Source organism: Acidobacteriota bacterium, assembly GCA_016196065.1.
Taxonomy (GTDB): domain Bacteria; phylum Acidobacteriota; class Terriglobia; order Terriglobales; family Acidobacteriaceae; genus Acidiflorens.
On the sequence record JACPYL010000001.1, the window covers coordinates 1 to 57,076 of the forward strand.

A 57,076-nucleotide genomic window follows, 5' to 3' on the forward strand; every position below is an offset into this window, starting at 1 on the left:
ACCTTCTTGTCCTGCCTCTCCAACTGCTCGTTGAGAGCTGCCACTGCCATTGCTTCCGCCAGTTGTGCGAGCGCCTCGTCGCGCTGTTTGCGAAGCAGCTTGGTGTCGTCGAAACTCTTGCGGACCTGGGCAGGAACATCCCACAGCTGGGTCGAGAATAGCCCCGCGGCTTCGCTGAGGGCCGTGTAGTCCCGACGTGCCGTGCGCGCCACCCGGTCGCCGCAGACAAACTCGACCCGAACTCCCTGGCGCACCTTCTCGGTCTTGCGCAGCAGAATGGATCCGATCTGTCCCGTAGCACTGACATGGGTTCCACCACATGCCGACAGATCGAAGTCCGCGACCTCGACTATGCGTAGGTCGTCCCGCTCGGCGGGAGGCAGTTTTCGCAGCCCTAGCTTTTCTGCCTCGGCTCGCGAAACAAAACGGATGGTCACAAGGCGATTCTCGAAAATGATCTCGTTGGCGCGCCGCTCAGCTCCCGCGACCTGTTCCGAACTCAAAGACGTCATCTCCAGATCAATCGAACAGTAGTCCTCTCCCATATGGAAAGAAACCGTTTGTGCCTGATAGAGCTCGACGAAAGCCGCAGAGAGGACATGCTGCCCGGAGTGCTGCTGCATGTGGTCGCGGCGTCGCTCAAGGTCAACGCTGCCGTGCAAAGCGGCGCCCGCCACCAGTCCCGCAGGCGCTTCCAGGTAGTGGACAATCCTGCCGTCCTCTGTCTCTGCGACCTCCGCTACTCGTAACCGATCCTTCGAGCCGGTCGTCAACCAACCCGTGTCGTACATCTGCCCGCCGCTCGTGGGATAAAAAGCAGTCTCCCGCAAAATTACGCCATGACGATTCTCGGCACCCGAGGGAGGCAAGACATCTTCGACCACCGATTCAAATTCATGCAGCTGAGGATTGGTGTAGTAGAGACGATTCGTCATGAGTCCCGCCGGCGAGATAAAAAAAGCCAGGCACCGGCGACCCACTGCACACGAAAGAGCCCGTTACCGTTGCTTCCTTCCGGACCTGGCGGGGTTGGCGGGAAAACGTCGCGCGGGACCGATGCCTGACCATTCATTCTAGCAAGGATTTCCTCCGCGACCTCCGTGTCCTCCGTGGTAAACGCTTTTTTTTGCGCGGCAGGTGGCCAATGTTCAGCCGGGCACTCATCCCCGGCAATCGCGAAAATGTGTCATCATTTCAGTCCGGTTATGGAGCGCCAACCCAGTCTCGAACTCTTGGACACCGATGCGGGAACTCCACGCGAAATCGCCGGATCGCTTCGCGATCTCCAGATGTTCAACCAGTGGTTCGGAGGCGTTAGTGCCACTGAGACGATGGTCCGTCGCGCACTTGCCAGAGATCCCCGGCCTACCGCTTCCCTGCTTGAAGTCGCTGGGGGCGCGGGGTTCCTACCCGCGCAAGTGAAGCAGCGGCTTTCACCGCAGACCGACTTAACGATCACGGTTCTCGACCGCGCCCGCACGCACTTGAACGGCAGCGCACGCTCCGTGGCCGGTGACGCCTGCGCGTTGCCGTTCGCCGACAACGCGTTTGATCTCGTCAGCTGTAATCTCTTTGTCCATCACCTTGCGCCCGAGGACGTGCGGCAATTCGCGCGCGAGGCGCTGCGCGTTTGTCGTGTAGCCTTCCTGATTAACGACCTTATCCGCGACCCTCTGCATCTGGCGCTAACCTACGCGGGATTTCCCATCTATCGAAGTCGCATCACGCGGAATGACGCGCCGGCTTCGGTGCGGCAGTCCTACACTCCGCAGGAAATGCGCGATCTGCTGCAACCTTTGAGTCCGCAACCAATTCAAATCTCCAGGCACTATCTCTACCGCATGGGGATTATTACTTGGAAAGCATGAGCCGCGATTATGACTTGATCGTGATCGGTGGCGGCCCGGGTGGAACCTCGGCGGCCATCACCGCTGCGCGATCGGGCAATCGCGTTCTGCTGCTGGAACGCGGGCGCTTCCCCCGCCACAAGGTTTGCGGAGAATTTGTTTCCACCGAGTCGCTTTCCCTGTTGAAGTGGCTGCTGAGTGACTCGCATCAGGATTTATTCCATCGCTCCGTGCCATTGCAGGAGTCCCGGCTTTTCCTGGACGGGCGCACAGTCCGCGTACCCGTCAGCCCGCATGCAGCCAGCATTGCCCGTTACGACCTCGATCTTGCCTTGTGGCATGCAGCGGAACAGGCGGGCGTCACTGCTCTGCAGGAAACCACGGTTCAGCAGTTTGAAGGGGAAGGACCTTTTCGCGTCGCAACTTCTGACGGAGAATTTCGTGGCCGGGCGCTCATCAACGCAACCGGACGATGGTCAAACCTGAAGCCAGCCCCCGATACGCACGGCACTCGCTGGCTCGGGATCAAGGCGCATTTTCACGGCGAGATCGAACCCAGCGTCGACCTCTACTTCTTCGAGGGCGGATACTGTGGCGTCCAGCCCGTCCAAGCGACCGACGGTACCGTGCTCCTCAACGCCTGCGCTCTCGTTCGCCCCGACATCACATCCACGCTCGAAGAAGTGCTTGCCAGTCACCCGTTGCTGGAACAACGCAGCCGATACTGGACCGCCGCCTTCGCCCCGGTCTCAACATTCCCTGCAATTCTGCGACAACCGATTCCAGTCTCCGGCAATGTTTTTCTGGTTGGAGACGCGGCGGGCTTTGTCGATCCATTTGTCGGAGACGGTATTTCCCTCGCCCTGCGTGGCGGAAACATCGCAGCAACCAACCTGAGCATTTTCTTCCACAAAAGGTGTACTCTTCAACATTCACTTGAACTTTACGGACGGGCTTATCGACGCGATTTAGCCCCGGTGTATCGCAACTCCTCCCTGTTGCGGAGGTTTCTGAAGTGGCCGCGGGGCCTGAGGATTGCCGCGCTCTCGGCGTGCGAAAACAGTCCGAGGCTGGCTCGATATCTGGTAGATTGCACGCGTTCAAAGGCCCCGAACTTCAAGCCTCTCCCACAAGAAAGTTAGGACCGGATTTCCAGCGAAAGCTTCAGCGAACCAGCAGCACTTCACGGATGGCGTCGCGCGCAAGGAAGAATTTAATCGAAGCGAAGTCGCGGAACAGGTTTTCAATATTGCGGTTGTTGAATACCCGCTGCAGTCGCGGATTCTGCTTCCCGCCCTTGGCCGACAACTGCACTTCCTGCATCTCCAGCATATCGGTGCCCGTGATGTGGAAGCGGTAGCAGGGCGCATCGGGTCCAGCATCCCGGGTATGAAAGAACACCAGCAGCAGTCCACCCGGCTTCATCACCGACCACAGACGATCGATCGTCGGCTTCACCAGACTCTCTTCCATGTAGTCCGGAAGATTCCAGCACAGCACAACGTCGAACAATCCGTTTTGATAGGTGAGATTCTCTTCGAGAAATTTCTTGTCGTCCGGAACCGACTCACCCGCCGGATTCTTTACATGGATATCCGGATCGAGCGAAGCCTGCAGCAGATCCTCGCTGTAATTCTTGTGTCCCTTGGCCGTCAGAAAACGAATGTTATTGGCCGATGTCGATCCCAGATCGAGTACGCACAGAGGATTATCGGAATTCAGCAGCCGCGAGATTTCAGCCATGCCACTCGATCGGCGACTCCGCTTCTGCGGAACCGTTGGCTCCGAGGCATGGGACGAAGAGCTTCGAAAGAATCTCATCACGTTGTCAGCAACCGACGCCATCAATGACTACGTCCTGAACAGGAAAGCAACGTCAAGAATTCGCTGCCTTGCCGGCTTCCCTCTGAATATCAACTTTTCCCTGGAAGGCCGCGCCTTCCTCAATGGCAATCCTCTGGGTGGTCATGTCGCCGTTCACGATCGCCGACTTCTTCAGTTCAATTCGATCGGACGCAGTGACCGCTCCTTCGATCTTGCCCATGATCACCACGGTTTTCGCAGTCACCGTCGCCTTGATTTTTCCATTCGGGCCAATCGTCAGGCTGTTGTTGCGCAGCTCAATGCTGCCCTCCACGTTCCCGTCCACGTACAAGTCTTCAGAGCCCGACAGCTCTCCTTTGACTACCACCGACTTGCCGATGTGGGCAAAATCGCCCGTCTTCGGAGCGTCCATAGCCTTGGCCTCCATCCCGTCGCGCTTGAATGTTTCCGCGGAGACAAAGATTGTAAATCATTACACGGTCTGGAAGTCGAACCGGAGCGCCCAAACAGCGCTTTTCTCAAGCAACTTGACCGGAGGAGGAAACCTGCGGACGCCAGCATGCAACGCGTGGTTTGCTACCATCGTCTAATGATCAGGATGACCGGGGCCTCTCCCAGGATCGCGGAATTGATCAGCCGAGCTGCCTTGATTGCGCTACTGGCGCCAGCCTGCCTTGCCCAGTCAGACTCCATTTCATCTCCGCCCACTGCTCCCGCCGAATTGGTACGAAAGGCCGTTGACAATGAGATTAAGGCGTCGCAGGATCCCAACGCTCGCTTCATGTTCCGCAGCACCCGCACAAAATCCGGAGCAGCCGTCACCAAGATCTTTGTCCAGGCAAAAGAAGCAACGGCGGGCGTGGTCGTCGCCTACAACGGTACTCCGCTAACCCCAGCACAACGGCAGGATGAGCGTGCCCGCATTGAGCGCTTCACAAAGAGTCCCGACGAACTGGAAAAGAAGCGCCGTCAGGAACAAGTGGATGCCGACCGCACCATGCGCATCATCCGCGCCCTGCCCGACGCATTTATTTACGAATATGACGGAGAGAAATTGGGATCGCCCGGCGTGGGCAGATCAGGCGAACCGCTCGTCGCTCTGAAATTTCATCCCAATCCCCGCTATGATCCGCCATCCCGCGTGGAGCAGATCCTGACAGGCATGCAAGGCATCCTGTTGCTGGACGCTCATCGCAGCCGCCTCGCCTCCATTGACGGGACTCTCTACAAGGATGTTGGCTTTGGCTGGGGAATCCTCGGCCACCTGGATCAAGGCGGACATTTTCTAGTCCAGCAACAGGAAATCGGAAATAACTACTGGGTGATCTCGCGCACGAATGTGGAAGTGACCGGGAAGATTTTGCTTTTCAAAAGTTTCTCATTCAACCTGAATGAAGTATTCAGCGACTTCAAACCCGTTCTCAGGGACATCCCGTTCGCAAACGCAATCGAACTGCTGGAGAAAGAGGAGTCGTTGTTTACGGAATCCTCGGCAGTCGGCACCAAGAATTCCTCCGCCCGCTAGGCCTTGCCCGCCACCAACTTCTCTTCCCTGACCGCGATCTTCTTGATCCAGTCCTCGCGCACCCGATAACCGGTCCCCACTGCATCACTGATCCCAATCATTCCTTCCGCGCTCACCGACACTTCGGGCTCGATGATGTCTTCCTTCCAATATCGCTTGGACGCTGACACATCTCCCGGCAGCCGGAAGTTTTCGAGCGTTGACAACGCGATATTGTGTGCGCGCCCAATGCCCGATTCCAGCATTCCTCCGCACCACACCGGGGCGTTGTGCCGCTGCGCAACGTCGTGGACTCTCTTCGCTTCCGAAAAACCGCCAACGCGGCCCACTTTCACATTGATGATCTTGCAGGCCCCGGACTCCAGCGCAAAATCTGCATCCCGGGAATGCCGTATGGATTCGTCCAGGCAAATCGAGGTACGCAGCGCCTTTTGCAGCCGTGCATGCAGATAGATCTCATCGTTCCACAGCGGCTGCTCGATCATCAACAAGTTGAATGCGTCGAAGGCGCGTAAGTGCTCCGTCTGGTCGAGTGTGTAGGCCGAGTTCGCATCCACGCTGAGCACAATGTCCGACCAGCGCGAGCGTACTTTTTCAAGGATCTTAATATCCCATCCCGGCTTGACCTTCAGCTTGATGCGGCGATAGCCCGCGGCCACTTCCGTCGCGATTTTCTCCATCAATTGTTCAGGAGAATCCTGGATCCCAATCGACACTCCGCATGCGATCTCCCGCCGGGTCCCGCCCAGCAGTTTCCACAGGGGCAGCTTGCGCAGTTGCGCCTCCGCATCCCACACCGCGTTTTCGATAACGCCCTTCGCCATCTGGTGTCCGCGCACTTTAGAAAAAATTGCTGCGCAATCACGCCCGGCATCGACGGGATGCTGGAACAGCATCGGCGCAAGATAGTGCTTGATCGTCGGCCAGGCAGTCTCAATCCATTCGGAACTGTAGAACGGATCTTCGCCGGCAACACATTCGCCCCACCCCACGACACCATCCGCCTGTACGCTTACCAGGAGAATGCGGCGGCTATAGACACGTCCAAAGCTCGTCTCAAAAAAATGGACGAGCGGCAATTGAATTTCGCGCAGTGTGATCGATTCGATCTTCATGGGTATAGGGATGGACTGGAATGGGGAAGTATAGAGGGTCGAATCAAGAGGAGCAACCGCTTCAATACTGCCAGGATTCTTCCCAGGCACCAAGCAGGAACTTGCCGTTCCCCATCCCGTCTCGTTCGTATCCCAGGATCGTTAACCCATCGCCGATCGCCTCCTGCAATTCAGCACGGATTCTCGCCTGGTTTTCAGCCGCTTTCGCTCGCGTGGCGGTCGAGGCTTTCCACTCATAGATCTCCGCCGGCACCGCAATCCCGATCCGTGCCTCAAATTTTGGTCGTGATCCGTTCGCCAGCACCGCTTCGACACGGCGCGACTTCATCCACCACTCCGCCACCAGTCGATCGCTGGGCAATCCGCCCTGCAGTGGGGACGTCGTCAGTCCGTACTGATTGACGTTGTAACGGCGGGCAATCGCTCCCAGCTTTTCGATATTCAGATAGGCGTTCTTGATTTCGAGCGGATCAAACGTCCATTCCATCAACTCGAATCCACGCGCAATCGCATCTTCACGCTGACTCAATTTCAGGCGACGCCCCAGGCCGGCGTTTCGATACTCCTGTCGCACCGCCAGCATCTGGGAATGAAGGTAAGCATGGCCATTCCGCATGCCGGGAAGCGCCATGGCGAATCCGACGAGTGTTTCGCCGGAGAACGCGCCCATGACCTGGCCGCCAATCTTGTTCGCCACCACAAACAATCGAACCGGCACTAACTCTGCGTCCGAAAAACTCCACACTTCCTTGTGCAGAGCGAAGCAGGCCTGCATCTCATCGAGCGCTTCACATTTGCGGATAATGATTTCCGGGGCCGTCACTTCGTCGTCTGCCGTTCTTCTTCCTTCGCCTGCTGCCATAGTTGTTCGAGTTCGTCCGCGGTTGCCTGGGCAGGTCCGCGACCGGTCGCACGTAAACGCTCTTCCATTCGCTGAAAACGCTGTTTGAACTTGCGATTCGTCTTGCGCAACGCCGATTCTGGGTCCAGCGACAAATATCTCGCAATATTTACGAGCACAAAAAACAGGTCGCCAACTTCATCTTCCAGTCGCTCGCGAATTTCCGCAGACACGTTGAGCGTGCCCGACCCGGCGACGCCCTGACCAGTGGGCTGATTTGCGCCCGGTATTTGCGCAAGTTCCGCGCGCAATTCCGCCGTTTCTTCGGACAACTTTGCGAACAGTCCTTCAATCTCCGGCCAATCGAAGCCGACGCGAGCCGCCCGCGAACTAAGCTTATGCGCCTCGATCAACGCGGGCATTTTCGACGACACGCCCGCCAGCACCGACTGTGTGCCCTCCGCCTTCTCAGCCTGTGTCGCCGCACCGGCATCGGCCCGCTTCTTCTTTTCTTCTGCCTTCAGCGCGTCCCAGTTTCGCAGGACTTCCGCAGGAGTATCCGCCTTTACTTCTCCAAATACATGCGGATGCCGGTCCACGAGCTTGTTGGCCAGCCGATCGAGCACATCATCGACCGAGAAGTAGCCTTCCTCGCGCGCCATCTGGGAATAGAACAGAACTTGCAGGAGCAGGTCGCCAAGTTCCCCGGTCAGTTCAGGCCAGTCGCGATTGTCAATCGCTTCCAGAACTTCATACGTTTCTTCGAGAGTGTAGGGCTTGATGGTGTCAAAACTCTGCTCGCGGTCCCACGGACATCCTCCCGGACCCCGCAGCCGTTCCATGATCGCAACCGCCCGCTCGAATCGTTCGCCTGTGGTGGGCATGACTGTTCAATGTAAATGAGCGCTCTCAGCGCGTGCAAACGGCCCGCCAACGACGAAGGACGAACGACCAACGACGATTTTTACACTAGAAGAACTTCGCCTGTTGCGGTTCGATGCACTTGGCGACAATCAGAGTGATGTCGTCATACTGTTCGCACGCGCTGAACCGCTGCAACTCGTCAACTACCGCGGAAATCAAATCTCGCGATGCCAACTCGCGATGTCGCCGCAATGCTGTAATCAGGCGGGCTTCCCCAAATTCTTCTCCTGCCGCATTGAACGACTCGGTAACGCCGTCGGTAAACAACGCGAGCGTATCTCCCGCTCTCAGCTGACAGTCGTCGATCGAGCACGCCCATTCCTTGAATAGCCCCAGGACCGTACATGTCGATTCCAGCTTCTCCAGCGTGTCATCCGATCGCAACACGAACGCACATAAATGCCCGCAATTCGCATAGCGCAAGCGCTGCGTCACATCGTCGTACTCCGCAAAAATCAGGGTCGCATAGCTGCTGTCGGACGTGTTGTCGTAGAACAAATCATTCACCGACTGCAGGAGCCGTTGCGGCTCGTTCCACGCGATCGCGCACTGGCTGCGCAAATTGGCCTGCAGGTTGGCCATCAGCAGCGCTCCCGCAATTCCCTTCCCTGCAATATCCCCCAGCACCAGCCCAACGCGCTCTCGTCCAAGATTCAGGAAGTCGTAATAGTCGCCTCCAACCTGGCGAGCCTGGATGCACACCCCGGCATAGTCGAGGGTTTTCAACTCGGGAAGAGTTTGCGGGAAGAGTCTTGCCTGCACCTGCTTGGCGATTGCCAATTCGTGCGCAGACCGTCGCTCGGATTCCAGTTTCTCCGCCGCGGCGCGACGTTGCTGCTCCATCGCCTGCGTCATTTCGTCGAAGCTGACCAGCGCAAACGAATTGCGGTCGATATCCTCGAAACGGGTGAATACGCCACCCCAGATCGGCGTCTGCTTGCCTAGAAGCATCGACTCCGTGGTACCGGGATTCAGCGGCTTGACCCGTCGCAGCCGCGGCGCATGGCGAAAGCGAACGCCGCGCTTGCTCCATTCCGTATAGGTCGCAACTACATCTTCGGTGACAAATACCAGCGGCGTCGGTTGCCCAATACGTTTGTAGGCTTCCGATTCAGGATCGGGTGCAATCAAGGTCAGTACCGCAGTGCCGTCGGGCGGCGAAACTCCCACCCACCGCTCTCCAGATTGCAGGCACACATCAAACGCGAGGCTGAAACCGAGCTGATTGAGATAAAAGCGCAGACTCTTTTCGTGATCACGCACAAAGACGTTGACCGCGTGCACGCGCAAAGAAGCGTTCTTCCGTGCCGGACGGAGTTCCGATTCATCCACCAGGTCGAAAGATGGAAAGCCCACCATGGCCGTAGATTATAAAGCGCCCTGCCCTGCGTTGTAGTCCGGCACGGAGCAGGCCCATGAACAGTATCGAAATGCTTCGCAGAGTTTATGGAAGGAGAGACACCGTCTAACAGTGAAGGCTGGGCACCGTGGAACAGTGAATACTGGGACAACCGTGGAAGAGCAGGCCTTCAGGCCTGCGTTAGCAGCCAATTTGAATCGGGCTTTAGCCCCGGTGCTGCGAGCCACTCGCCCGCCTATTAGAGACCAATCACAACCCGCGATCCGATTTCCGTTTCATCCGTGATAATCGCGTCCACGCCCCACCGCACGAGTTCTCGCATCCCGTCAGCGTCATTGACTGTCCACACCATGACCCTCTTTCCCGCAGCGTGACATTTCTCGATTAACGCCTGGTCCGCCAATGAGAAATGCGGGATGACCCACTCGACTGGCGCCTTCTCCCACCGGCCCAGTTCACTTCGCTCATCGCAAAGAAATCCGAGCGGCACATCTGGATCGAGTTCATGGACCCTGGTCAACGCCGCCGGCAGAAATGACGAGATCACATATCCCTTTTGGGGAGGAAACTTGTGCAGCAACGACATCGTCTCCTCTTCAATCCCCGCCACTTTCAATTCGATATCGAGAAATGCCCGCGCCCCGAAGCCCTGCAAGACATCGTTCAACGTTGGCAATTCCAGATCTGCCGCCATGGTCCCGTCCACCGTGCGCCCACGAACGTGCGGATCATGGCACACCACCGCCACTCCGTCCGCTGACCGGCGCACGTCGAACTCGAACCCATCGCAGCCCCGCTGCAAACAGAGTTCAAACGACGCCAAAGTATTTTCAGGAATATGCCGAGACGCCCGTGCCCCGCGATGCCCGAGCAGTAGAGGCCGTTTCATGAGAGCTCTCAGTTTTCAAAAACAATTCTGCGCAACAGAAACGGCCGGCCCTACTGAGAACTGATATCTGAGAACTGAGAACCGGGAACTGAGAACTGGTTTCGTCAGTCCAAATCGAAGTCCCGGATCGGCCGCCCCGTATCCGGTGTCTCTTTCGCTTTCTTCACTGCTTCCTGGAATTTCTTTTCCATCAACTCGGAAGCGTTCTTCTGTGCGTCCATGGACTGCCGGAAGATCGATTCCCGTCGGTTGTCATGTTCCTTCAGCGCGCGGGCCGCTTCTTCCATGTCCGCAAACGTCCGGGGCTTGACCGCAGCAGTATGCGAGATCACCGCCTTGGTGGACAGATCCACCTTCATCAGTGCGCCGCAACAGGGACAGGTCAACTCGAAATTGGATTCGCGTTTCGCCACAACCGAATCATACCGCAATCCGTTCAGCGCGGCTGAAGATGCAGCGGGAAGACTTTGAAGAGGTACAGCATTTCCCATCCCAGCAGAACGATCGACACCACTACCACCATGATCGCCAGGATTTCGCCGAACGTGAGGCCTCGCCGGTCAGCTTCGAAGTGGTGAGCCCCCAGGCTCAGAATATTGATCGTGGCAAACGCAAACACCAGCGCCCACAAGATGTTGTAGATCTCTTCCCGCGTCGTCCGCAGCAGGAACAGCGCCGGCAAAATCCCCACCGCCAGCGCATGCACGGCGCGTCCACAGCTCTCCGACCAGGCATGCGCCTGATCAACGCTCGACAGCAGAAAACTGAAAGAAATTCTCGGGATCGTCTTAAGGGGCCGAAGCACTTTCATGGGATTCTGGATATTACCGTGTTTCACACCGCCAAGTCAGCCCTTCCTGCCTCTTCGATTTCCAGTCTTCAGGAAAACGTTTGTCATCCCGTGCCCGAAAAGTAGGATTGACAAATAGTACGCCGCGTACTATAGTACGTCTCGTACTATGAATGCTTTCTCCGCTCTCGAATTTGCCCTGCTCGGCCTGCTCCGGCAAAAGCCGCATTCCGGATACGACTTACGCAAGGCCTTTGCCACCACGCCCATGCGTCATTTCAGTGACAGCCCCGGTTCCATCTATCCCGCTCTCCGCCGGATGCAGACGCGCCGTTGGGTGAGTGCGATGGTTGAGAAAGATCACGCGCGCAAGCGCCAGGAGTTTGCCGTCACTTCTGCCGGCACTCGCGCCCTTGTCGCGTGGCTGCGCCAACCCATCACTCGCGAAGACGTCGTCTGGCGTTTCGACCAACTCATGCTGCGTTTCGCTTTCCTTGACGGCAACGTCGAACGCTCTGACGCGCTGGCCTTCCTTGAAGAATTCGAACGCGAAATGACGGCGTATGTCCGCGAATTACGCGAGTACGAAAAGACTTTTGATTCGAAACTGCATGCAACCACAGGTTATTTGGCCTTCAAGAACGGTATGGATTCTTACCATGCCCAACTCGTATGGGTACGCCACGTCCGAAAACAATTTACGGAGGTTGTGTCATGAAACTCATCGCAAGAGTACTGCTGTGCACTGTGACTCTGATCATCGCGACCGTTGTAAGCGGCGCCCTGGCCGGCGCCCTCCACCTTAAGCCTCCGGTCGTCGGTTGGTCGACGACGCCCGCGGCGATGCTTGCCTGGATGTCGCTGGGCAGCCTGGTTCTGATCGTTGGCATGGTGCCGATTGCGTCAGGAATCGGGGGCAGCTTTTCCGCCCGCTGCTTCGCTCTGGTAATGTTGCTTTTCCTTGCTAACGCCGTGAATCAAGTGCTCGAACTCACCATCTTCAGCACCATCGGCGGATTCGGCTTTCTCATCGCCCAGTACGTCATCGCTTTCCTCTTGACCGCCGCCGCGCTGGCGTGGGCATTCGGCGCGCACAATCCGGTCCCATCCCTGCCCCGCATGCCCGTCTCATCGTGGATATGGCGCGTGCTGGCCGCCTGGCTGGCGTTCCCGGTCATCTATCTCGCCTTCGGGATGTGCGTCGGTCCATTTGTTGTCCCCTACTACAAAACCGGCGTGCTTGGACTCATCATCCCTCCCCTCGATGTGATCATGCGCATGCAGCTCTTGCGTAGCTTCCTGTTCCTGGTCGCTTCGTTGCCTGTCATCTTGCTCTGGACAGGTTCGCGCCGGCGCTTGATCTTCGCCTTAGGTCTGGCTCATTCCTCCTTGGTCGGACTCTACGGCTTGGCCCAGGCCTACTGGATGCCATCCGTCCTTCGCGAATTGCACAGCGTTGAAATCGTGGCCGACTCCTTCGTCTATGCCACGGTTCTCGCCTGGCTGTTCTTCCCGCGCACTCGGACGGTTGCCACCTCCAGCGTGACGCACGCTCCTGTTGGCTCCGCCTCGGCAGCGTAGATACCTTCTTCGACTCCGGCACCGCTGCAAACGGCGCCGGAGTTGGACTTTCGGATTTCTCTTCCAACTCTCTCCGTTCCCCTGCCATTTACAATGGCACCCGATGAAACGCGTCCTGCTATTCGCTTGCCTGCTACTCCCGATACCAATCCTTGCCCAGGATTCCACCCCGAAGGACCTCGCCGCAGCGGCCCATAAAGCGCTCGCCGTCATCTCGGGAAAATTGAACGCAAAAGGGTTGGAGAAGCCGGTGGAAGTATTGCGTGACCGCTGGGGCGTCGCTCACATCTATGCCCAAAATCAGCACGACCTCTTTTTCGCTCAAGGGTTCGTCGCCGCGCAGGATCGCTTGTTCCAGATGGAACTGTGGAAACGTGCCGGCCAGGGACGCCTTGCCGAAGTCCTGGGCCCAGCCTTTCTCGCGCGTGACGTCAACGCCCGGCTGCTTCGTTATCGCGGTGACATGAAGGCCGAATATGAAAGCTACGCTCCCGACACGCTCGCGATCTTGACCGCGTTCACCGACGGCATCAATGCCTACATCGCGAGCCTCGCAAACTCCGGCAGTCATGGCCTGCCCGTGGAATTTCAACTCGCCGGATTTTCTCCCGACCCCTGGCATCCCGAAGACTGCCTCAACCGGATGGCTGCCTTTTCCATGACCGGCAACGCCTTCAGCGAACTCGAACACGCCCAGGCGGTATCTTTGATGGGCGCGGACAAAGCTTCTCTACTCTTTCAGTTCGACCCGGAAGTCACACTCGATCCCGCGCCCGGCGCCGACTTTGAGGGACTTGCCTCCAGCCTTCTGCAGAATCTTGTCGGCAGCGATCACCGCATCGAGTTCCCTGCCCGCGTTCCACAAGGCAGCAATAACTGGACTGTCTCCGGCGCACTCACCTACAGCGGCAAGCCGATGCTCGCCAACGACCCCCATCGCGTAATTGGATTGCCGTCCTTGCGCTACATGGTGCATCTCGTTGCGCCCGGATGGAACGTAGCCGGAGCCGGCGAGCCCGGACTACCCGGCGTCGCGCTTGGCCACAACGAACACATCGCGTGGGGCTTTACAATTTTCGGACTTGACCAGCAGGATCTCTACCTCGAAGAACTCAATCCCGCCGATCCGCTGCAATACAAAACAGAAACCGGCTGGCAACCAATGGAAGTGCTCCACGAAAAATTCGGCGTCCGGAAAGCAATTTCACCGGACGAGATGCGAAACGATATCGTTCGCGATCCCAAGGATCCGTCCTCAGTCGACATCGCCCTGAACTTCACGCGCCACGGACCCGTTCTATGGGATAACGGCAAACGCGCGATCGCTCTGCGTTGGGTAGGCAGCGAGCCGGGCACCGCGGGATATCTGGCATCCCTCGCCATCGACCGCGCAGAAGACTGGGATCAATTCGAATCCGCGGTCGCGCGCTGGAAAGTGCCGTCAGAAAACCTGGTTTATGCCGACACCTCGGGCAATATCGGCGAACATTCCGCCGGACTCGCTCCCATTCGCAAGTGGACCGGCCTGCTTCCCGTGCCCGGCAACTCCGGATTCGAGTGGACTGGATTCGTTCCCGTCAATGAGTTGCCCCATTTCTTCAACCCGAAAGAGGGCTTCATCGCCACTGCAAATCACAAGATGATTCCCGACCACTATCCCTACAACGTCGGATTCGAATGGGCTTCCCCGTATCGCATCAACCGCATCAACTGGATGTTTGAGAACGCGAAGGAACAAAATCACAAAATCACGCTGCCCGATATGGCCTTCCTGCAAAACGACATCACATCTCTGGCCGCGATTGAATTTCAGAAACTATTGCGCTCCACTCCCCTGATCGACGAACCCTCGTTGCACAAGTTTTTTGCCTGGGACGCTGAGCTCGAACGCAAGTCCACCGAAGCTGCACTCTATGAAGTCTGGCTCGACCAGATTCGCAATGCTCTCGCCGACCGCTTTAAGAAAGACCGCGGCGCAGCCCAGATCCTGAGCACCCACTACAAAGACTTGTCTCCCGACGCAATTTTCAAAATCCTCAAGACCCCCGACCCGAACGCCAACCGTAGCGCCGGCGACCCGCCGGCCCCAAAGCCGACGAAGTCGGCAACCGAAGACGCTCTCGCTCTATTCGGTCCCAACCCCGGCCCGGAGCGCAACCAACTCTTGTACGACACCCTGAAATCCGCCCGTGCAGAACTGGAAAAACTCCTCGGTCCCGATTCGGCGGAATGGACGTGGGGCGCTCTCCACGTCGTTCACTTCCGCCACGCCCTCGACCAGCAACCCGGCGCTAAGAGTCTGTTCGACCTCGGCCCACTCGCCCGTCCCGGAGACGAATACACTCCCAATGCAACCGCCACGAGCGATTCATGGGAGCAAGTCTCCGGCGCCAGTTATCGCCAGATCATCGACCTCAGCAACTGGGACCGCTCCTGGGTCGTCAACACGCCCGGCCAAAGCGGACAGCCCGGCAGCCCGCACTACTCCGACCTTCTGCCTCTCTGGGACGCAGGCCGCTACTTTCCGCTACTCTATTCAAAGAAGGCCGTGGATGGTGAAACCACGAATCGCCTGACTCTGGAACCGTAACCTGAAGTGCATAAATTTAAACCGTAGCGCCGGCAACTTGCCGGCTGTCTCGAGGGCGACCCGCCCTCGCGCCATCGACACGGACCGTAATTGCCGGCCATATTTAAAATCATGAAATCGCCCATCAAATTTATTTTCTTCGACGTCGGCAACACGCTCCTGTTCCCCAATCGTGATCGCATCCACGCGCCGCTAGCCGACCGAGGACTTACTCCCGACGCTACTGTCCTGCGCAATCTCGAACGCACCACCAAGAATCAATTTGACGCCCGCATGGTCCAAGACGGCAGCACGGATCACAGTTTCTGGTGGATGTTCTATACCCAGCTTCTAGCCAAAATCGGCCTGAACGACGACGGCGTCCGCGATCAACTCGTCACCAACATTCGCCAATCCGCCAACTGGGACATCATTCCTCCCGGCACCCGCGAGCACTTGCAACAAATCGGTGCGCGCTACAAAATTTCCGTGATCTCCAACGCCGACGGCAAGATCGAAGATGTCCTCGCCCGCTGTAATATCGCCGACTGTTTCCAGACCATCACCGACTCCGGACTGGTCGGCGTTGAAAAGCCCCATCCCGAAATCTTTCGCCAGGCGCTCCAGAAGATGAACGCCGCTCCGGAAGAGAGTCTGTACGTCGGCGACATGTACTCCGTCGACTATCTCGGCGCAACCGGAGCGGGCATGCAAGCCATCTTGATGGACGTCCCCGGCGCCTACCACGAGCGCGGAGTTGCGCGAGTCGAGTCGTTGGAAGAACTACGCGCATCGCTTTCCTGATTTGGTTTCTCGTCGTTGGTCGTTCGTCGTTCGGAACTCGCCGAAGCAAGCCGCCTCTGGCCGTTTCGCTACCGACCAGCGATTCGTCGTCATCACTGGCATCGTTGTCCCGGCATCGCTACAATCACGAATCATGCTGGATCCAACCCGCTTTCTCGTCTTCCTGACCGCCGCCATCGTGCTCGCCATCGCTCCCGGACCCGGCATGCTCTACGTGCTCGCGCGAACCCTGGCCGGCGGCCGCCGCGAAGGGCTGCTCTCCTCCCTCGGCACATTCTTCGGAGGCATGGTGCACGTATTCGCCGCCGCCGCTGGAGTCTCGATCATTCTCGCGAAGTCCGCGCTGGCATTTTCGGCTGTCAAATATCTAGGCGCAGCCTACCTCTGCTTCCTCGGCGTTCGCATGATCCTCGATGCCCGGCGTGATGAGGCCATCGAACTCGTCACCGCACCTCGCACGAAGAATCCCTTCTGGCAGGGAGTCATGACAGAAGTGTTGAATCCGAAGACAGCGCTCTTCTTTCTCTCGTTCATTCCGCAATTTGTGAATCACTCCAACGGCCATGTTTTCGCACAATTCGTCCTGCTCGGAGCAATTTCCGTCACGCTAAACACAACCGCCGACGTGATCGTGACGCTGCTCGCCGGGCCACTCGGCAAACGCATCCGAGAATCCGCCCGCTTCCGCCGTCGTCAACGCACCGTGACCGGAGCCATCATGATTGGCTTGGGAACCTATCTCGCATTGGGCGAATCGAAGTAGCGCTCCGACCTCGACTCCAATTGCGGGAGGGCACGGCTTCAGCCGTGCCACAAGACCACTGCACACGAGGGCTTCAGCCCCTGAGGGAAACTCGCATTTGTTTTTGGGTGGCGCAGCGGTTTACCGCTGCGATATGAGCCTTTTTTGGAGAGACGGCTTTAGCCGCTGAGGGGAAGCCTAACTGACCTCAATCATCTGGTGATCATGACAATCCGTGTGGATCGCCTCATACAGACTCTGCAACAATCCCGCCCCATAGCGCGCCACGAAACTGACGCCCGCAACCTCGCGCTCCTGTAGCGCTTTGTTGGGATATAGGGCCCCACTCATGAAATTGGCCTTGCGCGTGACCACTTCGTTGCGCAGCACTTCCGCTCGTGCCGCTCGCGCCTGCAGTTGCGAGAGCTGGTATTGCATCTTCTCTTCCGCATTCGACGCCGCATCCACCAAGGTCGAATCCAACCGCGCGAGCGACTCACGGATCGCAGCCAGGGACGTTTCCAACGTCGCCTTCGCATCCGCAAATTGTCCCTGCAATTCTGACGGCAGAGCGCGTGTCGCCAGCATCTCTCGCAACTTTTCCGGTCCTTGGAACATGTCGCTGAGGGTCAACTGGAAATGCTCGAGCACACGTTGTGCCTTCGCTTCCACCAGCGTCGCCGAAAAGCGTGGCAGCACTGGAGTCACTCGCCCCATCAACTGTTCATACACCACCGCCGCCTGTGCGAAGTAAGCAACCTCCGCCGGACCTCCGGTATAGACCAGTGTCGGCAGTAAATAGTCCTGAACGACTGGACGCAACAGCGCATTCGGACTGAAGTTCACAGGGTTCGCTTCAATTCGATCCAGCAGTTCTTGCGCAGAACTGCGTTGCTCCCCGACTACAAACTCGCCCTCACCTTTTCGCCGGACGGCCGTTCGCGCGCCATTCTGAATTTCGAAGAGCAGCGTGCTTGCCGACGTGACTTTTACTTGCTGGTGATATCCCGCCGCCTCGATCGCCTTGCCCCGCGCCAGCAGAGCCTCATCCAACTCCGCAGATCGCTCGATGGCTTGTCGCAGAATCGGCTTCGCCAGTTCATGAAACGCCGGATCGTACTGATCAAGCAGGATCACTCCCCAATCCGCGAACAACTTCGCCATCAAGCGGCCAAATGCGCTGCCCAGGGTTTCTCCCGGACGATATGCCTCGCGCAGCCACGTCCCGACCTCACTATCTCCCAGCAGCGCCACCGCGCGCTCGACTACCGGTTCGACCTCCGGCCCCAATCGAATCCCACCCACCGGCGCATCTTCAATTCCGTGACTCGTGACCGTCAGAGACTCCAGTCCACCCTCGGCCGCCAGCGCGACATGATTGATCTCGGCCAGGTCGTGATCTTCCGTTGCCAGCCAGAACACCGGAACACACTCCACTCCAGCCATCGAGGCCTGTTCTGCCAGTTTCACGGCGGTCAGTGCTTTGAAGATCGAGAACAGTGGTCCGCCAAACAATCCAACCTGCTGCCCGGTCACTGCTGCGACTGCGCCGCGTCGAAGTCTCTCGATGTTTGCAAGAGTCTTCGGCCCTGCTCCGAAGTTGCGATTCTGTCTTTCAAGAATGTCGCTGACTTTCTGCCGGCGAGCGTCGTCATAGCGCACCCGTCCTGCTTCTTCTTTTACCCACTCGGGAAATAACGGCGACCGCGGATAGAACTCATGAACGCTTGGCTTGTAGGAGAGATAGTCCAGAAAGAGGCGGGTAGTATGCGGAATCTGCGCGAACGGGAGACACTGGGTCTTCACCGGCAACACTCCCAACACCGTTGTGTGATCACAATCCGCATATTTGTTCCGCTGCAGCCCGGACAGATACCTTACCATCTGATGTCGCCCAGCCGCTTAAGTTGCAGAGTCTTACTGTAGCGCCGGCGCCCCGCCGGCAGTCACGGGGGCGACTCGCCCGCGCAGGCATTTCCGTCGCGTCCTCAGAGGCTAATTTCGGAATTCCCTACTTGGCGCTGGCCGTCGACTTCCCCAGCCGCTCCAGCCCAGCATGCGCCTCTTTGGCAAACTCGCCTTCAGGGAGGATCTTCAGATACTGCTCGTAGTATTTCTTGGCTTCAACCTTGTCGCCCAGCTTTTCCTGGCATTCCGCCAAACGTAGACTAGCCATCGCGTCATTGTCTTTGTAGAAGAGGGCCTCTTTGTAACGTTCCAGCGCCGCCTTGTAGTTCTTGCGCTTGAAGTAGAAATCTCCCACCTCGACGTCCTTCAGCGCCTTCATCGGATTCCAAGGATGGAATTCCTGCACATCCGAACCTTCCGTCTTGTCTTCCTCTTCAAGATCGGCCACAGCTGCCTTGCTGTAGGGATGCGCCTTCTCATCGTCCTTGGGAGGACTGATATCGATCCGGGTATCGCGGCTGGAACTCTCGTCGGCCTCGCGACTGCGCTCGGTGGGCTTGTCGGAAGTCTGCCCAGCCAGGTAAGTTGCCGCAAAGACTACGGCGAGAACGAGTGGAAGGATTCGCACAACCATATTTTAACTCTGATGCGCGCCGCCTGCTGCCAGCAAAAAAATCAGGCCGCCCACAACTCGGGGCGGCCTGCTTTTGGCGAAATCCTCCGGGGAGGAGGGAAAAACCTAAGTCGACAACTTACAGCGACGACGGCGGATTGTTGTTCGCTGTCGGTGCTGGCGCTGCTGCCGGAGCCGGCGCGCCGCCCGTGGTGTTGGTCATCAGGTGCACATCCACGCGGCGATTCTTTTTGCGGCCTTCCGCAGTCTTGTTGGTCTCAACCGGCTTGTCTTTGCCCAATCCGATCAGGTAGATCTTGTGAGCCGGAATGCTCTTCTCCGACGCCAGGTATTGGATCACGGAGTTAGCGCGGCGCTGGCTCAGATCGTAGTTGTATTCCGAGCTGCCTACCGAGTCCGTCGCACCTTCCACGGTGATGATGTATCCCTTGGTCGTGGCAACGCTAGTAGCCAACTGATCCAGCTCTTCTTTGGCTTGCTTGGTCAGGTTGTCTTTGTTGAATCCGAACAATACCGACGAATCCGCCACCGAACGGTAGTTGTCGAGGTTGACGACGGTATTGGTCAGGCTATCGACACGCTGCGTCGCATTGTTTGCGAGCAACTGCGCGTCATCAGCCTGTTTGCCGGCCGCCAGGGCTTTCTGGTCGACTTCAGCGGCTTTCGCCTGCACGCCTTGGATTCCAGCCTGGGCGCGTTGATCGACATCCTTGATGTCTTTCGAATTTTTCGCAGTCAAGTCGTCCAGTTCGTTGGTCTTGTTGATCAGCGGCGTGGTCTGCTGGCGAACATAGTTCTTGCTCGAGCAGCCAATCGTGGCCGCGAGCGCACCAGACAACATTAGGGTCATTGCAATACGATTCATTGGATTAAGGGCTCCTTCCCCATCAGTCCTTCTTTGTGATCAGATCCTGTACCTATCTTTTACGAAGACTGCACTCACACCACTACTAAAGCACGGGTCATGCCATTCATCGCGCCAAACATGCCACTGTAAAACTATATTTATGTGCGACTTAGCGTTGCAGACCCAAGATTCCCACAACTTGCCCGCGCAATCGCGTCCCAAACAGTAGAAATTTTATATGGTTGGTTTCTTCGGGGACAGTATAAGTGCGGGCGCCGGGAAGCGCCACTGGCACGCAAAAATAGATAAGGCGGACCGAATACTCGGCCCGCCGTTTAAGAAACTCTCACCGGTTCCTTACTTCTTCGCGATCTTCTCGAACGCCTCTTGAAACTGCGTGAGCAGCGGAGTCTCACCCTTCTGCAATCCGCCGCGTCCCATCACCCGCCACAAATAGGTGTCGGATGAAGAGTGAGCATCGTATACAGCGAGCACATCCTCGGACCCGCGCGACTGCACAGCCATGATGATGTCCGCATCTGCCGGACGATAGACCAAGGTCAACTTGCCCCACTTCTGGAGTTCGTCCTGCACTCGTCCAATCGCCTCGCGATCCTCGGGCAAGATATTCGGGTTGTACTGATTGCCGTCATACGACGTCACATACACAAAGCGCGCGTTCGCCAGAACACCTGGCATCGCCGGCGGTTCGTTCTTAGCCATCGCGATCCCAGCCAGCGCAATGCACAACACTGCTACAGCAAACATCTGCTTTTTCATGGTTTGGTTCCTCTGCATTCTGATCGTTTAGATGCAGCAGGCAACTAGTTAGTTGTGAGGGCGACGAAAGGCTTACATCACGCTGGGAACGCTGATTCCCAAGGCAGATAGCACGCGCGTCAGTTCCCGCCGCGCCACGGCCGCGGTTGTCAACAGAAACGCCTTCCGCCCTTCATCGGCCTCAACGAGGATCGGATGCCGGTGATAGAACGTGTTGAACAACTGCGCCATCTGAAACGCGTGCTTCGCAAGATAAGCAGGCTCCGTCGTAGCGATGCACTGCCGCACTATAAAAGAAGTCTTCGCCGCCGTCAGCCACAGCTCCCAGATCGCATCCCCTTCGGGCCCGTCAAGATATTTAGCAAAATCCGCCGTAGAGACGGGGCTCGCCCCGTCTCCGTGTGCCTCTGCAACAAATTTTGCTGGATCGAATCCACCCTTGCGAAAGATATTCATGGCTCGCACCACCGCGTACTGCGCGTACGGCCCGGTCTCACCCTCGAAACTGAGCGCGTCCTTGAAATCAAACGCAATCACTGACGGCTTGGTGTACTTCAGCATGAAGAATCGCAACGCCCCAATCGCAATCTGCGTCGCAATCTCCGCCCGCTCGGTGTCACTAATCTCCGGATGCCGCGAATCCACTTCTTTCCGCGCCGACGCAATCAGCTTATCGATCAGATCGTCTGCCTTGACCCCAAACCCCTTGCGCCCCGAAACTTCGATCCACGGCCGCGCCTTGTCCTCATCGCTCAGTTCGTAGCCGAGTTCCGCCGCGCATCGCGGCGTGAGGGCGACCATCTCATAAGAAAAATGCGTATAGCGGTCCGCCGCCTCGTTATGACCCAACCCGCGCAACGCCTCAATCACCGTGTTCTGCGCCTCCGCCTGCCGCGCATCGATCACGTTATAAATTTCCGCCACATCGCCAAAGTGAGGATGATCCTTCTCTCCGTGCTCGGTCGAGATCCAACAGTCATGTTGGTTGGGATACCGGAAAAACTTGCGATATCCAAAATCGCGCCCCAGCAGCCCGAACTTCCACATGTGATAGGCGATATCCTTCCCCACATACCCCACGGTCCCGTTCGACCGCACAATCACTTTCTGATCTTCCTCGGAGATATTGCCTTCCTCTGTGCCCTCCGTGACCTCCGTGGTTAAGGCTTTTGCAGTCCCCGCCCGCCGCATCACCCAGCAGCCTTTGTTCTTTCCCGCTTCCTCGAACGTCAGAACTCCAGCTTCCTTGAGTTTTTCAAACGCCGCCGACCAGAAATCCAGATGAAGGATCTCACTCTCCCGCGGCAGGAAGTCATACTCAATGTCGAGTCGATCCATCGTCTCCAGATGCCGCCGTAGCACCGCCACCGAAATCAACTCCGCGATCGCCGCCGTTTCGTTATTCCCTTGTTCGATCGCATGCAGAGTCGCGAGCCGCGCCTGCAGGTTCTGCTTATCCTGCGCGTACCACTGCGAAGCCCGTGCATAGAGATCCCAGCAATAGAAATCAAATTTCGGAGCCGTTGCCAGCGCCTCAATCTCCGCCCGTGTCTTTTGTTCGATGTGCAGAAATCCCACCACGACATCGGCGACCTGCACCCCGGTATTGTCGATGTAATTCTGAACGTCGACTTCCCTGTCCGCACACCGCAGCAACCGGACAAAAGTGTCGCCAAGGATCGCGTTCCGCAGATGTCCGATGTGCGCCGCTTTATTGGGATTAATACTGGAATGCTCGACCAGCACCTTGCCCGGAGGAACTTCGTCAGCCGGTTCATGGTCAGCAACCAGCGCCGCCGCTACTTCCGCACGGTTAACCCGCACGTTGATATATCCCGCCCCGGCAATCTCAAATTTCTCAAACCCCGGCACCGTTCCAATTCCCGCGACAATCTCCTCCGCAATCTTGCGTGGAGCCTTGCGCAGCTTCTTCGCAAGCTCGAAAGCCAGCGGCAGCGCGTATTCTCCAAACTCAATTTTCGGAGGCTGTTCAATGACGATATTGACCACATCAAGGTCATAGGTGCGCTTCAAAAATCCGCGCACAGTTTCGCTTAGCCGGCGTTCCAGGTGTCGGTACAAGAATCCCTCTAAATGATTGAAGAAACAGTGATTCTAACAGAGCAAGCACGACGCCCAGGTTTGACGGAAAAGAGCAGCGTTCCCTATGATGAAAATTGGTCGTTAGTCGTTCGTCGTTCGTCCTTCGCCACCTCTGTGAGGGGCGCGCCAGCACTTAGCGAACGACGAAGGACGACCGACCAACGACGGTTTTCTCCATGCGCATTGCCTACTTAGACTGTTTTTCCGGCATCAGCGGCGACATGTTCCTCGGCGCCCTAGTCGATGCCGGAGTGTCTCCCAAAATATTGGAAGACACCGTCGCGGCATTGGATATCGGTGCGCACCTGGAAATTTCTCGTGTCGTCCGCAGCGGAATCGCCGCCACCAAAGTGGATATGCACGCGCACGGAGAAAAAGATTCGCCGCGTGAAGTGGAATCAAGCCCGCGCGATCACACTCATTCCCACGACAAGCATGATCATGCCCATGATCATTCCCACGATGGCTCGCACCAGCACGCCCATTCTCATGATCACGAAAGCCATTCGCATTCCCACGGCCGTGGCCTGAATGAAATCCGCGTCATCATCCAGAAGGCATCGATCAGCGCCACTGCCAAAGTCACCGCGGTCCGCATCTTTGAGGCTCTGGGCGCGGCCGAAGCCGAGATACACAACACGTCCATCGACAAAGTTCACTTCCACGAAGTCGGCGCCGTCGATGCGATGGTCGACATCGTCTGCGCCGCGGTTGGAGCCGAATCCCTGGCCATCGATGAATGGATCTGCTCGCCTCTCAACGTCGGCAGCGGAACTGTAAAATGCGCCCACGGCACTCTCCCCGTGCCCGCGCCCGCGACCCTGAAATTACTCAAGGACGCGCCTGTATATTCGTCGGGTCCCACTGTTGAACTGGTGACGCCGACCGGAGCAGCCATCTTGAGGACGCTCGTCACGCGCTTCGCTTCCTTTCCGTCGATGACGGTCGCGCAAGCCGGATACGGCGCGGGCACTCGCGATTTCCCGCAGCATCCGAATGTCCTGCGCTTGACCATCGGAACCTCGACGCAAGATGTCCACCTGACCAGCGAGACCATCTCTGTCCTCGAAGCCAACCTCGACGACCTCAGTCCGCAAGTGCTGGCCTATGCGTCCGAGAAACTACTATCCGATGGCGCCCTCGACGTTTTCAGCATTCCCGTGCAGATGAAGAAGGGCCGCGCCGGATCGTTGCTGACCGTGCTCTGCAAGCCCGGTGACACGGATCGCCTGACCAAGTTAATTTTTGCGGAGACCTCGACACTCGGCGTCCGGAGCCGCGAAGAACATCGTCAGACACTCGCCCGCCGCTGGGAAACCGTGAAAACATCCTGGGGCGACGTACGGATTAAGATCGCCAGCATGAATGGCAGCATCTCTAACTATGCGCCCGAATACGAAGACTGCCGCGCCCTGGCCGAAGCCAATCAGGTGCCGCTGAAAGCAGTTATCGAAGAAGCAATGCGACAATACAAGAGCCGCTAGCTACTAGCTGCTGGCTCCTGGCAAACCCATAGGAAAACGGGTTCGCTAGAAGCTAGCAGCCAGAAGCTAGAAGCGATTCGGCTCGCTAGAAGCGATTTCCTCATGAGCAATAAGTTCTACATCACGACCCCGATCTACTATGTCAATGCGCGTCCGCATATCGGACACGCCTACACGACCATTGCCTGCGACACCATCGCGCGCCGCCACCGCATGCTTGGCGACGACACCTGGTTCCTCACCGGCACCGATGAGCATGGACAAAAAATCGAGCGCGCTGCGCAAGCCGCCGGCAAAACTCCACAACAGTTCGCCGACGAAGTCTCCGATTCCTTCCGCACCAGTTGGGAGCGTCTCGGCCTTTCTTACGACGATTTCATTCGCACGACATCCGATCGCCACAAGCAGGGTGTCCAGGCCCTGTGGCGCAAAATTCGCGACAACGGATACATCTACAAAGGCACATACACCGGCCAATACTGCGTCTATGACGAACTTTACGTCGACGCCGTCGGCCCCGGCGCTCCCTGCCCCGATTGCGGACGCCCCACCGAAACCGTCCACGAAGAGAATTACTACTTCAAGCTTTCCGCCTTCACGGACAAATTGATCCAGCTCTACACCGAGCATCCTGACTTCATCCGCCCCGAAACGCGCCGCAACGAAGTCATGTCGTTTGTGAAGGGCGGACTGCGCGATCTCTCGATCAGCCGCAGCACGTTCTCGTGGGGTATCCCGGTACCCGACGATCCCAAGCACGTGGTCTATGTCTGGCTCGACGCGCTCGCCAACTACATCACCGCGCTCGGGTACGGGCAGGCCGATACTTCCAAGTACGAGAAATTCTGGCCCGGCGTGCACATGATCGGCAAAGAGATCGTGCGCTTTCACTGTGTGTACTGGCCGGCATTCCTGATGGCCGCGGGCCTTCCCTTGCCGAAAGGGATCGTCGCCCACGGCTGGTTGCTGTTTGAAGAAAACAAGATGTCGAAGTCGCGCGGCAATATCGTGCGCACCGAAACCATTGTCGACGTTCTCGGTATCGATGCGCTGCGTTATTTCCTGCTGCGCGAAATTGTCTTCGGACAGGACGGCTCCTTCAGCTTCGACGCGCTCGTTCAGCGGTACAACGCCGATCTCGCCAACGGTCTCGGCAACCTGGCCAGCCGCACGCTGACCATGATCAGCCGTTACTTCAAGGGCGAAGTTCCCTACCCGTCGCAGACTGGACGCAAGCCTGCCGACGACGCCGTCGCTGAAGCCGCTCGCAAGACGATCGCGGAATTCGGCAGCCTCTTCGATCAGTATCAATTTTCGCGCGCACTCGAAGTGGCCTGGGGATTGGTCGCAGCCGTCGACAAGTACATCGTCGAAAACGAGCCCTGGTCTCTCGGCGAGAAACAGGACGAAGAAAGCCGCGCCCGTCTGGCGACCGTCCTTTATACGAGTGCCGAAGCCTTGCGCATCGTCACTGCACTCGCTTATCCCGTGATTCCGACCGCGGCCGCAAAGATCTGGACTCAGCTCGGCCTCGGAGACATTGCGAAGTTCGACCTATCCACCCTGCAATGGGGACAACTTCACCTGGGCACCAAGCTCGGCGAAATACAGGCCGTGTTCCCGCGCGCCGACAAATCCGCGGTAGAGAGGATGCACAAAATGGAAGAACAGAAAGACAGTGTGGGGACAGGTCTTGCACCTGCCCAGCCGAGCGAAGCTCGGCAAGCGTCGGCGGCCACAGCAACTCCGCCCCCGGCCGTACCTGCGAAACCCGCTCCCGCAATTCCCGAGGGCAAAATCAGCATCGACGATTTTGCCAAGGTCGAGTTGCGCGTCGCCCTGGTGAAAACCGCCGAGCGCGTCAAAGGCGCCGACAAGCTCCTGCGCATCGAAGTCGACCTCGGCACCGAAGTCCGCCAACTCGTAGCCGGAATCGCCGAAGCCTACGAACCCGAAGCTCTCATCGGCAGAAAAGTCGTCATCGTTGCCAACCTCGCTCCACGCAAACTCCGCGGACTCGAATCCAACGGCATGATCGTCGCCGCGTCTCCCGAAGGCGGTAAGCCAGTGCTGGCCAGCTTTCTGGAGGACGTCCCGATTGGCACGAGGCTGAAGTAGGGTTTACTAATCACTATCCACTGATTGCTGATGTTCATCGATTCGCACGCCCATCTCGAAGGCAAACGCTACGATTCTGATCGCGACGAAGTGCTTGCCCGTGCGAAAGCGAACGGCATCGAAACCTACCTCGCGATCGGCAACGGCGAAGGCCCTGACACCGCCGACTGCGGAATCCGTCTCGCCGAGCAATATTCCGGCAAGCCGGAATACCCGGAAATATGGGCGAGCATCGGCATTCATCCACATGAAGCGCATCTTGCCAACGATGCCGCCTACGCCCGTTTGAATGAATGGGCGCGCCATCCCAAGGTAATCGCGTGGGGCGAAATCGGACTCGATTACTTTTACGACCACTCGCCGCGTGACATTCAAAAAGCCGTCTTCCTGCAGCAGATAGAACTGGCCCGCGCGGCGAAGCTCCCGATCATCATCCATTGCCGCCCCTCCGACAACAGCGAAAATGCCTGGGACGACTGCCTTTCCCTGATCTCCGAACACTGGGCTCCCACCGGCCTCGGCGGGATTCTCCACTGCTTCACGGGAACGGTCGAGCACGCGCGCCGCGGACTCGACCTCGGCTTCCTGATTTCCTTTGCCGGGAACATTACCTTCCCCAAAGCGCAAAACATCCGCAACGCCGCTCAGATTGTCCCGCTGGACCGCATCCTGATCGAAACCGATTCGCCCTACCTCGCCCCCATCCCGCACCGTGGAAAGCGCAACGAACCGGCATTCGTGAAAGAAGTCGCCCGCCAGATTGGCGAACTCCGAACCCTCTCCCCCGAAGAAGTCGGCTCGCAAACCACCGAGAATTTCTACAAATTTTTCAAACTCCGCGAAAAATTTGAAAAACACACACCCCGAGCTTGATCTGCCCAGACCCTGAATCTTCTGATACCCTCAAGAGTCAAATAGTGGGGCGCCAAAAAACAGCTACGAGCGTCGAGCCACGAGCTGCGATCGACTTGATTTTGACGTTTGCTCGCAGCCCGTAGCTCGCAGCAATTTCGTCCCGCTCGACAATTTATATACAGTAGAGAGCCATGCCCGATAACACTTTCGATATCGCAAGCAAAATCGACATGCAGGAAGTTTCCAACGCCATCCAGCAGGCGATGAAGGAAATCACTACCCGCTTCGATCTCAAGGACTCAAAGTCCAGCATCGAACTCGAAGGCAAGGACGCCATCATCCTGCACTCTGCCGACGAGTACAAACTGAAGCACGTCAACGATGTCTTCCAGCAGAAGCTCGTCAAACGCAATGTCTCGCTCAAGGGTCTGACCTACGGCCCCGTCGAGCCCGCCGCCGGCAGTACCGCGAAACAGAAGATCACCATGCAGCAAGGCATCCCGATCGAAAAAGCGCGCGAGATCGTCAAGCTGATCAAGGAATCGAAGAAAAAAGTGCAAGCATCCATCCAGGGAGACGTAGTGCGCGTCAGCGGCAAAGACCGCGATTCCCTGCAAGAAATCATTGCCATGATGCGGCAGCACGATTTCGGAATTGATATGCAGTTTACGAATCACCGTACGAATTAGGGCAATTCACCGCCGAGACACAGAGAAAACCGAATTCTAATTTTGCATTCCTCTGTGACTCTGTGCCTCTGTGGTGCAAAAGAAGTTACAAGTGAGCGCAACCACCGTCATTAACGGAAAAGAAATCTTCGACCTGCTCCGGGACGACCTCGTCGCCATTGAAGACGAATTTGGCCGCGACACCGTTTCCAACGTCGCCGCCATCACCGAGATCGGCGAATACCTTCGCGCCGGCGGCGGCAAACGCATCCGTCCCGCACTCCTGCTACTTTCCGCCAAGCTCCTGAACTACAAAGGCAACGGCGCAGTGAAGATGGCCTCGGTGGTTGAGATCATTCACACCGCCACGCTCGTCCACGACGACATCATCGACGAAGCCCAGATCCGCCGCGGACGTCCCGCCGCCAATACGCAGTGGGGCAATTCGAAGTGCGTACTCGCCGGCGATTGGCTCTACATGCAGGCTTTTAAAATCGCCGTGCAGGAGCGCAACTTCCGCATCCTCGACGTCCTCATCGAACTCACGCAGCAGATGGTCGAAGGCGAACTGCTGCAGATGGAAAAGCTCGGCAAGATGATCTCGCTGCAAGAGCATCTCGACCTGATCTATCGCAAGACAGCGTGCCTGTTTTCCGTTTGCATGCGCGCTGGTGGAATCCTCGGCGGCGCGACTGCCGAACAGGAAGAGCGCCTCGGACAATATGGACGCGACCTCGGCCTAGCTTTCCAGATCGTCGACGACGTGCTCGATCTCACTGCCTCCGAGAGTGTCCTCGGCAAGCCAGTCGCCAGTGACCTGCGCGAAGGCAAGGCGACCATGGCCATCATCCACGCGCTCGAACGCTGCACGCCCGCCGAACGCCGTCAGATCGAGACCGTCATGCTCGACCGCGCCTTCAACGGAGTCACGCACGCCGACATATTGGCCATTCTGCACCGCTATGGATCATTGGACTTCGCTTCGAAAGAAGCGGCCCGTTATGCCGAGTCCGCGCGCAACGCCATCTGCGCCTTCCCGGACTCTGAAATCAAACGCGCGTTGCTCTGGGCACCGGAATTCGTAGTCGCCAGAGAGAAATAGCAGCCTTTTGGGCCAATCGACAATCCAATGGCTTGCCACGAATCAAACGGCTTGGAGTTGTGAGCGACACCTGACAGCCAATAGCTAAGTGCATTTCCAAGAGCACACTGAATGGACGATCTCCTCCCACTTCTCTCTCGTCACGGCTACCTGATCCTGGGAGCGTTCTGCTTTGCGGAAGCGATCGGACTGCCATTGCCCGCCGCGCTCGCCATCCTGACTGCCGGCGCCGTCTCGGCCTATGGCAAATTAAACATCTATTCTGTGATCGGCCTCGGGTGCGTCTCGATGCTGGTTGGTGATTTGATTCTCTACTTCACTGGACGCTTCAGCGGATGGGCTTTGCTCGGCCTGCTCTGCCGCCTGTCGGCCAATCCTGAAACTTGCATCCTCCGTTCCGCTGAATATTTTTATAAGCGCGGCAAGCAGACTCTGCTCTTCGCCAAGTTCATTCCCGGCATCAACACCATGTCGCCCCCACTTGCCGGCAGCATGAAAATGCGGCTGGGCCAGTTCCTGCAATTCGACGCACTCGGAGCGCTCTTCTACGTCGGAGCGTATTCCCTGGCCGGTTACATTTTCAGCGATTTCCTGCGCGCCATCACCCGTGGAGTCCGCTCCGCCGGGTCAGCCGCGGAAGTTGTTCTCGGCGTCGGTCTCGCCGCCTACGTCGTCTACCGCATTTGGATGTACCGAAAATACCGCATGCTCGACATGGTTCCGCGCGTGCCCGTGGAAGAACTCGCCCGCCGCCTGGCATCCGCCGAAGCGCCCAATGTCATCGTCGCCGACGTCCGCAGCCATGGATACTACGACGCCGCTTCCGAACGTATCGCCGGATCGGTTCGCCTCGAACCCAACAATCTGGAGGAAGAGATCAAGAATCTCCCGCTCGACCGGGAAATTTATCTCTACTGTACTTGACAGCGCGAAGCCACGAGCGCCCGGGTGGCGCACCTACTCCAAGGACACGGCTTCAAAGCGTTTGTCATCACCGGTGGACTCCGCGCCTGGCGCAACGCTGGTCAACCCGTTGAACCCGTCCCTCATGACGACCTCATCAAACTCCCAATGTTTGAGTGACAAGAAATCACAATCCATTTGACATTCCCTTCGTGCACCTTCGTGGAACCTTCGCGTCCTTCGTGGTAAAGCCCTTTGCAGCCCGCTCCAGAATCGACACGCTGTGATCGCCTTCCTTGGCACACCGTGCCCAGGATGCTATCTTCAAACCATGGGCCGATCACCAAGCTTTTGCGGCGTGATACTGGCGGCGGGAGAATCTTCCCGCATGGGTCGCGATAAGGCTCTACTACCCTGGCCTGCCGACTCCTCCAATCCCCATGAGACATTTTTGTCCTCCTCGATCCGGCTCTTCGCTCCCCACGTTGACCTCGTTTTAGTCGTCGCCGGAAAGAACGAGCCTGAATTGGCGCCCATCGTCTACGCGCGTGGCGCATCTGTCGTCGTCAACCCCGATCCTTCGCGGGGGCAATTCAGTTCCCTGCAGGCTGGCCTCCATGAAGTTCTGAATCGCGGACGCGACGCCGCCATGATTACGCTCGTGGACCGTCCCCCTGTGCAACCTGCAACCCTTCAGTTCCTGATCGATGAATTCGAACGCATCCTCGCCCACTCGATCTGGGCCGTCGTCCCCGAATTCCAGGGCAAGCATGGACATCCAATTCTTGTTGGACGCGAAATGATCGAAGCCTTTCTGCGCGCTCCCGCCACGGCCAGCGCCCGCGAAATCATGCACGCGCATCAAGACCGCATCGCATACGTTCCGGTCGACGATCCTTTCGCTGCCGCAAATATCGATACGCCTGAGCAGTACGCAGCCTTGCCCGCCCCCACCACCTAGCACCCCTGCGCGCGTGTTTTTTGTTCAGAACTCAGTTAAGTAACGCTCTCGTAACCAAGTTTCTCTAAAATAGATCAGTGCTTCTTATAGAACTGTTATCCCGACACCGAGCTTGCCGAGGGGGAGGGATCTGCAGTTGGTAGCGGAATTGCGCCGCAAAGCGTCACAACCTGGAAAGGATTTTCAGCAGCCTCATCTTCATGACAAATCTCAAACCCGCACAGTCCACATTCATCGCGAGCGTTCTCCAACTCAAGCCCAAAGTCGCGGCCTTCGATTGCGATGGTACCCTCTGGTCCGGCGATGCCGGCGAAAGCTTCTTCCGCTGGTCGATGGAGCGAGGCATGGTGTCGGAAGACATCGCCAGCTGGGCACGTGCGCGTCACGCCGACTACAAGGAAGGTCTGGTGGACGAGGACATCATGTGCGGCGAGATGTGCACGATGTACCGCGGGCTGCGCGAAGAAGCACTCCAGAACGCGACCGACGAATTTTTCGAGATTGGAATTGCCCCAGGCATTTTTCCCGAAATGCGCGAACTCGTTCTGCGCCTGCGCGCCGCCGGGACCGATGTGTGGGCCGTGTCTTCCTCCAACCACTGGATCATCCGTTCCGCCATGCGCGGATTCGGGATTCCTTCAGACCGGATTCTCGCCGCCGAAGCCATCGTCAAGGATGGAGTGATCAAAGACGACCTCGTCCGCGTTCCCAGCGGCCCTGGCAAGCCGGACGCCCTTCGCGAAGTTCTGCCATCGCCGCCGGATTGCGCCTTCGGCAATTCCGTCTGGGATCGCGAAATGCTGGAAATGGTGGAGCACCCCTTCGCGATCAACCCGAACGCCAGACTGCAGGAGATCGCCGAAGGGAAATCCTGGCCGATCTACCAGCCAAATCACAAGTAGGCCCTTACGATTGCTTTTGGGTGGCGCAGCGGATCACTCCCTCTCGGAGGGATCTACAATTTTTCCCAGCAGCACCCGCAACGTATCGATTGCCAGATGACTCGCATGCTCCGACGCCTGCGGCAGACCGCCCACCGCATTCACCAACTCGTCTCGCCGAAGCTCACGCCCTTCCTCGATCGTTCGTCCGCGCACTAACTCCGTGACCGCCGAGCCGCACGCCATCGCCGCGACACATCCCTTGGCGCGAAAGCGAATATCTAAAATCCGTCCGTCCAGCACCTTGATCGTAAGTCTGAGGACGTCTCCGCATGCCGGATTGCCCAGCTCCGCCGCAGCATCGGGCGATTCGACATCGCCGGCGTTTCGCGGATTCTGAAAATGGTCCAGCAGCTCTGGCGAGTACACTGTCGCGATTGTAATGCCGACTAGGCAATTTTCTTCCCCTACAATGGTTCCATGCCCGCCTCGCCCGGACCGCAGCGCATCGCCTGTCTGCAACCAAGCGCGACCGTTATCCTCGCCCTCCTCGGAGAGCTCGACCGCGTCGTCGCCTGCACCAAATACTGCGCCGACGTCGTCTTCGAAGTGCGTCACAGCGAACGGCGAATCATCGCCGACTCCTGGACTTCCAAGGCCGACGAGATTCTCGCCGCCGCACCCGACCTCGTCATCGCAGCGGTCCCCTACCAGCAGGCTGCTGTCGCCGAAATCCTCAAAGCTGGCGGTCGATTTCTGGGATTAGCTCCAACTACCCTCGCTGATATCTACATGGACATCGCCGTGATCGCAGGCGTTGTGAATGCTGGCGAGCGCGGCGCTCAACTCATCGCGGAAATGCAGATGGCCATCGAAGGGGTTCGCAGTCGCGCAGCCAGCTTGCCGCGGAAGCGCGTCTACTGCGAGGAATGGGGCAAGCCTTTGATCACTTCGCAACCATGGGTCGCGGAACTGATCGCAGCCGCCGGCGGCGAATTCGTGGGCGAACCGGGCAAGCAATTACTCCCTGAATCCGTGCTGGAAGAAGATCCGGAGGTAGTTATCGCCGCCTGGTGTGGCGCTGGCGCGCGGGTCCCGCTCGAGAAGATCATCCGCGATCGAGGCTGGGCAATCACCCGTGCCGCGCGCACTGCGCAGGTCTATTGCATTTCCGACGAACTCCTGAACACGCCCGCTCCGACCTTGATTCAGGGTCTGCATGCAATGGCTGCAGCAATTCACCCGGAAACTTTCGCCACCGCGCCGGGGTTACGGTCGATTCTGGAAGCGGCACCTGCAATTTCTTCCGCCGATCAACCGGTGGCGTAGGATAGAAGGATGTCCTCGACCTCCCACGCGCCCAAAATCGCGGAAGTGCGCCAGGATATCGATCGCCTGAAGTCTAGCGCGCCCACCGCCGACCAATTGATGGAAGGGATCACGCGTCTTCTCCACGAAAAAATGTTGAAGTACAACTGGGTGGGCTTCTATCTGCTGGAGCACGCGGATGATTCGCCGATGCTAGTGTTGGGACATTTTCAAGGCGCCATGACCCCGCACACCCGGATTCCGCTGAACCAGGGAATTTGCGGAGCAGCCGCCTCGTCCGGAAAAACCGTAGTGATCGATGACGTCAGCAGCGATTCCCGCTATCTCGCCTGTTCACTCGAAACCAAATCCGAGATTGTCGTCCCAGTTTTCGTGCACGGAAAAGTGGCGGGAGAACTGGATATTGACAGTCATTTTCCCGCAGCCTTCGGCAAAGAAGATCGTGAGCTAGTCGAATACTGCGCCGAGTTGGTCGGCCAGCGCCTCGAACAAAAGTAAGTCAGACACGGAACGTAAAGTCGGCGGATGAAAATCCGTCACAACATCCCTCTTGCCCTGCGTTGGCTCGCAGCTCGAAGCCCGTAGCCCAGTTGATTCCTATGAAACGCGTAGTTGCCGCCCTCATCCTGAAAGACGACAAGATCCTGGCCTGCCAGCGGACTCGTCACCAGGTCATGCCCCTGAAGTGGGAATTCCCTGGAGGCAAGATCGAAGAGGGAGAACAACCGCGCGATGCCATGCGCCGCGAACTGGAAGAAGAACTGGGAATTGAGGCTACTGTCGGCGACGAAGTTGCCCGCCTTGTTCACGAATATCCGGGTGGTGGATCGGTCGAGCTTCGTTTCTATGTCGTACGCAGCTACAAAGGCGAACTCGAAAACCGTATCTTCCGCGAGATCCGCTGGGTCGATCGCAGCGAACTCACCGCCCTCGATTTTCTGGAAGCCGACCTGAGCCTGGTAAGAGATCTAGCCGCTGGCAAACTCGTATAGACGATTGTTCTTATCCCGCCCCGCCCCGCAGCGTATTCCAAACCAACACCATCGTCATCGCGATCATGATGACCGTCGTCCCCCATGCGATAACGTTAAACGTCCGCGTATTGACCTGCTCTTCCATGATTTCTTTATTGTTGATGAGCAGCAGCATGAAGATGAGCACAAAGGGCAGTACGCCGCCATTCACCACTTGCGACAGCACCGAGATTTTCACCAGCGGCAATCCTGGGATCAGAATCACCGCGCCGCCCGCGACGATGAGGCCTGTATACAACCAGTAGAAAGCCGGCGCCTCGGAAAATTTCATGCCGACCCCCGACTCAAATCCCAATCCCTCGCAAACCGTGTACGCCGTCGAAAGTGGAAGGATGGACGCCGCAAAGAGCGACGCGTTGAAAAGTCCCAGGGCAAACAGGATGGAAGCATATTGTCCCGCCAGCGGACGCAGAGCCGCTGCCGCATCGGCTGCGTCTCGAATATTGCGAATGCCGTGCACGTAAAGCGTAGCCGCGCAGGCCACAACGATGAACCATGCCACCACGTCCGTAAAAATACAGCCCACGATGACATCCAGTTGTGACGCCTTGTATTGCCGCTTCGTGATGCCCTTCTCCACCACCGATGCTTGCAGATAGAACTGCATCCAGGGAGCGATCGTCGTCCCTACCAATCCGATCACGAGGTAGAGATACGATTCCTGCTTGAACGCCGCCAGGTGCGGAGGCGTCACCGTAGCCGTAATCGCTTCCAGCCATGCCGGTTTCGCCAACACGCCGGCAAAAATGTAGGTGAGATAAAAGAAACTCGCGGCTAGAAAAACTTTTTCAACCGATTTGTACTGCCCCTTGACCACGATCAGCCATACGATCACCGCGCAGATCGGAACTGAAATATAGCGGGAGACGCCGAACAGTTCCATGCTGGCCGCGATGCCCGCGAATTCCGTGACTACGTTTCCAAAATTGCAGATCAGAATTCCGATCATCATCAGAAACGTAATCCGCAACCCATATTCCTCGCGGATCAGGTCGCTCAGTCCCTTGCCGGTAACGGCTCCCATGCGCGCGCACATTTCCTGCACCACGATCAGGGCGATCGTGATGGGAATCATCGTCCAGAGCAACGTGTGGCCGTACTGCGCACCGGCCTGCGAATACGTCAGGATGCCGCCGGCATCGTTGTCGACATTCGCGGTAATAAACCCCGGTCCTACCACCGAAAAAAACAGCAGGATCTGGATCTTCCAACGTTTCAGAAATCGCATGCGCGCAGTTCACAGGGATCAAGTTCACGTTACCGACCGTTCAGCATAAACGCAGCAAGCCTTTTCTGAATAGATGAAATCCATAATTATGAGAAAAACTGTCACGTAGAGACGCGGCTTGCCGCGTCTCCGTGGCCCGCGCCTGAAAGATGAGGTACAAGACGGCCCATGTCAGCCAATGTACACCGGATAGAACCCTACGATCTGTCATCCCGCGCGAAGCGAGGGATCTGCAGTCAGCTGCCAAATGCATATCCCTCGCTTCGCTCGGGATGACAGTTGAGATGTGCAGCATGAATAGCGGCGAGGACCGCCTGCCGCGCAGGCATCGGTTACAGCTTGGCGCGCAGCATGTTAATGACGTCGTCGGGCGTGATCACGCCGACCAGGCGGCTATGACTATCTACAACCGGCAGCGTCAGCAGGTTGTACTTGTCAAACAATTCCGCGAATTCCTTTTCCTTGGCGTCGGCCTTCGAATAGATCAGCGGCTCTTGATGCAGCGCCAGCAGCGGAGTCTCCAGCTTTGCCAGCGCAATTTTTGCGAGCGGCACGGTTCCGATCAAGGTTCCGTGCGAGTCGATGAGAAACACGGTGCTCATGCTCTCCATGCGGCCGTCGAAGCTGCGCATGGCCTCGATCGCTTCATGAGCAGTAGCTCCGGCCGCCAATGCAATGTATTCCGTAGTCATACGGCCAGCCGCCGTATGTTCTCCAAATTCGAGGAGGTCGGTAACTTCCTGGCGCTCCTCGGGCTGCATCTGCACCAGGATTTCTTCTGTGCGATCGTCCGACAGATCGGCCAGCAAGTCGGCGGCCGCGTCCGGCTCCATTTCCTCGACGATGTCAGCCGCGCGATCTGAATCGAGAGACTCCACCACCGACTTCTGGAATTTTGGCTCCAGTTCTTCCAGCGCGCCCGCCGCTACTTCTTCGTCCAGCGTCTCGAACACGGCCTCCCGCTCGTTCGGAGCCAGTTCTTCGACAATGTCCGCGATGTCCGCCGGATGCAGCTTGGCCAGGCGGTCATGAGAGATTTTCAGTTTCACCCGGCGGGCCGGATCCGTTTCGATCAGGTCCACGAATTCCCAGGGGATCTCCCGCGGCGGGATACGCAGCAACAACACGCGCAGGGCCGCGTACGGAATGACGCCTTTCAGCAGGCGCCGAATTGCCCCGCGCGCGCCCACATCGACCCCTTCAATCTTCAGGACGAGCTTGTTCTGCGCCGTCTCCTGGTAGAAATCGACGTCATTCACGCGCACCACTTTGCGCCCGTGAACATCGATTACTTGCTGATCGAGCAGATCGCGGCTCAGCAGGAATTGTCCCTCCGCACCCGTCCAGGGATGCCAGTCCGCCAGTAGCGTGGACGAGCGAACGACTCCGTTGATCATGGAAATCGAACCGCACGGCAGCGTGTGGCTTCCCGAACGGGTTTTCACGATCAGCGCGGAAACGCGAGAGCGATCTTCCTGCGGCAGCAATGCGGCTTCGCGCACCCGTCCCACGGTGTTGCCGCTGCAGTCATGCACCGTCAAGCCCAACAATTCGCTCAGGGACAAAGTGCTCATCCCCTTGAGCATACTCAAGTGCGCGGGTGGAATCCAGAAGCCAACTGGGTGATCGATATATTTATTTCGATAACAGTCCCGGGCGATCGAGACGTTCGTCGGGAGGTCGCGGTTCCAGAACGACGCCCGCATCCCGGCAAACGAACCGGTTCACGACACGATAATTTTTGTCGATTGCGTCCACCAGGGAACCTGCCCACGCATCCGGACCCTTCATTGCCGATGGGTCGCTCGCCAGCAAGATCATCCCAAATTCTTTTCCCTGTACTCGCCGTTCGATATCCCCATTCGGCCAAAGCCCGCGTTGCTCAAACTGCCCGTAGACAAAGGGATCCGACACCAGCACCGGTTTCCCTGCCGCAAGCACAGGCCCCAGGCTCTGAGAAAGGATCGAATTCGAAGGAGAGTTTTTCACGGCCTGATAGAGCTGCCCGCACTCCGCCAGTTGACGCGAAGGCTGCACGTCGCCACGATTCTGCGCGGCTACCCCTGCAGCTACCGACACCCCCAGCAAGACCGCAACCGGCAACGCACGCTCCGGAAACTTCTCCTGCAGCCACGTGTAACCCAGACCGGCACACAGACACATCGCCGCCATCCACTCGACAAAGTGGTTGGTAGTCGACCCGAGCTTCCCCGCCGTGAGCGCAGTGATCGCACTCACGACAAAGTAGATCGCCGGAAAACTTCTTACTCGCCCGCGCAAGTCCTGCACCACGTACCATACCGCCAGCGCCGTTGCGACCGGAGCACCCGCCCATACCAGCGTCATCAACGCGAAGAATTGCTTCAGAGAATATCGGTCCGGATGCGTGGAGAACATGTGGAATGCAAACCAGTTTCCAGTTCTCTCCTGCAGGACCACCATCGCCACCGCACATGCCAAGCCCAGTGCGCCCGCGAAAGACGCCGCTTTTTTGAATTTTCGATGGGCAATCAGATGGATGAAAACCGCCACCGGAGCCGCGAGCAGGCTGTATTTACAGAAAATCGCCAGCCCAAAAAAGAGCACGCTCCAGTACCAGGCCTTTTCTTTCCAGACATAGATCGCGATCCCGGCCGCGGAGAGCGCCATCCCAATCACATCCGCGCGGAGAAGATAGATCCAGAACCGAAACGCCGGCAACGTCCATAGAAGGAATCCACAGCCCAGCCCGATCCACCATGACCCCGTCAAGCGTCGCAACGAAACTCCCAGCAGCAACGCAATCACGACGTTGCATCCGAGGAACAGCATCCTGCCCGCCGGGAAGGAAGGATTCCCATTCGGCAATACCGCCGCTGTAGCCGCATACGCGACCGGCCCATAAACATGCAGCACAATGGGATATCCAAATGGATCCGGATACAACGCCTGGGCGTGCCGAACCCGCAAGGCGCCCTCGAGCACCAGGCCTTCGCCGTAATCGATCTGGTACGGAGTCGCGAGCAGCGGAATGCAGCGCACCAGCACCAACAGCGCACCCGCCAGCACGGAGAGTAGTAGTAATCGTTCCGCTCGCATCAGTTCAAAGCAACCTCTCGCCCGACCTGGGAGAACATCAGGACTATAGTACGTCCCGTCAACTCTCCGCCAAACTGATGGTCAATGTTCCACGTGGAACACTTTACGGGCGTATATGTATGTACAGTTTTATATGGTTATTCTCCGTAACGACACCTAGCCACAGGCGCGGTTTGCCGGAGAGTACATCCCAAGCTGCACACTTTCGTGGAATCCCACCCTTGCGCACAGAACGCGCAAGGATGGGGCACCCTTTTTTCGTGCCACAGCCGGAGTGTTCAGGCTGAGCCGCCTACAACTTTAGAAAGCACGATCGTAAGGACTCTTCTTGGACTCCTAACTCTGGCGCTTGCCACCGGTTTTAACGGTCTCTTTGTTGTGCCACTCCGAACGTTTCGTGACCGAACTTAGGGACCGAGGCCGAGGTTCCCGACGACCCGTCGTTCCCCTGAAAATTGACTTTTTTCCGTCCGACAGGCAAACTGCTCCATCGTGCGCTAACCGCTTTCTGCCCAGCAGGATGGGGAGGCGGTTCTCGGTGCCAGCGCGGCGAGAGCGACTCAGGAACTGTGCGCCCTATGTCTGGAAATCACGTCTCCTATACGCTGGACTCTACGCTGGAGACAGTGAATAGTGCGGAAGAAACTGCCGGACGGATGGCCGCCGAAGCGGGTTTCGGCGACGAAGACGTCATGAAGATTTCCATGGCCGTGCGCGAGGCCGCCGTCAATGCGGTCATGCATGGCAACGCTTACAATCCCAGCAAGAAAGTGACTTTGGCATTTGAACTCACGCCGCGCGACCTGGTTATTGTGATTCGCGATCAGGGGCCGGGACTCGATGCCAGCAAGATTCCGGATCCGTTAGCGCCGGAAAATTTGATGAAAACATCAGGACGCGGCATTTTCCTGATACGCTCTTTTATGGATGTGGTGGAGATCCACCCGTCCCAATCGGGCACAGAACTTAAAATGATCAAGCATGTCCACGGTTCCCCCGCGGACTCCAAGGAGGCTTCCCAGTGACCATGAAGTCCAGTACTCGTCAGGTGGATGGTGTGACCATCGTCGACCTTAGCGGCCGCATTACTCTCGGCGAAGGCAGTGTGGTGCTTCGCGATACGGTTCGCGATTTGCTCTCAAAGGGCCACAAGAAGATTCTGCTGAACCTCGGCGACGTCAACTACATCGACAGCTCCGGCATCGGCGAATTGGTCAGCGCGTTCACGACCTCCAAGAACCAGGGCGGCGAACTCAAACTGCTGAACCTGACCAAGAAAGTTCACGACCTGCTGCAGATCACCAAGCTGTACACCGTCTTCGACGTGAAAGACGACGAAGCATCAGCTGTGAAAGCGTTCGGCAAGTAGCTACGGTCCTCATCAATATCAGGTAACAAAACAGTGGCGGCCCGGTCAATCATCCCGGACCGCCCAGTTCCCATTTTGGCGAAGAACATTCCGATTTCTGCGAATTCCCTTCTTTTGTTGCGCTGATGCGAGCGTCTCCCAACCTACAATTGCTGCGACTGGGAAACTCTTTGTTGCCAGTTCGCCCATGATGTACCGTCCTCTGCGATCTTCGGTTCACCCTTGCTTGCTCTTCGCATTTTTTTGGATTTCGATTTCCGCGAACGCGGATTGTGTTCCCTTCTCGGACGCACACCGGCACATTGGAAAGACGCAATGCGTCAGCGGGAAGATCTACAACATTAAAGAAGGCAGCAAGGGCGTAACGTTTCTGGATTTCTGCGAGAATTTTGAGACCTGTCCATTCACGGTCGTCATATTCGCGGACGATCTCAAACATGTCGGTGATGTGCGCCAACTCAAAGGCCGCACAATCGAAATCAACGGCACGGTCCAGGACTATGACGGACGAGCGGAGATCATCCTGCGCCATCCTCGCCAACTCGGCAAAGATGCTGCGCTGGTTCCGCCGCTGCCTAAAGATTACGATGTGGAACGCAGGGGTAAGTACAGTCCAGGAAAATTCCGGGCACCGAAACAGAAACCCGCGAACCCTCGCGCCAAGCGTGGAACGGCTGTGGACATAGAAGACACCAGCAATCAATAGAAAGTTAGTGCGGCGCACGATTATCATGGGCGCGAAGGAGCGCCTATGAAACGAACCGCGATTCTGATCCTCATCATCGCTAACGCAATGCTGATGAACGTCTCCGCATTCGCTGCTTCGGAGAACACTTGTGCGAATCCCACCATCGACCGAGAAATCCGGCAAGGCGCCGTGTCCTGGAAGAACGGTTACAACGATGGCGAAGCCGCAAAAGTAGCGGATCTGTATACGGAAGACGCAACCTATCTGACGCAACACTTCGTGACGGGAATTGTGCAAGGACGTCCAAAGATTCAAGCCTACGTGCAACGCGGCGTCGATGCCAAATACCACATCGACTCGATCGAAGTGCTTTCCACTGGCTGTTCCGGAAAGATGGCCTATGCGATCACGCGATATGAGTCGACCAACGGTGGCCAGAAGGCATTCGGCGTAAATATCCTCGTGCTCAAGAAGACTGGGAAGAAATGGCTGATTGTGGCGCATGAATCGGCTGTTCCAGATCCGGCGACTGCGATCCAGAGTTTGGAGAGTCCGACACACAAGTAAACGTCTGAAGTTTGGAGACAACTGGGTTCTTAACCTGAGTTCTTAGGCTTGATATGGGGTGGCGCAGCCTCCCACGGACCATGAGGGAAACCATGAAGAGGAAAATAGTTTTGGCCGCTCTGCTGCTCTCAGCGCTTGCCATGGCCGGGACAAATCGCAATCCCACCGAGTATCCCGTAAATGTTCATGTCATCGCATCGCGCATGGTTGTTTACCACACCTACTTCCAACGGTTGAACGTTCTCATTGATGGGAAGAAGTACGAGTTGGAGTCCCTAACTCCTGCCTATGGGGTGTTGATGCTTGGCGATTACAAGGCGAGGGTGCGAGACGATGGGCACAGAGCCTACGGGCACAAGTCAGCATACGATTCTTGGCAGGTCTATGAAGTTCTGCTCCCCGACAACAAGACGAGGCAGTTCGTGGTGATGGAAATAGTGCCGTAAACAATCGCCATAGATGGCGATCACGCTCAGAACCCGGTTGTTGGTGATATGGCGATTTATCACCAACTACAGACGGCCCGTTTCAACAGTGCCCAAGGCCGCATTTCAGATTCGTGGTCAGTTGCGTTCGAGCTATGCCTTCTCGCAATGACACGTCTATAACCAGATTGTCGGTAAGCGGGACATCTTTGGAGGGAACGGTCAGAAAGTAGTACCAGCGCAAGCCGGGGCTGGGGTGCCGCTCTTTGGCCGAAAGCAGCGTCGCTGGCCGTATCTCGTCTCCCCTTTTCCAAGAAAGGTCGAATGATGCTTTCTCCATCAACCCAGCGGCGTAGTCGGGTGGAGTGATTTGGTCTGCCCTCTCTGTGCATTTCCATGCGAAAGCTTCTACATCTACTACTAGTTGGTCTGGGAAATTGCGATAGGTTACCTTTCGCTTTTTGAACTCTGCTCCCTGCGGCGTTTTCTCAACCTGCAACCCATCAAAGAAGTCGCCAGAGATAAAAAAAGCTTGAACGTGAATGCACGTGTTGTGGTATTGGATTACACCAAAACCAGCTCTCACACCCGTTCCGAACTCTGTTTGCTTCTCCCCGTGTCGAACTTTCGCCAGAGCCGCTGGATTACCTAGAAGAGCAACGACGCCACACGCGATGCCAAGCCACCAAAATCGCGGTAGCATTGGGTGCCTCCATTCGATGTGCGGAGTGCGTTTCGGTTGCAATGCTCAATCCTAAGCAATTAACCCCAACTTATCCAATGAGTTTGCTGCCTTCCGCGATGTCAACTGTTGAAATCAGGCGTTTACACCAACTACAAATGCTCGGCCCTTCCCGGCGCATGGCTTCTACACCATTCCCTTCCGCAATTCGTCCAGCGGATACCTGGTGCCACGCCACACGATGCCGTCATTCCACAATGTATGGAACATGGAAAGCATCAAGATGTACATGAACAAAGCCGTGGAAACCGGATGCAGAAAAAAGTAGTAAGGCCGGACGGCAGAACGGGTGGACATCCCGAAGTAGATCGCGAGAATGCACAGCAGGGCGAGGCCGTAGGGGAGACGCATCCATCCATGGGCGAGCCAGACGCCTAGAAACGGTCCGAGGTTCAGAAATCCGACGCCGATCACGGAGCCGATGGTTCTCCACCATTGAAATGAGAGCAGGGCAAAAAAATTCTTGGTGAGATTGTTGACGATGCCAAAAGCACCTTCAGCCCAGCGCAGCGAGATCAGATCTTCGCCAAACACAACTCTCGGCCGGAAACCGGCTTTCTTGATCACCTTGCCGAGTTTCATGTCGTCGAGGACTTCCATGCGCAGGGCCTTGTAGGTGCCGATCGCGTCATAGGTCGAACGCCGCACCAGATTGAAGGCGCCAACTCCCATGTGGTCGTCGGCTTTCGGGTCGGCAACTTTCCAGAGACGATGTCCGAAGACGAAGAGCGTTTGAAAAAAGGCCATCATCATTTTTTCGCCGGGAAGCTTCATGATCATGCGCGGTAAGAGGACGAGGTGATCGGCCTGCTCTGATTCGGCGTAGGTAAGGGCGCGGCGCAAGGTGTCGGGTTTGAAGAATACGTCCGCGTCGGTAAACAAGAGCCAGTCCCCGGAGGCCTGTTCCGTGGCAGTCCACATGGCGTGAGTCTTGCCCATCCATGCGGGCGGCAATTCCGTGACGTGAATGACTTTCAGTTTGCCGCGGGCTTCAGGGCGAGCGGCGACTTCGTCCATGCGCTGACCGGTGGCGTCGGTAGAGCGGTCATTGACGGCGATCACTTTGAAATTCGCGTAGTCGAGTGCGAGTAACTCGGTGAGGGTCTCGGCGATATGGGCTGCTTCGTTGCGTGCCGGGACGATGATGCTGACGCGAGGATTGCTTGCAGGCTTGCGATCCCATTCGGAGCGGGCAATGTCGGCGACGCTGGGCATGCCAATCGCGGCATCCACGATGCGGGAGAGCCAGGCCAGAGCCAGGACAATTCCAGTAATCCAAAGAGTGATCGACATCCGTGTTAGCTGGTACCTGCCTCACCGGGAGCGGCGCCGACGCGAACGGCGGGCGCGTGCTTCATCCCCAGGAACAGTATGGCAGAGGACACACCCATCGCGATGACCGGAAGGACGAATGCGATTTGCAGAGAACGGTGGTCGGCCACCCATCCCATCATGGTGGGCGAGGGGACGTCTCCGAGGATGTGGATGATGAAGATGTTGGCGGCGATGGCGGTGGCGCGGATGTGCGCGCCAACAGAATTGATAACTGCTGCATTGAGGGGAGAAGTATTCAGTAGAAGAAAAAATGCAGCGACACCGATCGCGGGCACCATCAGGCGTCCAGAGGTAAACAGCGCCACGATCATGAAGGGAATGCCCAGCGCCATACTGACGGCCGAGATCAAGTAGTACGAACTCTTCGTGCGGCGCAAAAGGTAGTCGCCCAGCCATCCGCCGGCGAGTGAGGCGAGAATTCCATCGACCACGATGATGATGCCAAACATCAGGTTGGCCTTTTCCAGCGAGTAATGGCGTTCGCTGACAAGGAATTGCGGCATCCAGACTTGAATGCCTCCCAGCGAGAACGTCATGAACGCCATGCCCAATGTAGCGGCGAGAAAAGCCTTGTTGCGGATCAGCCCGAAGATGGTGCCTCGCTCCGGCGTTTCTTTCAGAGTATCGAATTGTCCGCGCTCGGGTTCCTTGAGAAACAAGACTGCGAGCGCCAGCAGGAAGCCGGGAATAGCAGCGATGTAAAACGGAAACCGCCATCCGTAGATTGGAGCGAGATAACCCCCGACCACGTATCCCGCCGCCGACCCGACCGGAATCGCCAGGTAAAACACGCCGAGGATGCGTCCGCGCTTATCTTCCGAGAACAGGTCGGCAACAAAGGTCGGCGCGATGGTGACGAACGTGGCCTCGCCGACTCCCACCAATGTGTGGCGAACAAGCAATTCGCCGTAGGTGTGAGTCACTGCCGTGAGCAGGGTCAGGCCGCTCCAGAAAACTGCTCCGAATACGATGATCAGTTTGCGCGAATATCTGTCCGCAAGGGGACCCACAAACGGCGCTGCGATCATGTAGAACCCGAGGAAGGCGCTGGTCAGGTATCCGATCTGCGTCTTGCTCAGATGGAATTCGTCCTGCACCAGTGGCTGAACAGCGTAAAGCACGTTGCGATCCGCATAGTTCAGCAGATTCAGCGCGGTCAGGACAATGAGGGCGGTCCGGGGATGGAGGTTCTTCGCGGGCACAGAGGGGGAATATAGCACGGCAGGGCAATTGCAGAGGTCAGAGGTTAGATTGTAGAGGTGACAACTCGCGAGGCCGGAGACTTCGTTTAGAACATGCCTTCACTTTTACAATCGAAGTTCTGACTTCTGCAATCTGACCTTTCACCTCTGACCTTTCTTGCGCGGCCACCTTGCCACCACGACTGTTGAAATCCCGCCGCGCGGACGAAAGTCTCCGGTCACTTCTGCCCAGACTGGTTTGGCCCACTTCACGACGTCGTTCAGGATCTGGTTGACGACGTTCTCCTGGAAAATTCCGAGATTTCGGTAGGACTGCAGATATTCCTTGAGCGACTTCAGTTCCAGGCAAACGCGGTTGGGCACGTAGCGGATTTCAATTTTCCCGAAGTCGGGCAGACTGGTTTTTGGACATACGGAGGTGAACTCGGGGTCGTCGATGACGATTTCGTATCCGGGAAACTGGTTGGGCCAGGTTTCGATTTCGGGGAACGCATGATCCAGCCCGGCGCTGGCATGCTCTGGGGTATAGCGGTTACGTTTCGGCATGCGGATATTGTACCGAGTCCGCGAGGCGATTCGTGGAGTGCATCACTTGGAATGCCCAACTTGGGGTGCAATTTTGGAGTGCGGATTGCGGACTGGCTGCATCTAAACAAGTAATTCCCAGGCGTGCTTTTAACGGTTTTTGGTCCTCGTGAGTGATACATTGGGACTTACAATTTTCTCTGTATGCCATTGAATGGAAACAGTTCCGCACGCCCGCCGCGCCGATGGTGGGTGACCGGCCTAGCGATTCTGGCAGCAGTCGTCCTGCTGGCTGCCTTTGTGACTCACAAGGATGACTCGATTCCCGTCCGCACGGCCCATGTGGAGCGTGGACAGATTCGCAGTTTGATTTCGACCAACGGAAAGATCGAGCCGGTTCTGAATTTCGAGGCGCACTCTCCGCTGACCACCACCGTGAAACGCGTCCTGGTTAAAGAAGGCGACTCGGTGAAGAAGGGGCAGTTGCTGGTCACGCTCGATGACGCGGATGCACGCACGCAGGCGGCGCGAGCGCAGACACAGCTCAAAGCTGCGCTGGCAGAAATCAACAGCACGCAACGCGGTGGCAACCAGGAAGAAGTTCTCAATCTCAATGCGCAGTTGGCAAAAGCGCGGGCGGACCGCGATGCTGCGCAGCGCAACCTGGACGCTTTGCAGAGACTGCAGCAGCAAGGATCGGCGTCGGCCGGAGAAGTACGCGCCGCTCAAAATGGTCTGGCGCAGGCGGATGCACAGGTGAATCTGCTGCAACAAAAGCAGACGGGCCGCTATTCTTCGCCGGAAATCGCCCGGGTGGAAGCGCAACGCAGTGAGGCGCTGGCGGCATACGAAGCTGCGCAGGATATTTTGGCGAAGTCGAATGTGCGCGCTCCGTTCGATGGGGCCGTGTACTCGTTGCCGGTCCGGCAAGGCGTATTCGTCAACAGCGGCGATCTGCTTCTGCAATTGTCCGATCTCAGCAAGGTACAGGTTCGCGCATTTGTGGACGAGCCTGACGTGGGGAAACTGGCTCCGGGCAATCCGATTGAAATCACATGGGACGCCATCCCGGGACGAATCTGGCAAGCCACGGTCAATTCGGTACCGTCCACGGTAAAGCTGCGCGGATCCCGCAACGTGGGGGAGACGATCAGCATCGTAGATAACAAGGACATGAAACTGCTGCCCAACATCAACGTCGGGGTCACGATTGTGAACGCGCAACGTGAGAACGTGCTGGTGGTGCCGCGTGAAGCGGTCCGCATGGATGACAGCAAGCCGTACGTCCTGCAGGTGGTCGGGCGGCAACTGAAGCGGCAGGATGTGGAAACGTCGATCTCCAATCTCACGCAAGTCGAAATTGTCCGCGGGATCGCGCTGAACGATGTGGTCGCGATCAGTTCGTCGAACGGCAAGACGATCGGCGACGGGACACAGGTCAAGTACTGAATGATCAAGCGGACTTTCCTGGCAGTGCTCCTTTCATTTTCTCTTTCCCTGCCCTTGGCGGCCACGGATGCACCCAACTCCCTTCTGACGGCGGGACGGGTTGACGAAGCCATTGATTCGTTAAATACGCGGATCGCTTCTAACCCGCGTGACGCGGAAGCCATCAATCAACTCTGCCGCGCGTACTTCCAGTACGGAGATTGGGATCGCGCTGAATCCCGCTGTAAGAAAGCGGTCGAAATGCAGCCTGATAATTCCAGTTTCCATCGCTGGCTGGGACGCGTGTATGGAGAGAAAGCTTCTCGAGCCACGTTGCCGATCGGCCTGGCGTTGAAGACGCGCGACGAATTTCAGCGGGCGGCGCAACTCGACCCGGGCGACGCAAATGCGGGAGTCGATGTTGCGGAGTATTACCTGGAAGCTCCCGGCATGATGGGTGGCGGCAAAGACAAAGCGCGTGAACAGGCCAAGATCATCGGGAAAGTAAGTCCGGCACAAGAGCACTGGGTTTATGCGCGACTGGCGGAAAAGGAAAAAGACTTCGCCGCTGCTGAAAGTGAATATCGCAAGATGGTGGAAGTAGGCGGGGGCGGGGGCGGCGCCGAGGCCTGGTTGAATTTGGCGTTTTTTTATCGTAATCAGAAACGCTATCCGGACATGGAGCAGGCATTCGTCAAGATGAACCAGGCTCCGATGCCGGCCCGGGAAGTGTTGTTTGAAGCAGCCAATTCTCTGTTCCGCACGGGCCGCGCATTTACGTTCGCGATTGAATTGCTGAAGCGGTATTTTGCGGATGGTCCGGTCGAAGAGGCGCCCGCGTTCAAGGCCCACTATCTGCTCGGGCAGTTATTGGAGAAGCAGGGCGACAAGGCGGGAGCGGCGAGTGAATATCGTGCTGCTCTGGCGATGGCGCGCAACTACGAACCGGCGCGAGAGTCGCTGAAACGAGTCGCTCCGTGATGGAACCGCGACTTCTCAGTGCGAACCGCAATTCCCAATCCCCTGCCCGACTTTGCTGCGGAGCACTACAATTTGGGGGTTGGGTGGTGCCGAGATGAGACTTCGACTCAACCAGTTCGTCCTGCCGCTGATGCTGCCGGTAGTCCTATCGGCGATGAGTGCCGTGGGGCACGCTGAGACAATCCCTCTGGAGCGCGCGATTCAACTTGCGTTGGCTCACAGCACGACTTCGGCAGTAGCGAAGGCCGATGTTCAGCGGGCCTTCGCCGCATTCCGCGAAGTTCGCAACTCCTATGTCCCGCAGGCAACGCTCGGTTCGGGGCTGGGATACTCGTATGGATTTCCGTTGACGCTGGAAGGCTCCGCGCCTGCCCTCATCAATGTGGTGGCGCAAAGTACGGTATTCAATCCCTCGCAATGGCAATTCCAGAAAGCCGCGAAAACGGAATGGATGGCTTCCCAGCTTCTGGACAAAGACCAACGCAACGCCGTGATTCAGGACGTCACGCTCAGTTACGCGGAGCTGGCGAAGTGGGAATCGCGGATCGCACGATTGCACGACGATCAGGCGGAAGCAGCGAAATTGGAGAAAGCGGTAAGCCAGCGTTTGCAGGAAGGCGTCGACAGCGCGGTCGATCTAAACCGGGCGAAACTGATGGCGGCGCGGGCCCGCCTGCGCATTGCGGAAGCACGCGGGTCAGCAGATGTACTGCGACAACATTTGTCGGGACTGACAGGTTTGCCGGCGGCTTCGATCGAGGTCGCGCAGGATACGATTCCGGCGCTGCCTGCGATCAGTTCTGAAGACGATCTTGCTGCGAAGGCGGTCGCATCCAGTCCGTCCATTCAGTCTGCCGATCAACATGCGATCGCGGAGGCGTTCCGGGCATCTGGCGAGCACCGCGCGCTGTTGCCTTCGGTTGATTTCGCGGCGCAGTATGCGCGCCTGTCGCGTTACAACAACTATGACGATTACTACAAGAAGTTCCAGCCAGACAACGTAACCTTCGGCCTCTCGCTACGATTCCCGTTGTTCAACGCATCACAGCGGGCACGCGCACAAGGGGCCGATGCCGAGGCTTTGAAAGCTAAGAAGCAGGCGGAGGCGACGCGCAACCAGGTTTCCGAAGAGACTTTGAAGCTGCAGCGGACAGTCGAGCAACTTGCGGCTGCGCGAGAAGTGGCGGAACTGGAGTACCAACTGGCGCAATCCGGGCTGGATGCTGCGCAGACGCGACTCGACGCGGGCACTGGCGCGCTTCGGGATGTCGTGGACGCTCGCGGACAGGCGAGCGAGCGGTATCTGCTTTTCCAGGACTCCGATTTTGAATATCAGCGGGCGCGCGTGAGCCTGCTCCGTGTGACCGGAGAGCTCGAAAAATGGGCGCTCCAGAATCCGTCGAAGTGAGTACTCCCAGCCGACCCTGATTCTCGCGGCTTAATGCGGCGCGAGGGACGTTTAACGAGTGCCAATTGGAGATTGCAAGCCGCTAAGGCATGATTATGGAAAGGGTTGCCGGGACTTCTCGTTCCCAGCCACCGGCCCGACGCGTACCTGATTGGTAGCCATAGGCGGGCGGAATCCACCTTTTGGAATGTTAGAATCAAGATTAGCCCATATGCCCCTAAAGACACTGTTTCTGAATCCGCCGTCGTTTGAAAACTTTGATGGAGGCGCAGGATCGCGCTGGCCGGCCACACGAGAAATCGAGTCCTACTGGTATCCGGTATGGCTCGCCTATCCCACCGGCATGCTCGAAGGGGCGCGCCTGCTGGACGCTCCGCCACACCACGTGACTGCGGAAGAGACGATTCGCATCTGCCGTGACTATGAGTTGCTGGTGCTGTTCACGAGCACTCCGGGATTCCCCGGCGATATCCGGCTATCGGAAGCGATCAAAGACGCGAACCCGCACATCAAGGTAGCGTTCGTGGGACCGCACGTCAGCGTCCTGCCCGAAAAGGTGTTGCAGGAGCACAAGGTCGTCGATGTCGTTTGCCGCAAGGAATTCGATCACACGATCGTCGAATACGCGAATGGCAAGCCGATGGAAGAGATTCTTGGCTTGTCATACCGCAAGAACGGCAGCGTCGTGCACAATCCCGACCGTCCGCAGATCGAAAATCTGGACGCACTCCCGCACGTCACCGACGTTTACAAGCGCGATCTGGATGTGCGCCGCTACAACGTGCCGTTCCTGCTGAATCCGTTTGTCGCACTGTATACGACGCGTGGATGCCCGGCGCAATGCACGTTCTGCTTGTGGCCGCAGACGCTTATGGGACATCCGTGGCGCAAGCGTTCGACCGATGACGTGGCGCGCGAAATGGCCAAGGCGAAGGAATACTGGCCTTACGTAAAAGAATTCTTCTTCGACGACGATACTTTCAACATTCAGAAGGCACGCACGATTGAACTGTGCGCGAAGCTGAAACCGCTGGGCTTGACGTGGTCCTGCACATCGCGGGTGACCACGGACTACGAAACTCTGAAGGCAATGAAGGACGCGGGATGCCGCCTGCTGATCGTTGGATTCGAGTCAGGTGATCCGCAGATCCTGAAGAACATCAAGAAGGGCGCAACTGTCGAGCGCGCCCGCCAGTTCACCAAGGACTGCCACAAACTCGGCCTGGTCATCCACGGCGATTTCATTCTTGGATTGCCCGGCGAAACGCGCGAGACGATCCGCACGACCATCAATTTCGCAAAAGAACTGGACGTGGAGACGATTCAGGTTTCGGTGGCGCATGCTTATCCCGGAACCGAACTGCACGAATACGCGATGAAGAATGGCTTCCTTACGCAGGAAAGCAAGATGGTCGACGATGCCGGACACCAGATGGTGCAGGTGGAATATCCGGGACTGCCGGGCGCCGAAGTGATGGAAATGGTCCACAAGTTTTACGACGAATACTATTTCCGTCCGAAGGCGGCGTACCGCATTCTGCGCAAAGCGATCTTCAGTAATTCGGAGCGCAAGCGCCTGTACAAAGAAGCGAAGTCGTTCATGAAGTTGCGTTCACAGCGCAACAAATGGGCGAAAGAGAATCACAAGGAAGAGTCTCCGGCGGTTGAACCGGCGAAGGCTTAGGTCCGGAGTCGCGACCGGCAGTGACTTTTCGAAAATACCTCGTCCTCGCAGGAGTCGCAGCTTTCAGTTCGGCTGGCGATTCCCTCTTGGCACGCGGGATGAAAGACATCGGCGGCATTTCGCTGCATCATCCTTCGAGCCTCATCCTGGCCATTCTGAATCCGTGGGTGGCTTGCGGGATCCTGCTGCTGCTGGCATTTTTCGCTTCCTACACGTCGGCTCTCTCCTGGGCGGATCTCACCTACGTACTCCCTGCAACATCGCTCGGGTATGTTCTCGTAGCGCTGGTGGGCAAATTTGCATTCCATGAAACGATCTCGCCGGCGCGCTGGCTGGGCATTGCGCTGATTACGGCGGGCGTCGGCTTTGTGGCGGCTGGGCCGTCCGTTACAACTCATAAGCATGAGAAAGTTGCCGCCGACATTGCCTCGCAGGAGGCGCAATCGTGAACGCATCCTACACGTGGGCAGCCATCGCCATGATTGTGATCGCGGCGACCGCCGGGGACGTGCTGGTCGCCCGCGCCATGAAGCAAGTTGGCGATGTCGGGGAACTATGGAAGCGCCACGGAGTGTTGAAAGTGATCGGCCGGGTGTTGTCCACTCCGACATTCTTTCTGGGATTGATCGCGATGGCAGGAGCGTTTTACAGCTTGCTGTTTGCGCTGTCCTGGGGAGATCTCAGCCTGGTCGTGCCCGCATCCGCGTCGCTCACGTTCGTAGCGAATGCATTTGCGGCGAAAATCTTCCTGCATGAGCATGTGGGAGGCCGGCGCTTGCTGGCGGCTGTGCTGGTGGCATGCGGTGTTGCGCTACTGGCGATCTAAATAAACAGGTCGAGTTCTTCCACGCGCAGGATTCGGGAATCCTGGGTTGCCCCGGTTTCAACCGCGTCGATCGTCCGATGCTGATTCGCCGGTTGCTCGATCAACGGAAGCTTCGTTCCCGCCTCCACCAACGTCACCAGGCCTCCTGCCGTGAAGTGACTTTCCGCGAGGAGTAGCGGCCGAGTTCGAATGGCTTTGAGTTCAGGCTGATGGCGAGCGGTGTGCGCAATCGCAGCGACAGCTTGTTGTCGTGCCAGCTCGCGAATTAGATCCGCCAGCATATCTTTTCCGTACGAACTGAGTAAGAGAAACTCGACACCGACCCCGCGCGGACCGCGAGGGGCTTGCACTTCCCCGATCACGCGAAGTGAAGCGGCATTCACACGCAAGAGAATTTCGGCACGCGTCCCGCTCGGTACCGGAAATACAGTTTCGATGCCGCAGCCACCCAGGCTCAGATCCAGCACCCTTCCCGGAACCGCCATTCCCTCGGACGGCAAGCTGACAATCTTCGCCGAGCCTCCGCAGCGGACGCGGGGGTTCTGGCGCCGATCGGCCATCTGCGACATTGGATTTGATGACGGCATTGTGGTGAAGAAGATCGTATGCTGGAACGCGTTTTTTTCAAATGGCCTAGCAGTGACCGGTGTGAGCTCACTGAAGTAACTGAAGAAAAGTATGGAATGTGCCGATCTTCCCCAGGTGGATTGTGTAGCGCCCGGCTCTCGTATGTGCGGGCGGGGCGCCCCCACGACAGCCGGCGGGGCGCCGGCGCTACGGTCGGGGTTCGCCTCGGACGGATGGGCTTGGAGCAGACGCGGCAAGCCGCGTCTCTACCACAAGGTTTGCTATGAAAGGCCCTCGCGGGCTTATTTGGCGGAGCGCATAAAGCCGGTTCCAGCAAGGTTCGGAACAAGAAACTTCGCGTCCTGGGAGCCGGAAACGCGGGCTACGGATTCGGCGGCCAGGTACCCGCTGCGAACGGCTCCTTCCATGGTGGCAGGCCATCCGGTCGCGACAAAATCGCCAGCCAGAAATACTCTCGGCCATGCGGTTTGCGGAGCCGGCCGATATTGGTCGACACCGGGGCGAGGCGAATAGGTTGCGTGCACTTCCTTGATCACTGTGGACTTCAGCAACTTGGCGTCACGAGCTGCAGGAAAGAATTCTCCCAATTCACGGACCGCCAGATCGACAATCTCTCCGCGCGACTTCTCGATCAGGCTTCGGGAATTGCTGACCACGAGTTCGACATAGCTGCCATTGGCGTTCTGACTTTCCCGGGCTTCAATCAGGCGAGACTTGTGAAACATCCACTGGATCGTTCGATCGAGCAACACCGCGTGATCAAGGTCGCTGATCTGGCGGTCGAACCAGAGATGAATTCCGGTTATGGGCGAGGTCGTGAAGTGGCTCAGTAGCTCAGCCAGCGGAGCGGCAACCGGAGAGTCCGGCAACATCTTGGCCAACACATCGAACGAAACGGCCAGCACCAGATAATCAAATTTCTGTTCTTGTCCGTTGACGACGACGGTCACGTCGGAAGGTTGCGCCCGGAACGATTCCACTCCGGCCCGGAACTGCACGTCTCCGCCACGGGATCGGATCACGTCGCCCGCAGCGCTATACAACTCGGTGAGCGGCACAACCGGGACACCCATGCGTCCGGCGGCAGCGGACTTCAGGAACGATTCGCGAATGACTTGTGCGGCATACGGAACGGAAACCTGATCGAGGTCTTCATTGAGGGCGCTGATCAGGATTGTCTTCCAGAAACGCTCGATCGCCTGTTCGGTTTGCCCATGGCGCTTGAGCCAGGAGAGAAATGTTTCGCCGCGGTCGGCGGGCGTAGCAGGAGCAAGCGCGGCCATGGCGCGTCCGATAGCGAACTTGTCGGCCAGGTTCAGACAATCGGCGCGCAGAAAAGACAGTCCAGCATGAAGCGGCGCGGGCAGAGCGGAAGGCCGAATCACAGAGGCGCGACCGCCCGGCTCGAGGAAAGTCAGGTTGTCATACCAGCGAATTTTGTCTTCGACTCCGGTGCGGCGATAGAGGTCGATCAGATTGGTGCAGCATCCAAGCAGAACGTGCTGGCAGTTGTCGACTACTTCGCTTGTCCCGGGGTGCTGATAGGAAGAAGCGCGGCCGCCCAAGTAGGGACGGCGCTCGAACAACGTCACGCGAAAGCCGGCAGCCGAAAGAGCGCATCCAGCGGCCAGTCCAGCCAGACCTCCGCCTGCAATGGCAACGGTCGAACCCTGATTCGGAGAGGAAGTCATCACAGCAGGCGCTTCACGTATCCTTTGCCGAGGATGGTGAGCTTTTCACGCGTTTTCAAGGCAATGCGTTCGGAGAAGACGTCGTATTGGCGCAGCGCAATCTTTTCGAGCAGCCGCCGGTAGATCGTGATGAGCACCCAGAGCGCGGGCTGGCTGTCCTCGTTCACCATGGGGATCAACTCTTCACCGGCCCGATAGCCTTCACGCGCGCGATCAGCTTCCTTCGCGAGCAAAGGGCGAATGCGGGCAGTGTCGGGAGTTGTGAAGTCGGCGGCAGACAGGCCAAATTCCGCGAGGTCTTCCTCTGGAAAGTACAGGCGGCCCATGCCGGCATCTTCTTTCACGTCGCGAATAATGTTGGTGAGCTGAAAAGCGAGGCCGCATTGCTCGGCGAGTTTCTCCGCGGCCGGATCGCGATAGCCGAAGATCCGGATGCAGACTAATCCCACGACGGACGCAACGCCATAGCAGTACTGACGCAATTCTTCGAAGGTTCGGTAGCGGGGAGCGAGGACGGCGCCCTGCCCATCGGGTAGTGGTTCCTGTTCGACGTCTACGGCCGTGCCGTAGGCGAGTTGATCGAGCAGGCCGATCGGAATCTGGTAGCGGCGCTGGGTGTCGGCTAGTGCAAGGAGCAAAGCATCGTCGGTCGGATAGCCCGCGAGAGCGCGATGGACTGAATCCAGCCACTCTGCGAGTTTGTTTCGACGCTCGTTGAAGCTGAGCGTGTTGTCGTCTGTGATGTCATCGCAGCGCCGCATGAAGACATAGACTGCGCTCAGCGAATTGCGCTTGGGGCGAGGCAGGACGGCAAAACCGTAGTAGAAATTCTTGGCCGCCGAGCGGGCAATATGCCGACATACCGAATAAGCAACGTCGAGCTGCGACGCAGTTGGCGCGAATTGCACGGGCGCATTCCCCACGGCGGTGCTCATAATACCTTCCCCAGCGCGGCGCGCAAAACGAGGGCCACCTTGCGAGTCTTGGAGATGGCAGGACGGCGGCCTAACACTGCGTAGTCCTGCCTTTCAATGGCGTTCAGGATTTCCAATCCACCGCGACTGAAGAGTTCGATGTCGAGCGCGAGGTCACGACTGATCTTCGACGGCAGCGGCAGGCCCTGGGCAAACCACTCCCGCGCGCGCCCAACTTCGAAGCGCATCATCTCGCGGAAGGTGGAGCTGTTGTGGCCATCGCGGATCTCTTCCTCGCGCACGCCAAAGCGTCGCAGATCCTCGAGCGGAAGGTAGATCCGATTCTTCAGGTAGTCGACGCTAACATCCTGCCAGAAGTTCGCGAGCTGCAGTGCCGTGCAGGTGTAATCGGATAACTGCTGGCGCTCGGGATCGCGATATCCACCGAGGTAGAGAACCAGATGTCCGACCGGATTCGCGGAGTTGCGGCAATAGCCGAGCAAGTCCTGAAACGTTGCGTAGCGGGTTACGGTCTGGTCCTGGCGAAAGGCAGTCAGGAGGTCGGCAAACTCGTGCTTCGGAATCTCGAACTTCCGGACCGTTTCAGAGAGCGCGACGAATACCGGATGGTGCGGATGGCCCTCGTAGCAGGCGTTCAGTTCGGCTTCCCATTCGTCCAGAAGTTGGAGGGAGGCGGCGGTGTCGCCTGTCTCATCGCCGAGGTCATCCGAGATCCGGCAATAGGCATACACATTGAAGAAATCCTGACGCAGGCGTGCTGGCAGGAACCAACTGGCGACCGAAAAATTTTCGTAGTGCGACCTCGCGAGGCGGCGGCAATACTCGCGCGATTCCGTGAGCGACGGGGCAACTCCCGGGATCGCGTATTCGGGCGGAAGCGTGCTCCAGGCTGTAGAAGCGGGACCGGTCGCGAGATGGGCGGTGCTGGTCATTGGCAAACACTTCGAGTGTAGTGCAGCGATCATTTACTGCGACTCGTCCTTCGTCGTTCGTAGCGAATTGCGATCTAGCGAACAGCGATGGACGATGGACGGCTTCCTAGTGTCCGGGAATGATCGCGGTCTTGATATCGCCGTTGCGATTCAGCATGTGACGAAGCACGTCATGCAGACGGGAAAGCGGGGCTTCACCCGTGATGTAGTCGGTGCCGCGGACTTTCCTCTCGACGATCAATCCAAATGCCCGGCGAACGGTTTCCGGAGTGTGATGGAACGTGGCTTTCAGAGTGATCTCGGAATAGTGCAAGCGGTTGGTGTCGAGTTGTACTTTGGTTCCCGCAGCGCAGCCTCCGAAGAAGTTGACGGTACCGCCCTTGCGCACCATCTGCACGGCCCATTCCCAGGCTTCGGGACGCCCGACTGCTTCGATCACGACATCGGAACCTCGCTTCTCTGCAGTCAGGTTTCGGACTGCTTCGATGGGATCCACGTTCGTTCCAAGCTGAACCACTTCCTGTGCGCCTTTGCGGCGAGCGAGAGACACCTGCGAATCGCGTTTGACTACGGAGATCACGTTGCAGCCAATCGCCTTGGCGACTTGCACAAACATGAGCCCGATCGGGCCGCCGCCAATGACGGTGACAGTGTCGCCAATTTCTACGCCCGTCTCATGCAGGCCGCGCAACACGCAGGCCAGCGGTTCGGTCATGGCCGCATCTTCGAAGCTGACCTTGGCGGGAACGACGAGCATGTTGGTTTCAACGATCCGGCGAGGAATGCGGATGTACTCAGCGTATGCGCCGTTATTGAAGAGCAGGTCTTCGCAGAGATTGCCCTGATGCTTGGAGCAATAGAAACAGAGACCGCAGGGAGCGGAGTTGAGGGCGACGACGCGCATGCCCTTCTTGAAGCCGCGCACTCCCGGGCCGAGATCTTCGATGGTTCCGGCGAGTTCGTGTCCAAACAGAGCTGGAGGCACGATCATGCGCGCGTGATAGCCGCGCTGATAGACCTTAAGAT

At 57.7% G+C, this 57,076-nt stretch carries 58 protein-coding genes and 1 other RNA gene (1 of these 59 cut by a window edge); 30 read left to right on the forward strand and 29 right to left on the reverse strand.

All coding sequences use genetic code 11. The annotated features are described in order from the left end of the window. Positions 1-935 (reverse strand): alanyl-tRNA editing protein (locus HY010_00005; GenBank protein ID MBI3474088.1); only part of this gene is annotated, 935 nt, incomplete at its 3' end. A 27-nt stretch (positions 936-962) separates the two neighbouring features. Next, an RNA gene (gene ffs / locus HY010_00010) (signal recognition particle sRNA small type) lies at positions 963-1,060 on the reverse strand. Between the two features lie 145 nt (positions 1,061-1,205). On the opposite strand from ffs, the gene HY010_00015 reads away from it, so the two are divergent. Then, positions 1,206-1,868, forward strand: a complete 663-nt coding sequence (locus HY010_00015) for a methyltransferase domain-containing protein (protein ID MBI3474089.1) — start codon at positions 1,206-1,208, stop codon at positions 1,866-1,868. Further along, positions 1,865-2,989, forward strand: a complete 1,125-nt coding sequence (locus tag HY010_00020; GenBank protein ID MBI3474090.1) for an NAD(P)/FAD-dependent oxidoreductase — start codon at positions 1,865-1,867, stop codon at positions 2,987-2,989. Before HY010_00015 ends, HY010_00020 begins: the two co-directional genes overlap by 4 nt. Positions 2,990-3,011: 22 nt before the next feature. Here the strand turns inward: HY010_00020 and HY010_00025 are convergent, their stop codons facing one another. After that, positions 3,012-3,590, reverse strand: coding sequence for a methyltransferase domain-containing protein (locus HY010_00025; GenBank protein ID MBI3474091.1), 579 nt, complete (start codon positions 3,588-3,590; stop codon positions 3,012-3,014). 133 nt (positions 3,591-3,723) lie between these two features. Continuing rightward, positions 3,724-4,083, reverse strand: coding sequence for a polymer-forming cytoskeletal protein (locus HY010_00030; GenBank protein MBI3474092.1), 360 nt, complete (start codon positions 4,081-4,083; stop codon positions 3,724-3,726). 216 nt (positions 4,084-4,299) lie between these two features. Here HY010_00030 and HY010_00035 point away from each other — a divergent pair, with 216 nt between their 5' ends. Beyond that, positions 4,300-5,196: a hypothetical protein gene (locus HY010_00035; GenBank protein ID MBI3474093.1), complete on the forward strand. Its 897-nt coding sequence runs from the start codon at positions 4,300-4,302 to the stop codon at positions 5,194-5,196. On the opposite strand, the gene menC is transcribed toward HY010_00035, so the two are convergent. From menC to HY010_00070, 7 genes are all read right to left on the reverse strand, one after another. Continuing rightward, positions 5,193-6,311: an o-succinylbenzoate synthase gene (gene menC, locus HY010_00040; GenBank protein ID MBI3474094.1), complete on the reverse strand. Its 1,119-nt coding sequence runs from the start codon at positions 6,309-6,311 to the stop codon at positions 5,193-5,195. The two genes, HY010_00035 and menC, sit on opposite strands and share 4 nt — an antisense overlap. A gap of 61 nt (positions 6,312-6,372) precedes the next feature. After that, positions 6,373-7,086: a GNAT family N-acetyltransferase gene (locus tag HY010_00045; protein ID MBI3474095.1), complete on the reverse strand. Its 714-nt coding sequence runs from the start codon at positions 7,084-7,086 to the stop codon at positions 6,373-6,375. A gap of 44 nt (positions 7,087-7,130) precedes the next feature. Beyond that, positions 7,131-8,036, reverse strand: coding sequence for a nucleoside triphosphate pyrophosphohydrolase (gene mazG / locus HY010_00050; protein ID MBI3474096.1), 906 nt, complete (start codon positions 8,034-8,036; stop codon positions 7,131-7,133). Between the two features lie 85 nt (positions 8,037-8,121). Then, a complete protein-coding gene (locus tag HY010_00055) occupies positions 8,122-9,435 on the reverse strand; it encodes a SpoIIE family protein phosphatase (protein ID MBI3474097.1) in 1,314 nt (437 codons plus the stop codon). A 239-nt stretch (positions 9,436-9,674) separates the two neighbouring features. Next, positions 9,675-10,325 carry a glycerophosphodiester phosphodiesterase gene (locus HY010_00060; GenBank protein ID MBI3474098.1) on the reverse strand — a complete coding sequence of 217 codons (651 nt, stop codon included), beginning with the start codon at positions 10,323-10,325 and terminating at the stop codon, positions 9,675-9,677. A gap of 104 nt (positions 10,326-10,429) precedes the next feature. Beyond that, complete coding sequence (locus tag HY010_00065; GenBank protein MBI3474099.1) at positions 10,430-10,738, reverse strand: hypothetical protein; 309 nt, start codon at positions 10,736-10,738, stop codon at positions 10,430-10,432. A gap of 23 nt (positions 10,739-10,761) precedes the next feature. After that, positions 10,762-11,163, reverse strand: a complete 402-nt coding sequence (locus tag HY010_00070) for a hypothetical protein (protein ID MBI3474100.1) — start codon at positions 11,161-11,163, stop codon at positions 10,762-10,764. A gap of 121 nt (positions 11,164-11,284) precedes the next feature. On the opposite strand from HY010_00070, the gene HY010_00075 reads away from it, so the two are divergent. The 5 genes from HY010_00075 to HY010_00095 all read left to right on the forward strand — a co-directional run bounded on the left by HY010_00075 (position 11,285) and on the right by HY010_00095 (position 16,832). Further along, a complete protein-coding gene (locus tag HY010_00075) occupies positions 11,285-11,833 on the forward strand; it encodes a PadR family transcriptional regulator (GenBank protein ID MBI3474101.1) in 549 nt (182 codons plus the stop codon). Further along, positions 11,830-12,696 carry a hypothetical protein gene (locus HY010_00080; GenBank protein ID MBI3474102.1) on the forward strand — a complete coding sequence of 289 codons (867 nt, stop codon included), beginning with the start codon at positions 11,830-11,832 and terminating at the stop codon, positions 12,694-12,696. The genes HY010_00075 and HY010_00080 overlap by 4 nt, the downstream gene beginning before the upstream one ends. A 103-nt stretch (positions 12,697-12,799) precedes the next feature. Continuing rightward, the gene (locus HY010_00085; GenBank protein ID MBI3474103.1) at positions 12,800-15,286 is read left to right on the forward strand and encodes a penicillin acylase family protein; all 2,487 of its coding nucleotides are present in this window, start codon (positions 12,800-12,802) and stop codon (positions 15,284-15,286) included. Positions 15,287-15,397: 111 nt separating this feature from the next. Next, on the forward strand, positions 15,398-16,069 hold the full coding sequence (locus HY010_00090; GenBank protein ID MBI3474104.1) for an HAD family hydrolase: 672 nt from the start codon (positions 15,398-15,400) through the stop codon (positions 16,067-16,069). Positions 16,070-16,202: 133 nt separating this feature from the next. Further along, complete coding sequence (locus tag HY010_00095) at positions 16,203-16,832, forward strand: LysE family translocator (GenBank protein ID MBI3474105.1); 630 nt, start codon at positions 16,203-16,205, stop codon at positions 16,830-16,832. A 177-nt stretch (positions 16,833-17,009) separates the two neighbouring features. On the opposite strand, the gene bshC is transcribed toward HY010_00095, so the two are convergent. The 5 genes from bshC to argS form a co-directional block, all read right to left on the reverse strand. Continuing rightward, entirely contained in the window at positions 17,010-18,617 is a 1,608-nt protein-coding gene (bshC, locus tag HY010_00100) for a bacillithiol biosynthesis cysteine-adding enzyme BshC (GenBank protein MBI3474106.1), read from the reverse strand. A 205-nt stretch (positions 18,618-18,822) separates the two neighbouring features. After that, positions 18,823-19,353 (reverse strand): tetratricopeptide repeat protein, encoded by a 531-nt coding sequence (locus HY010_00105; GenBank protein ID MBI3474107.1) that lies wholly within the window; start codon positions 19,351-19,353, stop codon positions 18,823-18,825. 118 nt (positions 19,354-19,471) lie between these two features. Then, positions 19,472-20,218 carry an OmpA family protein gene (locus HY010_00110; GenBank protein MBI3474108.1) on the reverse strand — a complete coding sequence of 249 codons (747 nt, stop codon included), beginning with the start codon at positions 20,216-20,218 and terminating at the stop codon, positions 19,472-19,474. Between the two features lie 339 nt (positions 20,219-20,557). Next, entirely contained in the window at positions 20,558-20,980 is a 423-nt protein-coding gene (locus HY010_00115) for a hypothetical protein (GenBank protein MBI3474109.1), read from the reverse strand. 72 nt (positions 20,981-21,052) lie between these two features. Further along, on the reverse strand, positions 21,053-23,062 hold the full coding sequence (gene argS, locus HY010_00120) for an arginine--tRNA ligase (GenBank protein MBI3474110.1): 2,010 nt from the start codon (positions 23,060-23,062) through the stop codon (positions 21,053-21,055). Positions 23,063-23,259: 197 nt separating this feature from the next. Here argS and larC point away from each other — a divergent pair, with 197 nt between their 5' ends. From larC to HY010_00160, 8 genes are all read left to right on the forward strand, one after another. Continuing rightward, positions 23,260-24,567 carry a nickel pincer cofactor biosynthesis protein LarC gene (larC, locus tag HY010_00125; GenBank protein ID MBI3474111.1) on the forward strand — a complete coding sequence of 436 codons (1,308 nt, stop codon included), beginning with the start codon at positions 23,260-23,262 and terminating at the stop codon, positions 24,565-24,567. A 102-nt stretch (positions 24,568-24,669) separates the two neighbouring features. Next, complete coding sequence (gene metG / locus HY010_00130) at positions 24,670-26,685, forward strand: methionine--tRNA ligase (protein MBI3474112.1); 2,016 nt, start codon at positions 24,670-24,672, stop codon at positions 26,683-26,685. A gap of 30 nt (positions 26,686-26,715) precedes the next feature. Next, complete coding sequence (locus HY010_00135) at positions 26,716-27,558, forward strand: TatD family hydrolase (protein MBI3474113.1); 843 nt, start codon at positions 26,716-26,718, stop codon at positions 27,556-27,558. Positions 27,559-27,731: 173 nt separating this feature from the next. Beyond that, complete coding sequence (locus HY010_00140; GenBank protein MBI3474114.1) at positions 27,732-28,229, forward strand: YajQ family cyclic di-GMP-binding protein; 498 nt, start codon at positions 27,732-27,734, stop codon at positions 28,227-28,229. Positions 28,230-28,320: 91 nt separating this feature from the next. Then, positions 28,321-29,310, forward strand: coding sequence for a polyprenyl synthetase family protein (locus HY010_00145; GenBank protein MBI3474115.1), 990 nt, complete (start codon positions 28,321-28,323; stop codon positions 29,308-29,310). A gap of 111 nt (positions 29,311-29,421) precedes the next feature. Continuing rightward, positions 29,422-30,234 carry a VTT domain-containing protein gene (locus tag HY010_00150; protein MBI3474116.1) on the forward strand — a complete coding sequence of 271 codons (813 nt, stop codon included), beginning with the start codon at positions 29,422-29,424 and terminating at the stop codon, positions 30,232-30,234. 367 nt (positions 30,235-30,601) lie between these two features. Further along, on the forward strand, positions 30,602-31,174 hold the full coding sequence (locus HY010_00155; GenBank protein MBI3474117.1) for a nucleotidyltransferase family protein: 573 nt from the start codon (positions 30,602-30,604) through the stop codon (positions 31,172-31,174). Positions 31,175-31,374: 200 nt separating this feature from the next. Continuing rightward, entirely contained in the window at positions 31,375-32,076 is a 702-nt protein-coding gene (locus tag HY010_00160) for an HAD-IB family phosphatase (GenBank protein MBI3474118.1), read from the forward strand. A 33-nt stretch (positions 32,077-32,109) separates the two neighbouring features. On the opposite strand, the gene HY010_00165 is transcribed toward HY010_00160, so the two are convergent. Further along, positions 32,110-32,484: an iron-sulfur cluster assembly scaffold protein gene (locus HY010_00165; GenBank protein ID MBI3474119.1), complete on the reverse strand. Its 375-nt coding sequence runs from the start codon at positions 32,482-32,484 to the stop codon at positions 32,110-32,112. A 51-nt stretch (positions 32,485-32,535) separates the two neighbouring features. Here HY010_00165 and HY010_00170 point away from each other — a divergent pair, with 51 nt between their 5' ends. From HY010_00170 to HY010_00180, 3 genes are all read left to right on the forward strand, one after another. Then, positions 32,536-33,384, forward strand: a complete 849-nt coding sequence (locus HY010_00170) for an ABC transporter substrate-binding protein (protein ID MBI3474120.1) — start codon at positions 32,536-32,538, stop codon at positions 33,382-33,384. Positions 33,385-33,393: 9 nt separating this feature from the next. Continuing rightward, positions 33,394-33,882 (forward strand): GAF domain-containing protein, encoded by a 489-nt coding sequence (locus tag HY010_00175; GenBank protein ID MBI3474121.1) that lies wholly within the window; start codon positions 33,394-33,396, stop codon positions 33,880-33,882. Positions 33,883-33,983: 101 nt separating this feature from the next. Beyond that, the gene (locus HY010_00180; GenBank protein MBI3474122.1) at positions 33,984-34,376 is read left to right on the forward strand and encodes a (deoxy)nucleoside triphosphate pyrophosphohydrolase; all 393 of its coding nucleotides are present in this window, start codon (positions 33,984-33,986) and stop codon (positions 34,374-34,376) included. A 10-nt stretch (positions 34,377-34,386) separates the two neighbouring features. On the opposite strand, the gene HY010_00185 is transcribed toward HY010_00180, so the two are convergent. From HY010_00185 to HY010_00195, 3 genes are all read right to left on the reverse strand, one after another. Next, on the reverse strand, positions 34,387-35,646 hold the full coding sequence (locus tag HY010_00185; protein ID MBI3474123.1) for a divalent metal cation transporter: 1,260 nt from the start codon (positions 35,644-35,646) through the stop codon (positions 34,387-34,389). A 332-nt stretch (positions 35,647-35,978) separates the two neighbouring features. After that, positions 35,979-37,220, reverse strand: a complete 1,242-nt coding sequence (locus HY010_00190) for a magnesium transporter (protein ID MBI3474124.1) — start codon at positions 37,218-37,220, stop codon at positions 35,979-35,981. 61 nt (positions 37,221-37,281) lie between these two features. Then, positions 37,282-38,724 (reverse strand): hypothetical protein, encoded by a 1,443-nt coding sequence (locus tag HY010_00195; GenBank protein MBI3474125.1) that lies wholly within the window; start codon positions 38,722-38,724, stop codon positions 37,282-37,284. Between the two features lie 578 nt (positions 38,725-39,302). On the opposite strand from HY010_00195, the gene HY010_00200 reads away from it, so the two are divergent. The 5 genes from HY010_00200 to HY010_00220 all read left to right on the forward strand — a co-directional run bounded on the left by HY010_00200 (position 39,303) and on the right by HY010_00220 (position 41,794). Then, positions 39,303-39,749, forward strand: a complete 447-nt coding sequence (locus tag HY010_00200; protein ID MBI3474126.1) for an ATP-binding protein — start codon at positions 39,303-39,305, stop codon at positions 39,747-39,749. Further along, entirely contained in the window at positions 39,746-40,093 is a 348-nt protein-coding gene (locus HY010_00205; protein ID MBI3474127.1) for an STAS domain-containing protein, read from the forward strand. Before HY010_00200 ends, HY010_00205 begins: the two co-directional genes overlap by 4 nt. A 187-nt stretch (positions 40,094-40,280) precedes the next feature. Beyond that, positions 40,281-40,799: a hypothetical protein gene (locus tag HY010_00210; GenBank protein ID MBI3474128.1), complete on the forward strand. Its 519-nt coding sequence runs from the start codon at positions 40,281-40,283 to the stop codon at positions 40,797-40,799. 45 nt (positions 40,800-40,844) lie between these two features. Then, positions 40,845-41,348, forward strand: a complete 504-nt coding sequence (locus HY010_00215) for a nuclear transport factor 2 family protein (GenBank protein MBI3474129.1) — start codon at positions 40,845-40,847, stop codon at positions 41,346-41,348. Positions 41,349-41,440: 92 nt separating this feature from the next. Beyond that, positions 41,441-41,794, forward strand: a complete 354-nt coding sequence (locus HY010_00220; GenBank protein ID MBI3474130.1) for a hypothetical protein — start codon at positions 41,441-41,443, stop codon at positions 41,792-41,794. 82 nt (positions 41,795-41,876) lie between these two features. Here the strand turns inward: HY010_00220 and HY010_00225 are convergent, their stop codons facing one another. The 4 genes from HY010_00225 to queF form a co-directional block, all read right to left on the reverse strand. Continuing rightward, complete coding sequence (locus HY010_00225) at positions 41,877-42,476, reverse strand: hypothetical protein (GenBank protein ID MBI3474131.1); 600 nt, start codon at positions 42,474-42,476, stop codon at positions 41,877-41,879. A gap of 165 nt (positions 42,477-42,641) precedes the next feature. Then, entirely contained in the window at positions 42,642-43,808 is a 1,167-nt protein-coding gene (locus tag HY010_00230; protein MBI3474132.1) for a glycosyltransferase, read from the reverse strand. Positions 43,809-43,813: 5 nt separating this feature from the next. Beyond that, positions 43,814-45,070: an MFS transporter gene (locus HY010_00235; GenBank protein MBI3474133.1), complete on the reverse strand. Its 1,257-nt coding sequence runs from the start codon at positions 45,068-45,070 to the stop codon at positions 43,814-43,816. Between the two features lie 123 nt (positions 45,071-45,193). Then, positions 45,194-45,598: an NADPH-dependent 7-cyano-7-deazaguanine reductase QueF gene (gene queF / locus HY010_00240; protein MBI3474134.1), complete on the reverse strand. Its 405-nt coding sequence runs from the start codon at positions 45,596-45,598 to the stop codon at positions 45,194-45,196. Positions 45,599-45,781: 183 nt separating this feature from the next. Here queF and HY010_00245 point away from each other — a divergent pair, with 183 nt between their 5' ends. The 6 genes from HY010_00245 (at position 45,782) to HY010_00270 (ending at position 51,904) form a co-directional block, all read left to right on the forward strand. Beyond that, on the forward strand, positions 45,782-47,026 hold the full coding sequence (locus tag HY010_00245) for an efflux RND transporter periplasmic adaptor subunit (protein ID MBI3474135.1): 1,245 nt from the start codon (positions 45,782-45,784) through the stop codon (positions 47,024-47,026). Then, on the forward strand, positions 47,027-47,986 hold the full coding sequence (locus HY010_00250) for a tetratricopeptide repeat protein (protein MBI3474136.1): 960 nt from the start codon (positions 47,027-47,029) through the stop codon (positions 47,984-47,986). Between the two features lie 94 nt (positions 47,987-48,080). After that, a complete protein-coding gene (locus HY010_00255) occupies positions 48,081-49,394 on the forward strand; it encodes a TolC family protein (GenBank protein MBI3474137.1) in 1,314 nt (437 codons plus the stop codon). A gap of 211 nt (positions 49,395-49,605) precedes the next feature. Next, complete coding sequence (gene hpnJ / locus HY010_00260) at positions 49,606-51,078, forward strand: hopanoid biosynthesis associated radical SAM protein HpnJ (protein MBI3474138.1); 1,473 nt, start codon at positions 49,606-49,608, stop codon at positions 51,076-51,078. A gap of 20 nt (positions 51,079-51,098) precedes the next feature. Continuing rightward, on the forward strand, positions 51,099-51,527 hold the full coding sequence (locus HY010_00265; GenBank protein ID MBI3474139.1) for an EamA family transporter: 429 nt from the start codon (positions 51,099-51,101) through the stop codon (positions 51,525-51,527). Between the two features lie 29 nt (positions 51,528-51,556). After that, a complete protein-coding gene (locus tag HY010_00270) occupies positions 51,557-51,904 on the forward strand; it encodes a hypothetical protein (GenBank protein ID MBI3474140.1) in 348 nt (115 codons plus the stop codon). Here the strand turns inward: HY010_00270 and HY010_00275 are convergent. From HY010_00275 to HY010_00295, 5 genes are all read right to left on the reverse strand, one after another. After that, a complete protein-coding gene (locus HY010_00275) occupies positions 51,901-52,464 on the reverse strand; it encodes a PilZ domain-containing protein (protein ID MBI3474141.1) in 564 nt (187 codons plus the stop codon). The genes HY010_00270 and HY010_00275 overlap by 4 nt on opposite strands. 309 nt (positions 52,465-52,773) lie before the next feature. Continuing rightward, positions 52,774-54,183, reverse strand: a complete 1,410-nt coding sequence (locus HY010_00280; GenBank protein ID MBI3474142.1) for an FAD-dependent oxidoreductase — start codon at positions 54,181-54,183, stop codon at positions 52,774-52,776. Further along, entirely contained in the window at positions 54,183-55,118 is a 936-nt protein-coding gene (locus tag HY010_00285; protein MBI3474143.1) for a phytoene/squalene synthase family protein, read from the reverse strand. Before HY010_00285 ends, HY010_00280 begins: the two co-directional genes overlap by 1 nt. Beyond that, a complete protein-coding gene (gene hpnC / locus HY010_00290; protein MBI3474144.1) occupies positions 55,115-56,050 on the reverse strand; it encodes a squalene synthase HpnC in 936 nt (311 codons plus the stop codon). The genes HY010_00285 and hpnC overlap by 4 nt, the downstream gene beginning before the upstream one ends. Before the next feature lie 106 nt (positions 56,051-56,156). Continuing rightward, positions 56,157-57,076, reverse strand: the 3' portion of a protein-coding gene (locus tag HY010_00295) for a zinc-binding dehydrogenase (GenBank protein ID MBI3474145.1). 118 nt of this gene lie beyond the right edge of the window; the window shows 920 of its 1,038 coding nt (coding positions 119-1,038); the start codon falls outside the window, past its right edge; it ends in the stop codon at positions 56,157-56,159.

What these genes read in the sequence shown, in the direction of transcription:
- HY010_00015 (MBI3474089.1), top strand. Translation starts at nt 1,206, where the DNA reads ATGGAGCGCCAACCCAGTCTCGAACTCTTGGACACCGATGCGGGAACT.
- HY010_00020 (MBI3474090.1), top strand. Translation starts at nt 1,865, where the DNA reads ATGAGCCGCGATTATGACTTGATCGTGATCGGTGGCGGCCCGGGTGGA.
- HY010_00025 (MBI3474091.1), bottom strand. Translation starts at nt 3,590, where the DNA reads ATGGCTGAAATCTCGCGGCTGCTGAATTCCGATAATCCTCTGTGCGTA.
- HY010_00030 (MBI3474092.1), bottom strand. Translation starts at nt 4,083, where the DNA reads ATGGACGCTCCGAAGACGGGCGATTTTGCCCACATCGGCAAGTCGGTG.
- menC (MBI3474094.1), bottom strand. Translation starts at nt 6,311, where the DNA reads ATGAAGATCGAATCGATCACACTGCGCGAAATTCAATTGCCGCTCGTC.
- HY010_00045 (MBI3474095.1), bottom strand. Translation starts at nt 7,086, where the DNA reads ATGCAGGCCTGCTTCGCTCTGCACAAGGAAGTGTGGAGTTTTTCGGAC.
- mazG (MBI3474096.1), bottom strand. Translation starts at nt 8,036, where the DNA reads ATGCCCACCACAGGCGAACGATTCGAGCGGGCGGTTGCGATCATGGAA.
- HY010_00055 (MBI3474097.1), bottom strand. Translation starts at nt 9,435, where the DNA reads ATGGTGGGCTTTCCATCTTTCGACCTGGTGGATGAATCGGAACTCCGT.
- HY010_00060 (MBI3474098.1), bottom strand. Translation starts at nt 10,325, where the DNA reads ATGAAACGGCCTCTACTGCTCGGGCATCGCGGGGCACGGGCGTCTCGG.
- HY010_00075 (MBI3474101.1), top strand. Translation starts at nt 11,285, where the DNA reads ATGAATGCTTTCTCCGCTCTCGAATTTGCCCTGCTCGGCCTGCTCCGG.
- HY010_00080 (MBI3474102.1), top strand. Translation starts at nt 11,830, where the DNA reads ATGAAACTCATCGCAAGAGTACTGCTGTGCACTGTGACTCTGATCATC.
- HY010_00085 (MBI3474103.1), top strand. Translation starts at nt 12,800, where the DNA reads ATGAAACGCGTCCTGCTATTCGCTTGCCTGCTACTCCCGATACCAATC.
- HY010_00090 (MBI3474104.1), top strand. Translation starts at nt 15,398, where the DNA reads ATGAAATCGCCCATCAAATTTATTTTCTTCGACGTCGGCAACACGCTC.
- HY010_00095 (MBI3474105.1), top strand. Translation starts at nt 16,203, where the DNA reads ATGCTGGATCCAACCCGCTTTCTCGTCTTCCTGACCGCCGCCATCGTG.
- HY010_00105 (MBI3474107.1), bottom strand. Translation starts at nt 19,353, where the DNA reads ATGGTTGTGCGAATCCTTCCACTCGTTCTCGCCGTAGTCTTTGCGGCA.
- HY010_00110 (MBI3474108.1), bottom strand. Translation starts at nt 20,218, where the DNA reads ATGAATCGTATTGCAATGACCCTAATGTTGTCTGGTGCGCTCGCGGCC.
- HY010_00115 (MBI3474109.1), bottom strand. Translation starts at nt 20,980, where the DNA reads ATGAAAAAGCAGATGTTTGCTGTAGCAGTGTTGTGCATTGCGCTGGCT.
- larC (MBI3474111.1), top strand. Translation starts at nt 23,260, where the DNA reads ATGCGCATTGCCTACTTAGACTGTTTTTCCGGCATCAGCGGCGACATG.
- metG (MBI3474112.1), top strand. Translation starts at nt 24,670, where the DNA reads ATGAGCAATAAGTTCTACATCACGACCCCGATCTACTATGTCAATGCG.
- HY010_00135 (MBI3474113.1), top strand. Translation starts at nt 26,716, where the DNA reads ATGTTCATCGATTCGCACGCCCATCTCGAAGGCAAACGCTACGATTCT.
- HY010_00140 (MBI3474114.1), top strand. Translation starts at nt 27,732, where the DNA reads ATGCCCGATAACACTTTCGATATCGCAAGCAAAATCGACATGCAGGAA.
- HY010_00150 (MBI3474116.1), top strand. Translation starts at nt 29,422, where the DNA reads ATGGACGATCTCCTCCCACTTCTCTCTCGTCACGGCTACCTGATCCTG.
- HY010_00155 (MBI3474117.1), top strand. Translation starts at nt 30,602, where the DNA reads ATGGGTCGCGATAAGGCTCTACTACCCTGGCCTGCCGACTCCTCCAAT.
- HY010_00160 (MBI3474118.1), top strand. Translation starts at nt 31,375, where the DNA reads ATGACAAATCTCAAACCCGCACAGTCCACATTCATCGCGAGCGTTCTC.
- HY010_00170 (MBI3474120.1), top strand. Translation starts at nt 32,536, where the DNA reads ATGCCCGCCTCGCCCGGACCGCAGCGCATCGCCTGTCTGCAACCAAGC.
- HY010_00175 (MBI3474121.1), top strand. Translation starts at nt 33,394, where the DNA reads ATGTCCTCGACCTCCCACGCGCCCAAAATCGCGGAAGTGCGCCAGGAT.
- HY010_00180 (MBI3474122.1), top strand. Translation starts at nt 33,984, where the DNA reads ATGAAACGCGTAGTTGCCGCCCTCATCCTGAAAGACGACAAGATCCTG.
- HY010_00185 (MBI3474123.1), bottom strand. Translation starts at nt 35,646, where the DNA reads ATGCGATTTCTGAAACGTTGGAAGATCCAGATCCTGCTGTTTTTTTCG.
- HY010_00190 (MBI3474124.1), bottom strand. Translation starts at nt 37,220, where the DNA reads ATGAGCACTTTGTCCCTGAGCGAATTGTTGGGCTTGACGGTGCATGAC.
- HY010_00195 (MBI3474125.1), bottom strand. Translation starts at nt 38,724, where the DNA reads ATGCGAGCGGAACGATTACTACTACTCTCCGTGCTGGCGGGTGCGCTG.
- HY010_00200 (MBI3474126.1), top strand. Translation starts at nt 39,303, where the DNA reads ATGTCTGGAAATCACGTCTCCTATACGCTGGACTCTACGCTGGAGACA.
- HY010_00210 (MBI3474128.1), top strand. Translation starts at nt 40,281, where the DNA reads ATGATGTACCGTCCTCTGCGATCTTCGGTTCACCCTTGCTTGCTCTTC.
- HY010_00215 (MBI3474129.1), top strand. Translation starts at nt 40,845, where the DNA reads ATGAAACGAACCGCGATTCTGATCCTCATCATCGCTAACGCAATGCTG.
- HY010_00220 (MBI3474130.1), top strand. Translation starts at nt 41,441, where the DNA reads ATGAAGAGGAAAATAGTTTTGGCCGCTCTGCTGCTCTCAGCGCTTGCC.
- HY010_00225 (MBI3474131.1), bottom strand. Translation starts at nt 42,476, where the DNA reads ATGCTACCGCGATTTTGGTGGCTTGGCATCGCGTGTGGCGTCGTTGCT.
- HY010_00230 (MBI3474132.1), bottom strand. Translation starts at nt 43,808, where the DNA reads ATGTCGATCACTCTTTGGATTACTGGAATTGTCCTGGCTCTGGCCTGG.
- queF (MBI3474134.1), bottom strand. Translation starts at nt 45,598, where the DNA reads ATGCCGAAACGTAACCGCTATACCCCAGAGCATGCCAGCGCCGGGCTG.
- HY010_00245 (MBI3474135.1), top strand. Translation starts at nt 45,782, where the DNA reads ATGCCATTGAATGGAAACAGTTCCGCACGCCCGCCGCGCCGATGGTGG.
- HY010_00250 (MBI3474136.1), top strand. Translation starts at nt 47,027, where the DNA reads ATGATCAAGCGGACTTTCCTGGCAGTGCTCCTTTCATTTTCTCTTTCC.
- HY010_00255 (MBI3474137.1), top strand. Translation starts at nt 48,081, where the DNA reads ATGAGACTTCGACTCAACCAGTTCGTCCTGCCGCTGATGCTGCCGGTA.
- hpnJ (MBI3474138.1), top strand. Translation starts at nt 49,606, where the DNA reads ATGCCCCTAAAGACACTGTTTCTGAATCCGCCGTCGTTTGAAAACTTT.
- HY010_00270 (MBI3474140.1), top strand. Translation starts at nt 51,557, where the DNA reads ATGATTGTGATCGCGGCGACCGCCGGGGACGTGCTGGTCGCCCGCGCC.
- HY010_00275 (MBI3474141.1), bottom strand. Translation starts at nt 52,464, where the DNA reads ATGGCCGATCGGCGCCAGAACCCCCGCGTCCGCTGCGGAGGCTCGGCG.
- HY010_00280 (MBI3474142.1), bottom strand. Translation starts at nt 54,183, where the DNA reads ATGACTTCCTCTCCGAATCAGGGTTCGACCGTTGCCATTGCAGGCGGA.
- HY010_00285 (MBI3474143.1), bottom strand. Translation starts at nt 55,118, where the DNA reads ATGAGCACCGCCGTGGGGAATGCGCCCGTGCAATTCGCGCCAACTGCG.
- hpnC (MBI3474144.1), bottom strand. Translation starts at nt 56,050, where the DNA reads ATGACCAGCACCGCCCATCTCGCGACCGGTCCCGCTTCTACAGCCTGG.